This is a genomic window from Paludisphaera rhizosphaerae (assembly GCF_011065895.1).
Taxonomy (GTDB): domain Bacteria; phylum Planctomycetota; class Planctomycetia; order Isosphaerales; family Isosphaeraceae; genus Paludisphaera; species Paludisphaera rhizosphaerae.
The window spans coordinates 346029-401607 of the sequence record NZ_JAALCR010000003.1 but is presented as its reverse complement, the minus strand read 5'-3'; the positions used below and the strand labels follow the sequence as shown (position 1 = coordinate 401607).

41 protein-coding genes and 1 tRNA gene (1 of these 42 running past the window's edge) are annotated in these 55579 nt (G+C 65.3%); 22 read left to right on the top strand and 20 right to left on the bottom strand.

Annotated elements, in window-relative coordinates; translation table 11 throughout:
• Positions 1–348: 348 nt before the first annotated feature.
• Positions 349–690 carry a hypothetical protein gene (locus tag G5C50_RS06120; protein WP_165066484.1) on the top strand — a complete coding sequence of 114 codons (342 nt, stop codon included), beginning with the start codon at positions 349–351 and terminating at the stop codon, positions 688–690.
• Positions 691–1467: 777 nt separating this feature from the next.
• Here the strand turns inward: G5C50_RS06120 and G5C50_RS06115 are convergent.
• Positions 1468–2541, bottom strand: coding sequence for an alkene reductase (locus G5C50_RS06115; protein WP_165066482.1), 1074 nt, complete (start codon positions 2539–2541; stop codon positions 1468–1470).
• Positions 2542–2675: 134 nt separating this feature from the next.
• On the opposite strand from G5C50_RS06115, the gene G5C50_RS06110 reads away from it, so the two are divergent.
• Positions 2676–2981 (top strand): ArsR/SmtB family transcription factor, encoded by a 306-nt coding sequence (locus tag G5C50_RS06110; RefSeq protein WP_165066480.1) that lies wholly within the window; start codon positions 2676–2678, stop codon positions 2979–2981.
• A 19-nt stretch (positions 2982–3000) separates the two neighbouring features.
• Positions 3001–3705 (top strand): nicotinamide riboside transporter PnuC, encoded by a 705-nt coding sequence (gene pnuC / locus G5C50_RS06105; RefSeq protein ID WP_165066479.1) that lies wholly within the window; start codon positions 3001–3003, stop codon positions 3703–3705.
• A 151-nt stretch (positions 3706–3856) separates the two neighbouring features.
• On the opposite strand, the gene G5C50_RS06100 is transcribed toward pnuC, so the two are convergent.
• The 4 genes from G5C50_RS06100 to yghX all read right to left on the bottom strand — a co-directional run bounded on the left by G5C50_RS06100 (position 3857) and on the right by yghX (position 7862).
• A complete protein-coding gene (locus G5C50_RS06100) occupies positions 3857–4066 on the bottom strand; it encodes a hypothetical protein (protein WP_165066478.1) in 210 nt (69 codons plus the stop codon).
• Positions 4067–4108: 42 nt separating this feature from the next.
• A complete protein-coding gene (locus tag G5C50_RS06095; RefSeq protein WP_165066477.1) occupies positions 4109–5176 on the bottom strand; it encodes a DUF1559 family PulG-like putative transporter in 1068 nt (355 codons plus the stop codon).
• A 368-nt stretch (positions 5177–5544) separates the two neighbouring features.
• On the bottom strand, positions 5545–6972 hold the full coding sequence (locus tag G5C50_RS06090) for a purple acid phosphatase family protein (protein ID WP_240906983.1): 1428 nt from the start codon (positions 6970–6972) through the stop codon (positions 5545–5547).
• Positions 6972–7862 (bottom strand): YghX family hydrolase, encoded by an 891-nt coding sequence (yghX, locus tag G5C50_RS06085; RefSeq protein WP_165066476.1) that lies wholly within the window; start codon positions 7860–7862, stop codon positions 6972–6974. Before yghX ends, G5C50_RS06090 begins: the two co-directional genes overlap by 1 nt.
• A gap of 452 nt (positions 7863–8314) precedes the next feature.
• On the opposite strand from yghX, the gene G5C50_RS06080 reads away from it, so the two are divergent.
• Together G5C50_RS06080 and G5C50_RS06075 are read left to right on the top strand one after the other, a co-directional pair.
• Positions 8315–8875, top strand: coding sequence for a zinc ribbon domain-containing protein (locus tag G5C50_RS06080; protein WP_165066475.1), 561 nt, complete (start codon positions 8315–8317; stop codon positions 8873–8875).
• A gap of 222 nt (positions 8876–9097) precedes the next feature.
• Entirely contained in the window at positions 9098–10402 is a 1305-nt protein-coding gene (locus tag G5C50_RS06075; RefSeq protein ID WP_165066474.1) for a right-handed parallel beta-helix repeat-containing protein, read from the top strand.
• A gap of 140 nt (positions 10403–10542) precedes the next feature.
• On the opposite strand, the gene G5C50_RS06070 is transcribed toward G5C50_RS06075, so the two are convergent.
• Entirely contained in the window at positions 10543–11721 is a 1179-nt protein-coding gene (locus tag G5C50_RS06070) for a serine/threonine-protein kinase (protein WP_165066473.1), read from the bottom strand.
• Positions 11722–12023: 302 nt separating this feature from the next.
• On the opposite strand from G5C50_RS06070, the gene G5C50_RS06065 reads away from it, so the two are divergent.
• Positions 12024–12920, top strand: coding sequence for a glycoside hydrolase family protein (locus tag G5C50_RS06065; RefSeq protein ID WP_165066472.1), 897 nt, complete (start codon positions 12024–12026; stop codon positions 12918–12920).
• On the opposite strand, the gene G5C50_RS06060 is transcribed toward G5C50_RS06065, so the two are convergent.
• On the bottom strand, positions 12892–14643 hold the full coding sequence (locus G5C50_RS06060; RefSeq protein ID WP_165066469.1) for a carbohydrate binding domain-containing protein: 1752 nt from the start codon (positions 14641–14643) through the stop codon (positions 12892–12894). The genes G5C50_RS06065 and G5C50_RS06060 overlap by 29 nt on opposite strands.
• A 432-nt stretch (positions 14644–15075) precedes the next feature.
• Here G5C50_RS06060 and G5C50_RS06055 point away from each other — a divergent pair, with 432 nt between their 5' ends.
• Both G5C50_RS06055 and G5C50_RS06050 read left to right on the top strand, forming a co-directional pair.
• Positions 15076–16227 carry a DUF1559 family PulG-like putative transporter gene (locus G5C50_RS06055; protein WP_165066466.1) on the top strand — a complete coding sequence of 384 codons (1152 nt, stop codon included), beginning with the start codon at positions 15076–15078 and terminating at the stop codon, positions 16225–16227.
• A gap of 88 nt (positions 16228–16315) precedes the next feature.
• Positions 16316–16777 (top strand): hypothetical protein, encoded by a 462-nt coding sequence (locus tag G5C50_RS06050; protein ID WP_165066463.1) that lies wholly within the window; start codon positions 16316–16318, stop codon positions 16775–16777.
• Between the two features lie 3 nt (positions 16778–16780).
• Here the strand turns inward: G5C50_RS06050 and G5C50_RS06045 are convergent, their stop codons facing one another.
• The 4 genes from G5C50_RS06045 to G5C50_RS06030 are packed head-to-tail and all read right to left on the bottom strand — an operon-like array spanning position 16781 to position 19423.
• Positions 16781–17344 (bottom strand): DNA-3-methyladenine glycosylase I, encoded by a 564-nt coding sequence (locus G5C50_RS06045; RefSeq protein ID WP_165066460.1) that lies wholly within the window; start codon positions 17342–17344, stop codon positions 16781–16783.
• Entirely contained in the window at positions 17341–18117 is a 777-nt protein-coding gene (locus G5C50_RS06040; protein ID WP_165066457.1) for a sugar isomerase domain-containing protein, read from the bottom strand. Before G5C50_RS06040 ends, G5C50_RS06045 begins: the two co-directional genes overlap by 4 nt.
• Positions 18114–18953: an SDR family NAD(P)-dependent oxidoreductase gene (locus tag G5C50_RS06035; RefSeq protein ID WP_165066454.1), complete on the bottom strand. Its 840-nt coding sequence runs from the start codon at positions 18951–18953 to the stop codon at positions 18114–18116. The genes G5C50_RS06040 and G5C50_RS06035 overlap by 4 nt, the downstream gene beginning before the upstream one ends.
• Positions 18954–18961: 8 nt before the next feature.
• Positions 18962–19423, bottom strand: coding sequence for a RidA family protein (locus G5C50_RS06030; protein ID WP_165066451.1), 462 nt, complete (start codon positions 19421–19423; stop codon positions 18962–18964).
• A gap of 209 nt (positions 19424–19632) precedes the next feature.
• Between G5C50_RS06030 and G5C50_RS06025 the strand changes: the two genes are divergently transcribed.
• The 3 genes from G5C50_RS06025 to G5C50_RS06015 are packed head-to-tail and all read left to right on the top strand — an operon-like array spanning position 19633 to position 24632.
• Positions 19633–20520 (top strand): carbon-nitrogen hydrolase, encoded by an 888-nt coding sequence (locus G5C50_RS06025; RefSeq protein WP_165066448.1) that lies wholly within the window; start codon positions 19633–19635, stop codon positions 20518–20520.
• 39 nt (positions 20521–20559) lie between these two features.
• Positions 20560–21669, top strand: a complete 1110-nt coding sequence (locus tag G5C50_RS06020) for an agmatine deiminase family protein (RefSeq protein WP_165066521.1) — start codon at positions 20560–20562, stop codon at positions 21667–21669.
• A gap of 26 nt (positions 21670–21695) precedes the next feature.
• The gene (locus G5C50_RS06015) at positions 21696–24632 is read left to right on the top strand and encodes a glycoside hydrolase 5 family protein (protein ID WP_165066445.1); all 2937 of its coding nucleotides are present in this window, start codon (positions 21696–21698) and stop codon (positions 24630–24632) included.
• A gap of 18 nt (positions 24633–24650) precedes the next feature.
• Here the strand turns inward: G5C50_RS06015 and G5C50_RS06010 are convergent, their stop codons facing one another.
• The 3 genes from G5C50_RS06010 to G5C50_RS06000 form a co-directional block, all read right to left on the bottom strand.
• Entirely contained in the window at positions 24651–26024 is a 1374-nt protein-coding gene (locus G5C50_RS06010; RefSeq protein WP_165066442.1) for an efflux RND transporter periplasmic adaptor subunit, read from the bottom strand.
• Positions 26008–29436: an efflux RND transporter permease subunit gene (locus G5C50_RS06005; RefSeq protein ID WP_165066439.1), complete on the bottom strand. Its 3429-nt coding sequence runs from the start codon at positions 29434–29436 to the stop codon at positions 26008–26010. Before G5C50_RS06005 ends, G5C50_RS06010 begins: the two co-directional genes overlap by 17 nt.
• A 93-nt stretch (positions 29437–29529) precedes the next feature.
• The gene (locus G5C50_RS06000; RefSeq protein WP_165066436.1) at positions 29530–31215 is read right to left on the bottom strand and encodes a TolC family protein; all 1686 of its coding nucleotides are present in this window, start codon (positions 31213–31215) and stop codon (positions 29530–29532) included.
• Between the two features lie 327 nt (positions 31216–31542).
• On the opposite strand from G5C50_RS06000, the gene G5C50_RS05995 reads away from it, so the two are divergent.
• Positions 31543–32232, top strand: coding sequence for a M15 family metallopeptidase (locus G5C50_RS05995; protein ID WP_165066433.1), 690 nt, complete (start codon positions 31543–31545; stop codon positions 32230–32232).
• Positions 32233–32240: 8 nt separating this feature from the next.
• Here G5C50_RS05995 and G5C50_RS05990 read toward each other — a convergent pair whose 3' ends face one another.
• The 3 genes from G5C50_RS05990 to G5C50_RS05980 are packed head-to-tail and all read right to left on the bottom strand — an operon-like array spanning position 32241 to position 38130.
• Positions 32241–36137, bottom strand: coding sequence for an efflux RND transporter permease subunit (locus tag G5C50_RS05990; protein WP_165066430.1), 3897 nt, complete (start codon positions 36135–36137; stop codon positions 32241–32243).
• Positions 36134–37642 carry a heavy metal-binding domain-containing protein gene (locus G5C50_RS05985; RefSeq protein ID WP_165066427.1) on the bottom strand — a complete coding sequence of 503 codons (1509 nt, stop codon included), beginning with the start codon at positions 37640–37642 and terminating at the stop codon, positions 36134–36136. The genes G5C50_RS05990 and G5C50_RS05985 overlap by 4 nt, the downstream gene beginning before the upstream one ends.
• 14 nt (positions 37643–37656) lie before the next feature.
• A complete protein-coding gene (locus tag G5C50_RS05980) occupies positions 37657–38130 on the bottom strand; it encodes a hypothetical protein (RefSeq protein WP_165066424.1) in 474 nt (157 codons plus the stop codon).
• 633 nt (positions 38131–38763) lie between these two features.
• Here G5C50_RS05980 and G5C50_RS05975 point away from each other — a divergent pair.
• The 8 genes from G5C50_RS05975 to G5C50_RS05940 all read left to right on the top strand — a co-directional run bounded on the left by G5C50_RS05975 (position 38764) and on the right by G5C50_RS05940 (position 51361).
• A complete protein-coding gene (locus G5C50_RS05975) occupies positions 38764–39852 on the top strand; it encodes a DUF1559 domain-containing protein (protein WP_165066421.1) in 1089 nt (362 codons plus the stop codon).
• 14 nt (positions 39853–39866) lie between these two features.
• Positions 39867–40301 (top strand): hypothetical protein, encoded by a 435-nt coding sequence (locus G5C50_RS05970; RefSeq protein ID WP_165066418.1) that lies wholly within the window; start codon positions 39867–39869, stop codon positions 40299–40301.
• Positions 40302–40468: 167 nt separating this feature from the next.
• Positions 40469–43525, top strand: a complete 3057-nt coding sequence (locus tag G5C50_RS05965) for a PVC-type heme-binding CxxCH protein (protein ID WP_165066415.1) — start codon at positions 40469–40471, stop codon at positions 43523–43525.
• A gap of 7 nt (positions 43526–43532) precedes the next feature.
• A complete protein-coding gene (locus tag G5C50_RS05960) occupies positions 43533–44645 on the top strand; it encodes a cysteine hydrolase family protein (RefSeq protein ID WP_165066412.1) in 1113 nt (370 codons plus the stop codon).
• Entirely contained in the window at positions 44642–45640 is a 999-nt protein-coding gene (locus G5C50_RS05955; protein ID WP_165066410.1) for a polysaccharide deacetylase family protein, read from the top strand. The genes G5C50_RS05960 and G5C50_RS05955 overlap by 4 nt, the downstream gene beginning before the upstream one ends.
• 992 nt (positions 45641–46632) lie before the next feature.
• Entirely contained in the window at positions 46633–49137 is a 2505-nt protein-coding gene (locus G5C50_RS05950; RefSeq protein ID WP_165066407.1) for a serine/threonine protein kinase, read from the top strand.
• Between the two features lie 47 nt (positions 49138–49184).
• A complete protein-coding gene (locus tag G5C50_RS05945) occupies positions 49185–50183 on the top strand; it encodes a hypothetical protein (RefSeq protein WP_165066404.1) in 999 nt (332 codons plus the stop codon).
• Positions 50184–50299: 116 nt separating this feature from the next.
• Positions 50300–51361 (top strand): M48 family metalloprotease, encoded by a 1062-nt coding sequence (locus G5C50_RS05940; protein ID WP_165066401.1) that lies wholly within the window; start codon positions 50300–50302, stop codon positions 51359–51361.
• Here the strand turns inward: G5C50_RS05940 and G5C50_RS05935 are convergent.
• Positions 51337–52647, bottom strand: coding sequence for an FHA domain-containing protein (locus tag G5C50_RS05935; RefSeq protein WP_206107593.1), 1311 nt, complete (start codon positions 52645–52647; stop codon positions 51337–51339). The two genes, G5C50_RS05940 and G5C50_RS05935, sit on opposite strands and share 25 nt — an antisense overlap.
• Positions 52648–52869: 222 nt before the next feature.
• Between G5C50_RS05935 and G5C50_RS05930 the strand changes: the two genes are divergently transcribed.
• The gene (locus tag G5C50_RS05930) at positions 52870–53910 is read left to right on the top strand and encodes an IS630 family transposase (RefSeq protein ID WP_165066396.1); all 1041 of its coding nucleotides are present in this window, start codon (positions 52870–52872) and stop codon (positions 53908–53910) included.
• Between the two features lie 25 nt (positions 53911–53935).
• On the opposite strand, the gene G5C50_RS05925 is transcribed toward G5C50_RS05930, so the two are convergent.
• A tRNA-Lys gene (locus tag G5C50_RS05925) sits at positions 53936–54008 on the bottom strand.
• Between the two features lie 210 nt (positions 54009–54218).
• Here G5C50_RS05925 and G5C50_RS05920 point away from each other — a divergent pair.
• Positions 54219–54992, top strand: a complete 774-nt coding sequence (locus tag G5C50_RS05920; protein WP_165066393.1) for a UvrB/UvrC motif-containing protein — start codon at positions 54219–54221, stop codon at positions 54990–54992.
• A gap of 12 nt (positions 54993–55004) precedes the next feature.
• On the opposite strand, the gene G5C50_RS05915 is transcribed toward G5C50_RS05920, so the two are convergent.
• A protein-coding gene (locus G5C50_RS05915; protein WP_240906982.1) for a dihydroorotate dehydrogenase electron transfer subunit crosses the window boundary here: on the bottom strand, positions 55005–55579 show its 3' portion. The gene runs 313 nt beyond the window's last position; the window shows 575 of its 888 coding nt (coding positions 314–888); the start codon falls outside the window, past its right edge; the stop codon is at positions 55005–55007.

The following is a 55579-nucleotide window of genomic DNA, read 5'->3' as shown; positions in this document are numbered from 1 at the left end:
AACCTCAGCCCGCGCGTTCCCACGGTTGATCACATGGTAACAGTAGCCGCCGAGTGAGGCTCGACCCGCGGCATTCCCTAGCTCCTTTCTTTTGATCGTACGTTGTCCTATGTTCCACGGCTTACCATGAATATTAGCAATGTCCCCTTTTACCTACCCTTAGCAATGTCCCCTTTTACCTACCCCTTTTACCTACCTTTACCATGAATATTAGCAATGTCCCCTTTTACCTACCCTTTTTTAGCAATGTCCCCTTTTACCTACCCTTTTACCTACCTTGCCAGGTTGCAGTGCCGCTGTCGAAGTTTCCGGAGAAGGTGGAATAAATGCAAGAACCAGGGGGTGATTATGAGTGATTCTGTGTCGTTTTCCGATGGCAATCCATTTCCTGCTCGCGCCGCAACTATCTCGATCATATTTAAGTACGTGAGCGACCGATTGCCTGGCAACGCTGAAATGGAGGCGTTGATAGCTCAGGAAGAGTTTTTTGACCGTATTGGTGCATGGTTTTTCTACCCCTTGTCTTTAGATACGCTTCGACTTCTGAGCAAACTGATGGATGAGATGGCTCTAGACCTTCCCGCTGTCGCTGAAAAGGCCGGATGGGTCGAAGAGCGAAGACCCATGTTCTATGCCGATGTCGAGCGATTTCGGTGTAAGTTGGCCGAGCGGATCGCGGAGCTTGAGTAGGATCTCTCGTCTTTTCTGGCCTTTCGATTGATTTGGCCTCGCGACCGAGTCGACGGGCGCTCAACCATCATCTTGGGGGGAGGGACGACGGGGACATCCTTGAATGCCACGAAGTTAAGCCGAATAATCGGTGTCAGTCCTATTTCCTAGAGCCGAATAATCGGTGTCAGTTCTATTTCCTAGGAGGAGCAATAATCGGTGTCAGTTCTATTTCCTTGAATGGAGCAATAATCGGTGTCAGTTCTATTTCCTTGAAGGGGGGGAAATCGAGGAGCAATAATCGGTGTCAGTTCTATTTCCTTGGAGCAATAATCGGTGTCAGTTCTATTTCCTTGAAGGGGGGGGAAATCGGAGGTGTCCGAGAGTCGTCGCATTGTGGCCTGCGGAACGGAAAATCGGTGTCAGTTCTATTTCCTTGAGCGGGAAAATCGGTGTCGGGAAAATCGGTGTCAGTTCTATTTCCTTGTGCGCGGGAAAATCGGTGTCAGTTCTATTTCCTTGTGCGGGAAAATCGGTGTCAGTTCTATTTCCTTGCGGGTGTCGGGAAAATCGGTGTCAGTTCTATTTCCTTGCGGGAAAATCGGTGTCAGTTCTATTTCCTTGAGCGGAAAATCGGAGGTGTCCGAGAATCGTCGCATTGGAAAATCGGTGTCAGTTCTATTTCCTTGAGCGGAAAATCGGAGGTGTCCGAGAATCGTCGCATTGTGGCATGCGAGGCCAAGACTGAGGCCGGCCAGGAGCGGACTCCTGGCCGGGCTTTGACGCTGAGTTTGCTCGTCAGACGGCCTCGGCGAGGCCTTCCAGTGCGGGGTAGTCGGTGTAGCCGGCGGGGCCGGAGGCGTAGAACGTGCTGGGGTCGGCCTCGTTCAGGGGGGCGTTCAGCGCGAATCGGTGGACCAGGTCGGGGTTGGCGATGAACGGGATGCCGAACGCGGCGGCGTCGGCCTCCCCCGTCTCGATCAGCTTTTCCGCTGCGTCCCTGGTCAGCTTCTCGTTGGCGATGTAGACCCCGCCGAACGCGGTCTTGAGTCGCGCTCCCAGGCCGTCCTGGAGCTGCCTGGCCCGGGTGCAGAGGAAGGCGAGGCCTCGCTTGCCCAGCTCCTGAGCGGCGTATTCAAATGTGGCGACGAGGTCGGAATCGCCCATGCCGTGGGCGTCGGCACGGGGGGCCAGGTGCATGCCCACGCGGCCTCGGCCCCAGACCGAGACCACGGCGTCGGTCACCTCCAGCATCAACCGGGCGCGGTTCTCGATCGGGCCGCCGTACTCGTCCTCGCGGTGGTTCGAGCCGTCCTGGAGGAACTGGTCGAGCAGGTAGCCGTTGGCCCCGTGGATCTCGACCCCGTCGAACCCGGCCTTCTGGGCGTTCTCGGCCCCCCGGCGATAGGCCTCGATGATCCCGGGGATCTCCTCGCGTCCCAGGGCCCTGGGCGTTGGGTAGGGGGTGATGGGCCGGATCAGGCTCACGTGCCCCGCCGGCTGGACCGCGCTGGGCGCGACCGGGGGCTTGCCGTCGAGATAGACCGAGTGCGAGATCCGCCCGACGTGCCAGAGTTGGAGGAGAATACGCCCGCCGGCCTCGTGGACCGCCGTCGTTATGCCCTTCCAGCCTTCGACTTGCTCTTTGGACCAGATGCCCGGCGTGTCCGGGTAGCCCACGCCCATCGGGTCGACGGACGTCGCCTCCGTGATGATCATCCCGGCGGCCGACCGCTGTCGGTAGTACTCGGCCATGAGCGCGTTCGGCACGCGGCTCCCGCCGACGGCCCGGCATCGCGTGAGCGGCGCCATGACGATGCGGTTGGGCAGGTCGAACTCGCCGGCGCGGATCGGGTCGAACAGTCCGGGCATGTCGTCGATTCTCCAGGGGCGATTCCCCGGCCGCGATGGTCTTCGCCGGGTGGGATGCTAAGATTCAGAAGTCTGCCCTCCGCGGGCTTCGTTCGATGTTCGTCGAACGTCGAACATTCTAGGGAGGCGTCCCGGTGAGGCAACTGTCGCATCCGAAAATCGAGGAGACGACGCTTTGCAGCGTCCTCGCCGCGCTCAGCGACCCGGTGCGGCTGGCGATCGTCGGCCGGCTCTCGGACGGAGTCGAGCACGCCTGGGGTGACTTCGACGTCGACGTTTGCGCCTCGACGTTGAGCCACCACATGAAGACTCTGCGGCTTGCCGGGGTCATCGATCATCGCAAGGACGGCACGCGCTGCTTCGTCTCGCTCCGCCCCGACCTCGAACGTCGATTCCCGGGTATGCTGGCGTGCATTCTGAAATACGCCGACCTGGGATGAGCCTGGCGGAGCGTCGTGGATGCCGATGGGAAGGGGAGAAAGACGGGCGGCGGCGATCCTTATCGGTGCGGCCGTCCTGCTGGCGCTTGTGATGGGGCTGAGGGGCGCGGCGACCTGGCTGGAGTGCGCCTCGTTCGTCACCGGAGCGGCCTGCGTCTGGCTGACGGTGAAGGAGAACGTCTGGAACTTCCCGATCGGCCTGGTGAACGTGGCCGCCTTCGGCGTCGTCTTCCTGCGCGCCGGGCTGTTCGCCGACGCGGGTCTGCAGGGCGTTTATCTGATCCTCTGCGCCCGAGGCTGGTATCTTTGGCTTCACGGCGGCAATGACGGCCGTTCGCTCCGCATCACGCGGGCTGGCGCCGGAGAGCTGAACGCGCTGCTGGTCGGCGTCGTGATGCTCACCCTGCTGCTCTGGCTGGTGCTCCGGCAGGTTGGGGGCTCGGCGTCATTCTGGGACGCGTTGACGACCTCGCTGAGTCTGGGGGCGCAATGGCTCCTGAACCGGAAACGGCTGGAGAGCTGGGCGGGCTGGATCCTGGTCGACGCCATCTACGTACCGCTCTACATCTCCAAATCCCTCTATCTCACGGCGATCCTCTACACCGTTTTCCTGGGACTCGCGATCATCGGGCTGCACCAGTGGCGGTCGTCCTGGATGAGTCGAGAAGACGCGGGACGGACGCCCGAAGCGGTGGCCAGGCCCCCAGCGGCGTGCGGCCGGTGATGGCCTTGCCGCACGGCCCCTGGAAGACGGATTCGTTCGTCGCCGGCCTGCGGGCCGACGGCATGGTCGCCCCCCGTCGTGGCCGGCAGGGCGATGCGGGACAGACTTTGAGGCGCGCTGAGTGAGAAACGCGATCGAATGGTTTGCAGGGTCAGGGCTTGCGGGCGGCTTTCCCCCCTTGTTTGGTCTTGGCGAAGTCCGCGTAAGCCTTCTGCTGGATGGCGGCCTGTTGAGGGTCGACCGGCGAGGCCTGCTCACCGTCGCCGACGGAGCCTCCGTCGCAGCCCGCGAGCGGGGCGAGGGCCAGAGACGCCGCGGTCAACAGGAGACTGCGGCGCGAGAGGGAGCGACCTGGTCGCATGGCGTTGGTTCCTCGAATCGGGTTCGTGAGTTCCGGAGAGGGTCAGTACGCGTCGCTGGAGACGGTCTCACCGCCGTCGCGGCTCCCCAGCGCGTACCAGGTGGGTCGAGAGACCGAATCCTTGACGAACCGGACCGAGCCGTCCGCGAAGAGGACGTTGACTCCCCCAGAGTGGTTGCTCTGGGCCCCCACAGTCCACGACTGATCGAGACCGCAGGTGTCGCAGCCGAACTCGCACGAGCCGAACGAATACTGGCTGTCGTTGGGCGTCTGAATCGTGTGGAAAAGCGAGTACGCCCGCGCCCCAAACCCCCAAAGCTGGCCCTTGTCGCTGGAGATGTTCAGGCTGCTCTTGAATCCCGTGGCGCAGGCCTGAAGGCCCTTGAGGATCAAGTCGGGGCGGCTGGCCGCGTTGTACATGACGATGCCCGGATCGGCCACGCCGCGGGTGCTGTTGCCGCGATAGCCGTTGCCCACGTTCGGCTTGCCCGTCAGCGATTCCGAGTAGGCGACGGTGTTCGATGTGCCGTCGGTGACGTCGGCCATCCCGTAGGTCAGGAAGTAGGTGAACAGCCCCGTGGAGCCGGTCGCCTTGCACGCTGGATTGATGCCGCCCCAGCAGTTGACGGTCATGAAGTCGGTCGTCGTGCCGACGGAAGCGTAGTAGTTGTTGATGTTCGGCTTGCCGACGTTCGAGTCCGACGGGCAGATGAAGGCGTTCAGCTTCGTGTTGGCCGTCGTGCTGTTGATGTAGTAGCAAGGGTCGCCGTAAGGGTTGACGCCCCAGGAGAAGTTCGTCGAGGCGTACAGGGCCTGCTGTTCCAGGTACGGGAGGAGGAGGGCGTTGGCGCCCCACGACGACCAGATCAAGTCGCTGTCCCCGGGCGAGTTCTTGGGGTTCTTTGAAGCCCCCTGCGGGAAGTTGTTGTTGGCGCTGTGGTAGTTGTGCAGCGCCAGGCCGATCTGCTTCAGGTTGTTGACGCACTGGCTGCGGCGAGCGGCCTCGCGCGCGGCCTGGACGGCCGGCAGCAGCAGGGCGATCAGCACGGCGATGATCGCGATCACCACCAGCAATTCAATCAGAGTGAAACCGCGCGTGCGGCAGCGCATGGGGGGACTCCTTGGGAGTTGCGCCGAGATGTGAACGAGCGAAGTCGTAAGAAATGTCGCGATACAGAGCATGCAAGGACATGTTTGTGAAGAATGGAGGCCATCATCGCCTACATCTTCATTACCTACGACTTCTAATCGATCGCATTCGAAATAACAAGCCCCCACAAGCTCACCGGCGTGGTTACGCTGGCCGACCGGCGGGTCGTCGAGCTCATGTCCAGGCCCGGCGTCTGGCCAGAAGCCTTAGTCGGGCAAGCCAGGTGGTATAGGCAAATGCTGGTTTGGCTTGTGCTTGTGGAGGTCGTAGCGATCGGCCAGCGGTTCGACGTGAACCCTTCGTGGGTGCGTGGCCAGGCGCGGGGGCTTCAGTCGCCGGCGCCGACCTTCTCGGCAGGGCGGGGGCGGAGGCGTTCGGGGAGGTCCTTGGGGGTGCGGTCGATCAACTCGTTGGGCTGGCTCGGGCGCTTGCGGAGGTCGAAGGCGTCGTAGAGATCGCCCACGGCGGTGAGGGCTTCGTAGCGGAGGCGGTCGCCGTTGACGCTGATGATCTGATAGAGCTGGGTGTCCTCGGCGGCCCGCTTCATCCAGTCGTCGCGCTGGAGTTCGTACATCTTCGGGCCGCTCACCGAGACGACGTAGACGGTCCCGCCGTCCTCGCGGCTGCCGACGCCTTCGGGCACGTTCTCGTAGGCGCGGAGTCCGCTGCGAGCGTAGGTGTGGTCGTGCCCCTGAAGGACGAGGTCAACCCGGTGTTTGTCGAACACCGGCTGCCAGAGCGCCCGGAGCTTTGGGTTGTCACGCTTCTTGGCGGACGAATAGATCGGATGGTGGAACGTGGCGATCGTCCACTTGTTTGGGTTGTCGGCCAGGATCCGCTCCAGCCAGGCGACCTGATCCTCTTGCTTCTCGTTGGAGTTCAGGACGACGATGCGGGCGCCCTGGTAGTCGAAGTAGTAGGCCGACTCCTCGAGCCCCGCGGGGCCGTTCGTCGGCAGGGTGAACTGGGGCCGCCAGTGGTTCGAAAGGAGCGGCGGCGAGTCCGCCGCCGCGCCCGCCGGTCGTTCGTATTCGTGGTTGCCCGGTGCCGGCACGCTGGGGACCATGCCGTTGACCCAGCCGCCGGCGGCGAACCATTCGCCCCAGGCGGCGTCGCGGTTGGCGCGGTTGACCAGGTCGCCGGCATGGACGATGAAACGAGCCTTTGGCGCGTCGGAGTAGGCCCCGCGGATCACCCGCGACCAAAGTGACTTGATGTCGTTCTGAGCGTCGCCGAAGTAGATGAACGCGAACGGCTCGGGCTTGTCCGAGGCCGTTTGAACGTGGAACCACTCGCTCCAGTTCACGCCGTCGCCGACGCGATAGGCGTATTGAGTCGACGGAGCGAGGTCGCCGAAGACGACCGAGTGGCGATGGGAATGGCCCAGGTCGGTGTCCAGGTCGAAGGTCTTGGCCGTCAGGGTGGCCGCCCGCTCGGCGAACCGGGGGCCGGCGTCGGACGGAGCGATCTGGGCCAGGCCCTTGGAGACCGCGTCGTCGGTCCGCCACGTCACGGCGAGGCTCCGCGACGGGTCGCCGGGGAACGTCAGGATGATGCGGTCCGGCAGGGCCGACGGGCGGTGGGCCTCGGCGTCGGGCACGGCCTTCGGCTCGTGCTCGTCGTGAGCGGCGGCGACCGGCATGACACCGAACAGCGCAGCCAGGGCGAAGGCGCGAGGGAGGAAGAGCATCAGAATCAGGGCCTCGGAGTTTGAACGGGTTGGAGCGGTTGGGACCTTCACCTGGCGATGGGCCATCAGCCCAGATGCTTCTTGAAGAAGGCGATGGTCCTCTCCCACGCCAACTCGGCCGCCGCCTTGTCATAGCGTGGGGTCGTGTCGTTGTGGAACCCGTGGTTCACGTTCGGGTACGTGAACGCCTCGTACGGCTTGGCCGAGGCCTTCAGCGCCTGTTCGAAGGCGGGCCAACCCTCGTTGACCCGCGTGTCCAGGCCCGCGTAATGGATCAAGAGGGGGGCTTCGATCTTGGGCACATCCGCAGCCTGGGGCTGGCGGCCGTAGAAGGGGACGCCCGCGGCGATCGTCTTGGGAATTCGCACGGCGAGCGCATTGACCATGCCTCCGCCGAAGCAGAAGCCGACCGCGCCGACCTTCCCGGTCGAGTTCGGGTGGGCCTTGAGGAACTCGGCGCCGGCGATGAAGTCTTCCGTCATCTCCTCGGCGCTGCGCTTGGCCTGCATCGCCCGGCCCTGGTCGTCGTTCCCTGGATAGCCGCCGAGCGGGGTGAGGGCGTCCGGCGCGAGCGCCAAGAAACCCGCGACCGCCAGCCGCCGGGCGACGTCCTCGATGTAGGGGTTCAGGCCGCGATTCTCGTGGATGACGAGGACCGCCGGGTACTTTGCGTCGCCGTTCTTCGGGCGGGCGAGGAGTCCCTTGATTTTGCCGCCGCCTTTCGGCGAGTCGTACGTGACGTATTCGGTGTGGAGCCGCGCGTCGCCAGGCGCGACCTGTTGTGCGAGCGCGTAGTTGGGGCTGAGCCGTTCGATCAGCGCCTCGGCCGTGACTCCGGCCACGGCGAAGGCTCCCACCCGGCGGATGAACTCCCGACGCTCCATCCGGCCGTGCGCGTAGTCGTCGTAGAGGTCCAACAACTCCTGGTCGAAGTCCTGCGCTCGTTCTCGTTCCATTGCGGATGCTCCTTCGGAACGGATTGCTCCAGGGGCGGGCTGCGACTCAACCGGTAGGCCAGGGATTGTCGCCGATGGGGGCGAGGGTCGCAAGGAGCCGAAACGAGACGGTTCGGCTGATGAAACGGCGGGATGTCGGCCGGATGCTCACGGCCCATCATCGAGAGCGTGAAGACGCGCGAATGGTTCATGCTAGCGACGCTCCCCGAAGGAGAACGCCTCGAACTTGACCGGCCACAAGACCAGAGACGAAGGGTGTGGCGTCCACTCACCTGGACCTAGATGAACCGTCCGGTTCGGGCCCCTCTGGACTCGACTTCATCGTTGCGTCCGCCCTGGACCCTGGGCTGGCCTGTGGATACTTCGCCGGGCGATCGGCGCTCTCGTCGGCCTCGTGGAATGCTAGTATGTCCCCGATCTTGTTGGTCTGCCTTCAGTCATGGAGTCGTGTGGTGAAAGTCGCCTGTTTCTGTGGTGCGAAACTCGTTCTGCCCGATGGTACAACCGCTAAGCGCGTCCGGTGTCCAAAGTGCAAGCAATCGATCGAGGTTCCGGAGTCCATCTCTGTAGAGGCCTCGACGCCGACCGAATTGGACAAGAAGGAAGCCTGGGTCCCTGAGCTGCAGATCGATACCGCGACGCCTGTCGCCTTCCCGCCCGTTAAGGATCCTGTGAGAGACCCCTTCTCAGCGATCGATATCAATCCCGAGCGGCCCGCTTCGCTCGGTTCGCCTGGGGGAAGCGACGTTTGGCCGGCCCCTTGGTTGCACCGTCGTTTGGTTTTCGCGGCAAGGGCCTGGGACCTCGTCGCAATCGTCGGCTTGTTCTTCTCGATGCTTTTCGTCCTCGGCGGGGTAGCCATCCTGCTGATCGCGATCAGTCGAGGAGACACTGTCCAGGGAGTGTCTGTCGCGGGCGGCCTGTTCGTTGGGGCGATCGGCAGTTTCTTTTCGGCCTTACCCTTTCGGACGCTCGCTTCAGTGCTCTACTTGTTGGCTGGGTCGCCCCGGTAGTTGATCGACCCGACCAGATGTTGGTTCCGCGCCAAGGCGTGGAGTCTCTCTGCGCTAGGGACCGAAACAGCGATCGACCCAGCGCAGGGGTGTGGCGCCGAAGTCCCTGACGAGTCTTCGGTGCGTGTTCTGGGCGGCTGTAGGGACCAGTGGATCGGCGTCGTGACGCGCGTTATTCTGCCGCCCATGCGCACTCCTTTTCGATCGATCGCGATGGGCTGGGTGGGATTATGGGCTGCCGTTTTGCCGGCGTACAACGTGCTGGCGGGCGAGGTCCCGGAACGCCCCCAGTGGGTGGCCGAGGTGCTGGAAGGTCGCCGGCATGAAGCCCGCGCCTCGTGGTGGGGGTTCGACGCACACGATTCCACGGCGTTTCTTCAGAAAGCGATCAACTCCAAGGTCAAGCGGTTGATCATCGACCGCCAGCCGTCGCCCTGGGTGACGCGGCCGTTGACCGGCGTCAGCGGGCAGGAAATCGTCTTTGAAAGCGGCGTGGAACTCGTCGCGCTGAAAGGCTCGTACCAGGCGAAAAGCGACTGCCTGCTCACGTTCAATCAGTGCGAGCGCGTGACGGTTCGCGGCGAGAAAGGGGACGCAGGCGAGCTGCCGGTCATCCGCATGGAGAAGGAAGACTACCAGTCCGCCGCTTACGAGAAATCAGAATGGCGGCATGGTTTGGTGTTTCTCGGGTGTCGCGAAGTGCGGGTCGAGGACCTTCGCATTGAAAGGACCGGCGGCGACGGCGTCTACCTCGGAACCGGGCCGGACAAGATCCCCAACCGCGACGTCGTGATCCGCGGCGTCGACTTCAACGCCAACCATCGCCAGGGGATCAGCGTCATCAGTGCCGAGAACCTGCTGGTCGAGCGTTGCCTGTTGCGCAACACGAAGGGGACGGCTCCGCAGGCGGGCGTTGATTTCGAGCCCAACGATCCGGCCGACGTGCTCGTCAACTGCGTGGTGAGGCACTGCGTCGCCAGCGGCAACTCCGGCACCGGCTACCAGATCTGCTCGCAGTCGCTCGCCGGCCGCTCCAAGCCCGTCTCAATCGTGATCGAAGACTGTGTCTCGCGCGGCAACGCCCAGCACGCCGTTCACCTCGTCAGCGCGCCGAAAGACCCGCCGCCGGGTCGACTTCAGATCGCCCGCTTTCTCGCGGAGGACGACGCGATGTCCGGGCTGGCAGTGCAATTCAACCCGTACGATGCGATCCGGATCGACCTGGAGGACGTGACCTTTCGCGATTGCGCCAAGGCCGATTCGTTCTTCGCGCCACTCTACTTGCAGGGCACTGACCTGGTCGGCCGGCCAGCCGGGAACCTCCACTTCGATCGGGTGACTGTGAAGGACGAGGTCGATCGTCCGCCCTTCTTCATCCGAGGGCCCAAGGGGAGTCGCCCCGCGGAAGTGACCCGAGACGTCACCGGTCGAATCCTCCTCCAACGCAACGGGCGAGAACGAACTCTTGAGGCGCTCGACGCCGCGGAGCGAGACCGCGTCGTGGCCCCTGGCACGCCCGCGTCGTGACCCCCAGCGCCCGGAGTCGCCGAGGGCGCGCATTTCGATTGGGTCTCGGGCATCTGGGTGAACGCCAGTCACGCCTGCTTTTCGCCAGGATCGGGGAGTGGTCGGTCGAAGAACTCGCGCGTACCCTGAGGCGATTCCTCTCAGCGTCGGGGATCGAATCGGCGATCGACCCGGCGGAGGGATTCGGTCAAGGCGCGGCGGAGGTCGGGGATCGTCGCGTAGCGGTCGGCTGGGTCTTTCGCCAGGCAGCGGTGGACGATTTCATCGACCCGAACGGCCTCGCGTGCGAACCTGCGCGGGATCGCGGGGACGACCGAGGGTGGGTCGGCCCGGCAGTGCTGGCGTTCCAGCTTCGCGAGGGTGTCGCCACGGAACGGGAGTCTCCCCGTCAGCATCTGGAAGAGCACGATGCCGAAGGAATAGACGTCCGCGCGCACGTCGGCGGATTTGGCGTCGTGGAACTGTTCGGGCGCCATGTAGGGGAGCGTCCCGACCATGACGCCGGTTCGCGTCAGGCGGGAGATGGCCGTGTCCTGGACGCCCATTCGACTGAGCGGGACATGGTCGATCGTCGACTCCAGGTCTGCCGCGGCGAGAACCGGGATTGAGGGCGGAGTCAGGGTCGAAGCGTCGCTGAGTTCACGGATTGGGTCGGTGGACTCGGTCCATTCGGGCAAGGCTGATCGCCGGGGAAGAGCGCGGGGATGGCTTTGGCCGTCCTGATCTCGGGGGTCGTCCCAGATGATCGGTTGCTCTTCGAACGATTCGACCAGCGGGATCGGCTCGTCGGCCCGGTCGGGCCCGACGCCGATGATCTCGTCTCGGATGGCCGCGAGGCCGAAGTCGGCGATCTTGAGGGCACCCGCCGGCGTGAGGAGGAGGTTGGCCGGCTTGATGTCGCGGTGGCAGCGGAGTCCCTGCCGGATTGCGTGCTCCATCCCGAGGCAGAATTCGAACCCATGACGAAGGGCGAGGGGCAGGTCAAGCTCCGGCGTCCCGATCTGCCGTCTCAGGTCGCCGCCCGTGATGAGCTCCAGCAGGATGTGCGGGCGTCCCTCGATCTCCTCCACCGCATACGCTTGCACGACGTTGGCGTGGTTCCCAAGGTGGACCCAGAGATGACATTCAGAGGAGAACCTCGCCCCACGTTCGCCATCGAGGAACAGTTCTTCGTGGAGCGTCTTCAGGGCGATGACGGGTCGTTCGTCGGTCCCCAGGCGGTCCTTGACCGCGTAGACGACCCCCATCCCCCCCTGGTGGACTTCGAAGATCTCGAATCGGTTGGCGATCCAGTCTCCGACCTGTCTGACCCCCGGCATGTTGGGCTCCCCCGTTTCCCTGCAAGCCGACTACCTCAGTCTATCATCAACGAGCAGCCGTCGAGGCGCGTTTTGCAACCCTGTCAAGGTTCTGAAGCGGCGTGCCTTCACGGGGCGCCTCAGGAATCGATGCGCCGATTCGGGACCGATCCGGAGCCGGCGGGTATTGGGGGGCTCTGGAGACCGTCCTTGTTTTCGCGAATACTGAGTTCTGCCGGGATCGAGGAGCGACGGCAGGACGACGAATGAGCAGCGACTCCACACGGCCTGGCAGAGGGAGGACGTTCGGGATGGTGAGAGTGATGCAGCGTCTGCTTTTGGGGCTGGGGTGTGTGGCTGCGGCGGGCTCCTCGGCTTTCGGCTACGAGGAACCCTGGCACTTCACCTCCTGGCGGCCGGTCGCGGGGAATCCCGTCTTCCAGGGGACGGGGGAGGGGACCTGGGATCACAAGATCCGCGAGCGAGGCTTCATTCTGCCGGAGGATGGTCGCTTCACGCTCTGGTACACCGGCTATGGACGCGACAGACCCACGTCGATGCTGCTGGGGAGGGCGACATCGGACGACGGCAAGGTCTGGCGACGCGACCCGGGGAATCCGCTCCTTCCCGGCTCGTGGGTCGAGGACGTCTGCGTCGTTAAGGTCGATGGGACGTACCAGATGGTGGCCGAGGGACGAGGGGACATCGCCCACAGGTTATCGTCCCAGGACGGCGTCCGGTGGGTGGATCACGGCTCGCTCGAAATCCGCAAGGCCGACGGCTCGCCGCTCTCGCCGGGCTCGTTCGGCACGCCGACGCTCTGGTTCGAGAACGGCGTCTGGCATCTGCTCTACGAGCGTGGGGACCTTGGAATCTGGCTGGCGACCAGCCGGGACCTCAGGGTCTTCACGAACGTCCGTGACGAGCCGGTCCTGGCGCGCGGGCCGGAGCCCTTCGACCGTGCGGCCGTCGCCGTCAATCAGGTCGTCCGCCGGGACGGTTACTACTACCTCTTCTATCATGCGCTGGCCGACCCGACCGTCCGCGACTGGACGACGAACCTCGCCCGCTCGCGTGACCTGATCCACTGGGAGAAATACCCAGCCAACCCGATCATCGGCGACAACTGCTCGAGCGCCGTGTTGGTGCCAACGCCCCAGGGGGACCGGCTCTACACGATGCACCCGGACGTCAAGGTTTTCGAGCCGGCGGGGAAGTGACGCCGGCGCCGCTCATCGCCTGGCCGTAGGCTTCCAGCAGCCGATACTTCCGCTCCCAGGTCGTGTACATGAAGCCGTCGACGCCCGGAACTCCCCGGGCGGCGGCGTTCCACCTTGTGAACCCGGAGAGGTCGTCGGCGTCATAGTAGCCGGCGATGAGCTGACGGTGGCCGCGGTCGGCGAAGAACTTCAGGCTCTCGCTCGCCTTGCCCGAGTTCCAGTTGGCGATCGTCACCCGCGCGGGGAGCCCGAGCCACGAGCCTTCGAGCGAGCCGTTCACGAGATAGTAAGGACCCTTCACCGCGTTGTGATGTGGGTCGAACATGTCGGACCAAACGGCGATCTCGCACCCCGGGGCGACGTCGTTGAGGATGGCCGCGCACCGCTCGACGTTTTTCGCCAGGATCGCGCCGGGGGTCAGGCCGCGGTCGAGGCACGAGCGATCCCAGTTGAGGCAGCGGATCTCGTCGTGACTCATGAAGAAGGTTCTGGGGTGGAACAACTCGTTCACGCGCCGGGCTTGATCGAGGAGCAGGGACTCCACTTTCGGATCGCTGGGGCAGCACATGACCTGCGAGCCGTGGACGACGACCGGGTGGTAATAGCTCACGCGGAGCGAGTCGCCGTCGTGGATGCGGCTGGCGGCGGTCAGTCGGATGGGCGGCCCCTCGTGGGCGAACGAGTATTCGCCGGCCCAGGGAGAGCGGCCGAGGCGGGGATCGGCGACGGGCTCGAAGTCGCGGCCTTCCTCATACGTCTGCTTGCCGTCGGCCGACTTCACGACGAACGGGCAGCCCTCGCGCCGGAGGACGTTCCGGAGGCCGAGCGGTTCGATCGCCACGTCGTCGACCCAGACGGAGCCTCCCTTCGGCGACCAGACGCCGACGTAGGCGTTCACCCTCGTCTGATCGAGGCTGTTGAAGACGACGTCCACCTGCTTCCAGTCCTGGTCCCGTTCGACGCCCCCCTCGAAGAAGGTCAACGATCGGGCCGGCGATCCTGAACCCAGAACGAGCAGCCGGAAACCCCCGGCGGGTTGCAGATCCTTCGTCTTGATCCATGCTGAGAACCGGTACGAGCGATGGGGCTCGACGGCGATCGACTGCATCACCCGTCGATTCGGCGACGTTCCGCCGGCCTCGAACCGTAACGAGCGACGGCCGGAATGGTGGACCGCCTCGTCGACGAACGAGCCGGCGCTGGGGTCGTCCTGGAACGCGAAGCCGTCGAGTCGGTCCCCCTTGGCGTCTTCCATGCCGCCGTTGCGGAACATCGGCGCGGCGAAAGGCTCGGGGCGGGCCTCACGTCCGCTGACGACGAAGGGCTCCCCCTCGACGGACATGCCCTCGGCGAGGTTTGGGTCGTGAGCCAGCAGCCCGCCGGAGTAGCCGATGGGGAAGACGGCGGGGATGATCTCGACCCCCGCCGCGTCGGCCGCCGCACGGACGCGCCGGGCGTTCGCGAAGTATCCGGGAGTGACCCGGTCGAGGATGCTCAGCTTGTAATCGGCCAGCATCAGGCCGTTGTAGCCCACCTTGCCGGCGCGGTCGACCAGAGCGATCAGATCATCCGCCGCTCGATCGACCTGGAGGTTGGTGCTCGAATAGAACCAACGCCGGGCGTATGTCGAGGCTTCGGGGATGGGGGCCTGACCGTACGAGGCGGAAGCGACGAAAACCAGCCAGGCGGCAGGCCCAAGGCGACGGAAGGATTGGAACGGCATGTTGCAGTCTCGTGCCAGGACGAGCGTTGGTTTCGCGATCACCCATGCGGAGGATGCACGAAAGCGTATCGCCCGACGATCGGGCGAGCAACGGGGCGCGATCTCCCGGCCGTCGCGAGACGACAATTCGGGGCCCCGATTTGGAATTCCTAAATTTTTCTTGTAAACTATGTTGACTCTGTGCATCATCCCTGGGGTCCGGCGATCCTCTCTCCTTCTTCGCCTGGCTCCCGATCATTCGGTCGATCTTCTCGCCATCTTCGCGCCGTCTTCTTGTCACTGGGATACTTTAATCGTCGATGCCTTTAGTCGCCCGTGCGGGCCGCTTTCAAGCGCCCCGTCGCGATTGCGTCGATCGATTCCCGACAACGACCCCGCGCCGTCCCTTCGACTTTCCTGCGCCCAGGCTTACACCCACGGAATCTTATTCAGATGTACGGACGTGCCAAGAGCCGCTCTCGGACCGGCTTCACGCTGATCGAGCTGCTGGTGGTGATCGCCATCATCGCGGTACTGATCGCCCTGCTCCTCCCCGCCGTGCAGGCTGCACGCGAGGCTGCGCGACGTGCGCAATGCACCAACAATCTCAAGCAGATCGCCCTGTCGGCGATGAACTATGAGAGCAGCAACGGCTGCATGCCGGGCGGGTCTTATTCGGCCACGGCCAACAATCCTCCGGGCGTGTATAGCACTTACCCTGAGAACTTCAGTTGCTTCGTCCGTATGCTCCCGTTCATGGAGCAATCGGCGATGGCCAATGCCGTGAATTTCAACTGGACCTCCTCCGGCGCGCCGAACCTGACGATCGGCGGCGTGCGGAACTCGACGCTCATCTGCCCGAGCGACACCACGAACGAAACAATGCAGCTCCCGGCGACGCGGTCTTCCGCCTCGGGGGTCTCGCCCGGCTACAGCTTCAACACCGATCCCACGCTTTTCCCCTCGCCCGCCCAGAGCTTTTCTCAGGCTTTCACCAGCTACGCCGGGAACGCCGGGACGTTCAGCTTCGGCTACTCGAAGCTGATGGACACCTCGATCATCTCGCAATACAACGGTGTCATCTTCAACGACGGCACCGTGACGATTTCCGGGATCAGCGACGGCACGAGCAACACGTTCATGTTCGGAGAGCACAGCAAGGGGCAATTGGTTAAGAATGCTCCTCAATACGGGCTGTCGGACGGCTGCTGGAATTCGGGCCGTTATTACGACACGCTGTTTGGGGCTCTCTACCCGATCAACCTTCTCAACGGGAATAGCGCGGCGATCAAGAGCTATACGTACTTCTACCCATCGACGGCGGGCAGCCAGCACCCAGGCGGAGCGAACTTCGCCTTCTGCGACGGCTCGGTGCGGTTCATGAAGAACTCGGTCGACTCTTGGAGTTTCAGCACCAACACCGACAGCTACGGCGATTCGATCCCCGACAACACGACTTACGTCACGGTCGCGGCCAGCGGGTCATTCAGCAAGTCGGGGTATTATCTCTCCCACAGTTCGACCAACGGCTCGGCCAGGCTGGGGGTCTACCAGAAACTCGCCACCCGCAACGGCGGCGAGGTCATCTCCAGCGACGCGTATTGAGCCAAGACGTCCCGGCCGTTCCTCAACGCCGCGCGGGCGGGTTGGAGGACGGCCGGTGTTTCTTTTCGAATGGCCGGGGAGCCTCGTTGTGTTCAGGATTGCCGAGATGATCGCCGTGGGTCGACTTGCCGGCGCGGTGGCGTTGCTGGCCGGAATCGCCGGCTGTGGTGGGGGCTCTGGAACGCCGCAATCCGGAGGACCGACCGCTTCCCACGGCGGTCTGCTTCAGCCGCTTCCCAATTCTTCCGGCCTGGTCGAACTGGCCTTCGAGCCGGTCGACCCTGCCGCCAAGGGAGCGAAGGCCAAGGGGAGGATCGTCGCCTACTTCAGCAACCCCAATGGAGACGGCCCACCGACCGCCTCCGTCTCCGAGGTCGCCTTCACGGACGCCTCGGGCAAGCCGGTGGCGCTCGCGGAAAAGGCCAGCGCGGGGACGGGAGCCCGCTACGAATCGCCGGAACTGACGCTCCCCTCCGCGGCCGAACTTCACGGCAAGCTCGCGGGCAAGATCGGCGGCGAGAGCTTCGAAGTCGTCAACCGCCCGCGGTGATTCTCACTCCACGACGCGATGGCGGAAGCAGTCGATCAGATGATCGTTGACCATCCCCGTCGCCTGCATCATCGCGTAGCAGATCGTCGAGCCGACGAAGTTGAAGCCGCGACGTTTGAGGTCCTTGCTCATCACGTCGGAGATCGATGTGCTGGCGGGGACCTCTTTCAGCGTCCGCCAGGCGTTCCGCACCGGGCGGCCTTCGACGAACCGCCAGATGAATGCGTCGAACGTCCCGAACTCGTCCTGGACCTTCAGGAACGCCCCGGCGTTTCGGATGGCCGAGGCGATCTTGAGTCGATTGCGAACGATCCCCGGATCGCCTAGCAGTCGGGCGGCGTTGTCCTCGTCGAACCGGGCGACAACGACGGGATCGAAGTCCGCGAAGGCGGTTCGGTAGCTCTCGCGCTTGCGGAGGATCGTGTCCCAACTCAGGCCGGCCTGCGCCCCTTCGAGGATCAGGAACTCGAACCAGCGGCGGTCGTCGTGAACCGGCACGCCCCATTCCTCGTCGTGGTAGCGGATCGACAGATCGTCCTTCGCCCAGCCGCAACGAACGAGATTCATCGATAGAGGACTCCGATGCGGCGTCGGTAGTCGTCGTAGGTCTCCTCGAAGAGCCTCCGCGCGCCCTCGGGGCCGAGGTGGCAGGCGGAGGTCAACACCTTGGGCGGTCGGCCGGCCTCGGTGAGCAGGCGGGCGGTCTCGGCCTTGGTCAGGTTGATGAGGGTGCAGCCGGTTACGGTCGAAATCGGAGCGACGGGGGTCGCGAGGCCGTCGATCCAGACGGCGGAGTCGCCCGCCGGCGCCTGGTGATCGAGGATCAGGTCGGCGATTTCGTGGAGCTTTCGGCCGGACTCGTGCTTCGAGGTCGAGACGTCGGCGTTCGTCCGCGAGGTCAGCGCGACGACTTTCATGCCGAGACGTTTGGCCTCCACGGCCACGTCGATGGTCACCGCGTTGCAGCCGCTGCTGGAGACGGCGAGGAGCACGTCGGCCGGGCTGGTGACGAAGTTCCGCCACAGGACCGGGCCGAAGCCCTGAACGTTCTCCAGAAACATCGCCTGCCGCTGACCGTTCGCCCCCACGACCGGGTTGTGGAAGCTCATCGACAGCTCCACGATCGGATGAAACCCCGGGAACGACCCGTAGCGCGGGAACATCTCCTCCACGGCCATCCTCGAATGCCCCGTACCGAAGACGTGCACCAGGCGGTCGGCGAGGATGGCCTCGGCGAAGAGACGGGCGGCCGAGCGGACGGCCGGAAGCTGCGTGGACTCAATCGCGTCCAGCCCCGCGCGGGCGGCTCGAAGATACTGAGAGAGGACGTCTTCGCTCATGGCGTTCCTGAATTCAGGGCAGGGGGGAGGCGGCCCTCCGAGACGCACCAGCCGCCGTCGACGTTCAACTCGACCCCGGTCGTGAACCGCGAGGCCGGTTCGCAGAGGAACAATGCGGCCTCCGCGCAGTCCTCGGCCATGCCGGGGCCGCCGGCCATCGGCTGCTTGGCCTCGAGGTACGACCGGATGGCCGGGTCGCCGCAGGCCCGGGCGGCCATCGGGGTCTCGATCAGGGCCGGTGCGATCAGGTTGAAGCGGATCCGGTCGCGGGCGTACCGAGACGCTGATGCGGTCGTCATCGCCCGGACGGCTCCCTTGCTCGCCGCGTAGGCGATCGTCCCGAAGTAGTCCGGCGCGGGGGACCAGGCGAGCACGGAGGCCATGTTCAGAACCGTCCCGCGAAGGCCGTGGGCGTCGATCGGCTGCGACAGCATCTGACGCACCGCCGAGCGGTTCGAGAGGAAAGTTGAACGGGCGTTGGCGTTCAAGACGACGTCCCAGCCCTCGTCGGTGCACTCGTGCAACGGGCCGTCGCCGAAACGCCGGCCGCTGATGCCGGCGACGTGGAAGACCACATCGAGCCGACCGTCGAGGAAGTCGAGCGCCTCGGCGAAGAGTCGCTCGACCTCGTCGGGCGCGGAGGCGTCGGCGGGGATCGCCTTCAGGTTTGTGGGCGGGGAGGGGCCGAACGTCGCCAGCCCTTCCCCGCAGGATTCGGGAGTGCGCCCGCAGGTCACGACGGTCGCGCCCTCGGCGAGGAACCGGCGGACGGTCGCCAGACCGATCCCGCTGGTCCCGCCGACGATCAGGCAGCGCACGCCGTCGAGGCGTCCCATGTGATGGGTCAGTCCTTCACCTGGAAGATGGCCTCGATCTCGACGGCCATGCCGCCGGGGAGCGAGCCCGCGCCGAAGGCGCTCCGGGTGCCGACGCCGGCCTCGCCGAAGACCTCCTGCATGAGGTTCGAGTAGCCGTTGATGACCTTGGGCTGGTCCTTGTAGTCGGCCGGGCAGTTGACCAGGCCGAGCGTCTTCACGAGGCGGACGACCTTGTCGAGCGAGCCCAGGTGGGCCTTGAGGGTCGCCAGGATCGCCAGGCCGGTCTGCCGAGCGGCGGCCGCGCCGGCTTCCAGATCGAGGTCGACGCCCACCTTGCCGAGGATCAGCGAGCCGTCGGACTTCACCGGGCCGTGGCCGGAGACGTAGAGGAATTCGCCCACGCGCAGGGCCGTGACGTACGTCGCCACCGGCTTGGGGGCGGGGGGGAGTTCCAACTTGAGGGCGGCGAGACGTTCTTCGGCTCCCATGGGGGCGGCGTCCTTCGGTCTGCAGGTCGATGACGGAACTTCGCGACATTGCCGCGGGGCGAGCCCGCGATCATGCTGAAAAGCGTAACGGTCCGACGCCTGGGATTCAACCGCGGCCGGTGGACCTGGCCTTAGCCCTCGGCTGTGCGTACTGTTACGATGTCGTTTGGGACTGAACCGCAACCGTCCGTTCTTTGAGGCTCGAAGCGATGAGGGCGAACCGCCCGCCGTTCCGCGTGGGATTGATCCAGATGAGGTGCTCGACCGACCCGGCCGACAACCTGCGTCGGGCGTGCGACATGCTGCGCGAGGCGGCGTCGAAGGGGGCGCAGGTCGCCTGTCTTCCCGAGCTTTTCCTCACGCAGTATTTCTGCCAGACCGAGGACGCCTCGACCTTCGATCTCGCCGAGCCGATCCCGGGGCCGAGCACCGACGCCCTGGCGAAGGTCGCCCGCGAGACGAAGATGACGATCGTCGGCTCGCTCTTCGAGCGGCGTGCGGCCGGGGTCTACCACAACACGGCCGTCGTGCTGGAGTCGGACGGTTCGCTCGTCGGCAAGTATCGCAAGATGCACATCCCCGACGATCCGTTGTACTACGAAAAGTACTACTTCACCCCCGGCGACCTCGGCTTCAAGACCTTCGAGACGAAGCACGCGAAGGTCGGGACGCTCGTCTGCTGGGACCAGTGGTATCCCGAGGCCGCTCGCCTTACGGCCATGCAGGGGGCGGAGGTCCTCTTCTACCCAACGGCCATCGGCTGGCACCCCAGCGAGAAGGCGGAGTTCGGCGAGGCTCAGGCGTCCGCCTGGGAGACGATGCAGCGCGCCCACGCTATCGCCAACGGCGTTTTCGTCGGGGCGATCAACCGGATCGGCCATGAAGGCGCCCCCGACGGCGGCCTGGAGTTCTGGGGCGGATCGTTCCTGGCCGATCCGTTCGGCCGGATCCTGGCGAAGGCTTCGCGCGACCGCGAGGAAGTGCTCATCGCCGAATGCGATCCCCGCCTCCAGGAAGAGACCCGCCGCAACTGGCCCTTCCTCCGCGACCGTCGCATCGACGCCTATGCGCCGATCACCCAGCGGTTCCTGGACTGAAGCTGACGCCTCGAGACGAGCCCCAACCTCCCCATGACCATGCCCACGACCCCCGCGCAGCTCGGTTTCCGGATGCCCGCCGAATGGGAGCCCCATGAGGCGACCTGGATCGCCTGGCCTCACAACCACGAGGACTGGCCGGGCAAGTTTGCGCCCACGCCCTGGGTCTACACCGAGATCGTCCGCATCCTCTCTCGGCATGAGACCGTCAACGTCGTCGTCGCCGATCGCGCCATGGAGAGCAAGGCGGCCCTCAAGATCGAAAAGGCGGGCGCGCATCTGGACCGCGTCCGATTCTTCCGCGCCGCCACCGACCGCGTCTGGCTTCGCGACTCGGCCCCGTCGTTCGTCGTCCGCGACGGCGAGCCCAAGGGCGTGGAGGGGGAGCCCGCCGAGCCGGTGGCGATGGTCAACTGGAAGTTCAACGCCTGGGCCAAGTACGACAACTACCACGAGGACAAGCGCCTGGGCCGTCGCATCGCCCGTAAGACGAGCCTGCACCGGTGGACGCCCCGCGTCCAGGTCGACGGCCTCTCGCGCCGGGTCGTGCTGGAGGGAGGCTCCATCGACGTCAACGGCAAGGGGACGCTCCTCACGACCGAGGAGTGCCTGCTGTCGGACGTCCAGGCGCGCAACCCGGGGCTCGGCCGCGAGGGAATCGAGCAGGTTTTCGCCGACTTCCTCGGCGCTCCCAACGTGATCTGGCTTGGCCGGGGCGTCCACGGCGACGACACCCACGGCCACGTCGACGACATCGCCCGGTTCGTTGATGCGAAGACGGTCGTCGCCGTCGTCGAGCCGAACCGGGACGACCCGAACCACGAGCCGCTCCAGGACAATCTCCAACGACTCCGCAAGGCCCGCGACCAAAACGGCAAGCCTCTGCGCGTCGTCGAGCTGCCGATGCCCGCGCCGGTGACCTTCGAGGGCGAAATTCTGCCCGCGAGCTACGCCAACTTCTACATCGCCAACGGCGTCGTCATCGTGCCGACGTTCAACGATCCCAACGATCGGATCGCCTTGAATACGCTGGCCGAGCTGTTTCCCAAACGCGAGGTCGTCGGAGTCCACTGCGTGGACCTGGTGCTCGGCCTGGGAACTCTCCATTGCCTCTCCCAGCAGCAGCCCGCCGCGCCGGCCGTCGGCTGATTTTCACGAATGGAAAGGGCCGCCCGATGAAGACCTCATTCTCGGCCGTCTTGATCCTGCTCCTCGTCCCCGCGATGGCGAGGGCGCAGGTCGCCGTCGAGGCCGACGCCCGGGGCGTCGCTCGCGTGCTCGTGGGGGGCGTCGACGTCCTCAAGGATGTGGGCGTCGCCGTGGTGAAGCCCGGCTGGAAGGGCGACCTGGCCAACCAGCGGACCGCCGACCCCTCCGAGGTCTCCATTCGCAAGGAGGGGGACCTCACCACCTACGTCATCCCGCTCCACGAGCCCTTCGCGGGCGTTCTGATCGAGCGGATCGTTCGCCAGAAAGACGAGGTTCGCCTGGAGTTCGAGGCCATCCCCGACGAGGAGGCCGAGATTGAGGCGGTGGTGCTCCGCGGTGCCCTGGAGACGGCCGAGCACGCCGGCAAGACTTCATACTTCATCGGCGACGACGAGGCGCCTCACGGCGTCCTTCCCCCCGCCCTTGACGCCGAGCACTACGTCGTTTGGGGGGGCCGACCGCGCTGGATCGGCTTCGAGAAGCCGGAAGAGCAAGGACTGAGGATCGATCCCGGCGACGCGCGAATTCAGATTCAGGACGATCGCAAGTGGAACGCCCCGCACTTCAGCCTGATGGCGATGACCAGCGGCGGCGAGGTTCTAGCGCGGAAGCCGATCCGTATCAGTCTGGCGTTCAAGGCCCAGGCCGCCGGCGTACTCGCGAAGGAGGCGAACGCGAGCGGCGTCGCCGCTGGGAGCGATGATCGCCCGCTGGCGATCGCCGACGCCCGGCTCGACCGCGATCGCGTCGACGTCTTCGCGCCGGTTACGATCGACCTCGATGTTCACGCCCGCTACGAGAACCCCTTCGACCCCGATCAGATCACCGTGGACGCCGAGGTCGTCGCCCCCGACGGCCGCAAAACCAGCGTTCCCGGCTATTACCAGTCGCCGTTCCAGCTTGAGAGAACCGACAGGGCTGAGACGTTGAAGCCAGCCGGCCCCGGCGGATTTCGCGTCAAGTATTCGCCCGTCGTCGCCGGTCGGCATTCGATGACCATCAAGGTGAAGGACGCGAGCGGCGAGGTCCGCTCGAAGCCCCTGATGTTCACGGCCGTTGCGTCGAAGTCGCCGGGGTTCATCCGCGTTGCGGAGAAGGCTCCGCATTACTTCCGGTTCGACGACGGCTCGTCCTATTTCGCCGTGGGCGAGAACGTCTGCTGGGCCAACGATCGGAACCCGCTGGAGAGCTATGAGAACTGGTTCGGCGCCCTCGGCAAGGCGGGGGGCAACTGGGCGCGGCTCTGGCTGGCGTTCAACGAGAAGGGCCTGGAGTGGATGCCCCGACCGACTCCCAAGGCGGGGACCGGCTCCTATCAAGGGCTCGGCCGTTACGCGCTCGACAACGCCTGGCGGCTTGATGAGGTCTTGCGGATCGCCGAGGCCAACGGCGTTCGGCTGATGTACTGCATCGGCACCTACGGCGAGTTCAAGGACGGCGGCTACTTCAACGAGGGAAGCTGGGTCAGCAACCCGTACAACGCCAAGAACGGCGGCCCCTGCGCCCGGCCTCAGGACTTCTGGACCGACGAGACGGCCCGCAAGCTTTACAAGCGGCGTCTACGTTATCTCGTCGCGCGCTGGGGATGGTCGCCGTTCGTGTTCGCCTGGGAGTTCTGGAACGAGGTCGAGCCGAATCCGGCCGTCGAGGCCTGGACCCGCGAGATGGCCGCCTACCTGAAGGAGATCGACCCCAACCGTCGTCTCGTCAGCACCAGCTACGGTTCCCCGCCGATCTGGAACGACCCGAACATCGACTTCTCAATGACTCACATGTACGGCCAGGCCGGCAACGTCCTGGACTTCACCTCGCGCATCCACCGGGAGACGCAGGCGAACCTCAAGTTCGGCAAGCCCTACCTCCTGGCTGAGTTCGGCATCGACTGGCAGGCCGGCGACCAGAAGTGGGACCCCCAGGGCCGGGCGATCAACATGCACAACGGCGCCTGGACGGCGATCGCCTCCGGGTCGGCCGGTACGGCCATGCTCTGGTGGTGGGACTCTTACGTCCACCCCAAGGACGCCTATCAGGTCCTCACGCCGGTCCGGAAATTCACCGACTCCATCGACTGGGCGAACAACCCGATGAAGCCCGTCGAGCGGATCGCCGTTGAAGGACCGGCCGATGCCCCCGAGACGTTTCACGACGTGACCGTCTCCGCATCGAAGGAGTGGGGCCGGACGCCCTCGAATCGCCACGAAGTCAACCGTGACGGGACCTTGAAAGGCGGGCCGGTCGCCATGACGCTCGGCAGTCCCAAACGCGGGGGCGACGGCAAGGAACTGTACTCCGAGGTCGTCTGGACGCTCGACATGCCGCAGCCTGGCAAGGTGCTCGTGAGGATCGGCGAGGTTTGCACGTCGGCCCGGCTGCGGATCGCCGTGGACGGTCGCGAAGCGGTGAATCGAGCATTGACGACCGGCGAGCCGGGCAAGGGGCCGTGGAAGTCGTCTCGACTGCTGGAACCCTACAAGGTCTGGGTGGCCAGTTACGATGAGGACGTCGCCGTGGAGGTCCCCGCCGGACGCCATGAACTGTCGATCGCCAACCTGGAGGGGGACTGGCTCCAGGTCCGTTCGATCACCGTCCCCTCGTATCGGTCGAGCCGCTTTCCGGACGTCGACGCCCTCGCGGTGGCGGGCGACGACCTGATGGTCCTCTGGGTTCACGACCGCAACAGCACCTGGCGCGACCCGTACTCCGGCGCTCCGCCGGACCGATGGGCCGGCCTCAAACTGACGCTCGACGCCCCCGCCGATTCCTCATGGCGCGTCGAGTGGTGGGACACCTTCAAGGGGGATGTCGTCGGAACCGTGGAGACTCGACCCGAATCCGGCCGGCTCACCTTGAGGCCCCCAGCCTTCGAGCGTGACCTGGCTGGGAAGCTCGTCCGCGTTCGCTGAGCCACGTCGTGCGGCCGATCACTTCGCCGGCTCTGCCGGCTTGTCCATGCCCGACTTGGTTGCGTTCACGACGACGACCTCATCGCCGTCGAGCATCGTCCAGCCTTCGGGCGGGGCGCCCGGGGGACGTTTGCGGAGGATCTCCGTGTACTGATCATCCGAGGGACCCACAAGGACGGGCGTGCGGATGATCTTGCCGTTGATGCTCAGGTCGAGAGCGTAGTTCTGGCCTCCCACGAAGATGACCGCGTTCGAGGGAACCGAAAACACCTGCTTGCGGTCGACGGTCACGACCACGGTGACGTACATGCCGGGTCGGAGGTGGCCGTCGGAGTTGGGGATGTCGATCTCGGTCTGAAGCGTCCGCGTCGTGGGATTGAGCGAGAAGCTGGTGCGGACGATCTTGCCGGCGCGTAGCGCGCCCGCGACGGCCTGGATGCGGACCAGCGCGGTGTCGCCGTCCTTGATGAAGTTGGCCGCCAGCTCGGGGACGCCGACGAAGACGCGGACCGGGTCCGTCTGCTCCAGGACGAAGAGCGGCCGATTCGTGTCGCCGGTCCCGCCGCCGGCCTGCAGATAGTCCCCGGGACTGACGTTGCGCTGAGTGATGACGCCGTCGTAAGAGGCCTTGATCTGACCGTAGTCGACGAGCACCTGGGCCTGGCGACGTTCGGCCTCGGCGACGGACAGTTCCGCCTTGGCGGACTCGACGTCGACCCTGGCCCGTTCCAGGTCGGCCGCGGCGCGGTCGCGGCTGGCGACGGCTTCGTTGACCATCGCATCCGACTGGTCTCGCGTGGCCGCGGCTTCCTCGAACTGACGGTAGGTCTCGTCGCGGACCTGGCTGTTCAACACCTGGTTGGCGACGAGTTGGTTGAGGCGGTTGTATTCCGACTCCCACCGCGTGTAGGCGGCCTGCGACCGCTTGACCACCGCTTGCGAGGACACGATGTGCGCCTTGGCGTTCTCCAGGGTGGCTTCCGCCGAGCGGAGGCTGCTCTCGGCGACTCGGATTTCCACCTTGGCCCGGTCGACCATCGCCGTCTTCTGGTTCAGTGACTCGACGAGGTCGGGGACCCACATGGTCAAGAGGACGTCGCCGACCTTCACGCGGTCGCCGATGTTGACGTTGTATTTCTCGACGTATCCATTGATCCGCGAGAAGATCGGGGTCGACTCATAAGCCTGGACGGTCCCGGGCTGCACGACCTGCATCTGGATGTCGCGGCGCTGGACACTGAACGACTGGGGATCGACGGCGTCCGGGCGCTTCTCGCCTTTGGGAGGCGGAGCGGCTTCATGATGGGAGCAACCTGGCGCGAGGGTCAGCAAGGCGACGGTGGCGCCCAGGAAGGCGCAACGCCGGCCGCCCTTGTTACGTGTGGTGGACATTCGGGGACTCCTCAGGTGGCGATGCCTGGCCGTTGCTCGGGGCGCCGTCTAACGGAGGGGGGGCGTCGGCCCGCGAGTCTCCGTTTCTGTGATGATCGTGGGAGTGCCCTGGGGCGGCGTGATGGCCGTCGTGATGCGTCGCCGCTGCCGGATCGTAGTGCGGGCTCTCCGGGTCGTCGGGGTCGAGCGACGGCGACACCTTGGAGGCCCTGGCCATGACCAGCGTGAACACGGCGGGAATGACCAGCAGCGCGGCGAAGGTGGACATCGCCATCCCTCCCACCACCGCCCGGCCGAGCGGCGCGTTCTGCTCGCTCCCCTCTTCCAGGGCCAGCGACATGGGGATCATCCCCGCGATCATGGCGCAGCTCGTCATGATGATCGGCCGCAGGCGTCCTTTCGCCGCCATCACGGCCGCCTCGGCGGGCGCGAGGTGCAGTTCGCGACGGTCTCGATCGGCGAAGCTGACCAGCAGGATCGCGTTCGACACCGCGACGCCCACCGCCATGATCGCGCCCATGAACGATTCGATATTCAAGGTCGTGTTTGTGAGATACAGCGCCAGCACGACGCCGGTGAGGACCGCCGGCACCGAGGCCACCGCCGTCAACGCCAGTCGGAACGACTGGAAGTAGGCCGTGAGCATGATCAGGATCACCAGGACCGCCACCGCGAGGCCGATTTGCAGGCTCGTAAACATCTGCTCCATCGGCTTGACCTGGCCCCGCATGTCGACCTCGACGCCGCGGGGAGGCTCGCCGGCGGCCTTGATCGCCTGGCGGACCTGAGTGATCGCCCGGCCCAGGTCTTCGCCCTCGACGTTGGCCGTCACGCTGAGGTAGCGCCTCATGTTGTAGCGGTCGATCTCGCCGGGCATGGCCGATCGCATCACGCGGGCGACGTCGCGGAGGAGCAGGGGGCTCTCGGGATTCGACGGCTCGACGGGGGCGTCGGGTCGTCGGCCCGACTTGGTGATCGGGATCAGGGAGACGTCCGTGGCCTCCGTCATCTTCGTCGGTGGGACGCTCACCTGGACCTGATAGGAAGTCCCTGAGATGTCGTCGCGCCAGTAATTTCGCGACGTGAAGCGGCTCGAGTAAGTCGCCGCGATCATCGAATCGCCGATGTCGCGGGCCGTGACTCCACTGAGCCCAGCCCGCTCGCGGTCGACGACTACCTGGACCGTCGGATAGTGGAGCGTCTGCTGGATCTGGAGGTCGCGGAGGCTGGGCACCTTATCCAACTGCTCGTAGACCCGGTCCATGAACGCGGCCGTGTCGGTGAGGTTGCGGCCGTTGACGACCACCTCGATCGGCGCAGGGGAGCCCAGGCTCATCGTCGAGGAGATCAGGTCGCCAGGCTCGAAGGCGAAGACCAGACGGTCGGCGCGCTCCTCGGCGTCGTCCTTATCGACTCCCAGACGGATCAACTCGTCGCGGAACCACGAGCCGACCTTCTCCGGCAGCGACTTTCGGAGATTCTCCTGGAGTTCGAAGACGTCGATCTTGCTCCCGGGGCGAAGTCCGACGCGGAGCATGCTGTCGTCGGGCCCGCGGCTCCACTGGTAGGCGAGATTCACCGTGAACTGGGGAGGGATGGCCCCAATGTAGCCCATGCTGGTCGCGACGTTTTCCGGCCCGACCTCCTCGCCGATCGCCTCCAGCGTCTTCTGGGCGACCCGCAGCGTCAGGTCGTACCGCGTCCCCTCAGGCGGCCTGACTCGCATCTGGAACTGGCCCGCGTTCACTCTCGGGAACAATTCGCGTCCGAGTTGAGTCCCAACCAGGACGACTACAGTCGCGGTGATCGCCAGGTAGGCGGCCACCACCTTGACTCGATGCTTGACGGTCCAGCCCAGGACGCTCTCGAACACGCCCATCAGCCGGGAGAACATCCCAGGGTGGTTCTCGCGGTCGGCCTTCTCTGCGTCGTGATCGTGTTCGTGGCCGGTCAGGAGCCAGACGCTGAGGACCGGGACGAGCGTGCTCGACAGCAGGTACGACGTGATCATCGACGCGCCCACCGCCAGCGAGAGCGGCAGGAACAGGGCTTTCACCGCCCCCTGCATGATGAACGAGGGGATGAACACCGAGAGGATGCACAACAACGCGAGCAGTCGCGGCACGGCCGTTTCCAGGTTGCCCTGGCGGACGGCTCGCGCGATCGAAGGGGTGTGCTCCATCTGCGTGTGGATGTTTTCCACCTCGACGGTCGCCTCGTCGACGAGGATGCCAATGGCCAGGGCCAGGCCGCCGAGCGTCATGACGTTGATCGTGTTGCCGGTCAGGTCCAGGACGATGATCGATCCCAGGAGGGCCAACGGGATGTTCAGGACGACCACGATCACGCTGCGGAGGTCGCGCAGGAAGAGGAGCACCATCAGGCCCGTCAGGCCGGCTCCCAACGCCCCTTCGACGCCGACGCTCTCGATGGCCCGGTGGACGATCGGCGATTCATCGAACTCATAAGAGATCGTCACGTCGTCCGGGAGGGCGGCCTGGAAACGCGGGAGGCTCGCCTTGACGTCGGCCACGACTGACAGGGTCGACGCGTCGGCCCTCTTGACCACCGGCAAGTAGACCGAGGTCCGGCCGTTGACCAGCGCGTAGCCGACCTCGATGTCGGACGAATCGGACACCTTCCCCACGTCGCGGATGTAGACGTTCTGGCCGAGCTTCAGCGGGACGTTGTTCAACTCCTTCGGATCCAACACCATCGTGTTGGCGGGGACCACGGCCATCTGGTCCTTGATCGTGACGTTGCCGGATGGGCTCGCGTAATTGCCGCGATCGAGGGCCTCGACCACGTCCTGCGGCGAGAGCCCGTACGACCTCAAGCGGTCGGGGTCGAGGTTGATGACGATCGCCCGGACGTTGCCGCCGAAGGGCGGGGGCGACATCGTGCCAGGGATGCTCGCGAACATCGGCCGGACACGGTACATGGCCATGTCCTGGATCTCGGCGATCGTCTTCGTCTTGCTGGCGAAGACCAGGTATCCCACCGGCAGGCTGCCCGCGTCGAGACGGATGATGAACGGCGGCTGCGAGCCGTAAGGCATGATCGACACGGCCTTGTTCGAGTAGGCCACCGTGTTCGCGGTCGCCTCCGACATGTTCGTGCCCGGCTGGAAATACAGCTTCATCACGCACATGCTCTGCAACGACCGCGACTCGACGTGTTCCAGGCCGCTGATGTACTGGAAAAGCGTCTCGTAGACGTTCGTCGCGAGGCCCTCGATCTGCTTCGGATCCATGCCGCCGTAGCTGTGGACGACGTAGATCACGGGCTGATTCAGCGAGGGGAAGATATCCTTCTGCATGCGGTAGAGGCTGTACAGGCCACCCAGCGCGAGGGCCAGCATCAGCATCAGTACGGTCACTGGACGCCGAAGGGCGAAGATGATCGGATTCATGGCTGCTCGCGGGCGGGGCTGCTGGGCGGGCGAGCCAGTCTACGCCGGCCCTCGCCAGCTATCCTACCTGCGAAGGCAAGCCGGATCGGTCGTTCAGGGAGCCGGGACGGGTCCCGGGGGAGCAGGCGGGGCGGGGATCGGTGAAGGCTGAAGGTCGGTCGCCGGACCGGGAATGACCTGCACGGGCTTGTTCAGCGACGTCACCCACTGGGCCGGCTGGCCGAGCGCCCGGTACATGTCGAACTGGGCTCGATTGAACTCGGCGACAGCCGCCGAGTAGTTCTGGAAGGCCGTGTTGAGCACCTGCAAGGCCGCGACGACTTCCTGGGGGCGAACGACGAGGGTCAGCAACTCGCCGGCGGGGCGAGTGGTCTCGCGGAGGCCTACGAAATTCTTGTCCGCGGATTCAACGGCTTCCTTCAACTCGACCTCGGCTTCGGGAACGCGTCGGCTCGCCGTGTCGAGCCGAGCCATCGCCTGGGAGACCTCCGATCGCACGCGGTAGTAGATCCGCGTGACTTCGACCTCTTGCAGGTTGACCTCGGCCTTGCGCTGGCGGATGAGGCCGATGTTGCCGACGCCGCCGTTCGTGAGCTGCCAGTACATCGCAGTCGTCCAGTCGGCGCGGCCGCCGTAGGTCTGGAGCTGGTCGTGCACGCCGGCGTAGAATTGGCCGGCCGGCAAGGCCCCCGCCGACGACGTTCCGGGCGTCGCAATGACGAGGTTGGGGAGCAATGGTCGCATTTGCTCGCGCCGGAGCTGCTTCTCGGCGGCCAGGAGGAGTTGACGCTGCGAGGCGATTTCCGGACGCGACGCCAGCGCCACGCGGACGATGTCCTCGCCCACTTCTTCGGGGGGGATGACGACGACGCGGAGGAACGGCGGTTCGATCGGCTGCAACAGCGTTTCGGGAGGCAGCAGGAGACGCTCGGCCAGCCGTGCGGCGGAGGTTCGCCAATCGCGCAGAGTCGTCTGTCGGTACTGGCGGACGTCCTGAAGCTGGGCCCGAGCACGGTTGATTTCCAGGGGGGCGATCAGGCTCGGGGCCAGGCCCTCGGCGAACTTCAAGAGCTTCTCGGTTCGGACGATCGTGGCCTCGGCTCCTGCCAGACGGCCTCGCGATTCCTGGACGTCGAAGTAAAGTTGAGCGGTCGAAAAGAGGGCGTCGTTTCGCGCAGCCTGGAGATCGGCCCGACGTGAGCCGACGACCTGACGCGCGGCCAGCGGAGCGTAGACGGCGTCGGTAAGGTTGACGTTGAACGTCGGCCCGCCGCCGACCTGCAGGGCGTTGGTCCCCTTCTCGAAGCCTTGACCGGTGAACAGGTTCTGGTTGAAGCCGTCGTGACGGTAGTAGCCGACGCCGCCGTTGATGTTGGGGATCTTCAGGGCCCGGGCCTGGAGCAGCAGCGCCAGCGCCTGATTGACGCGGGCGGTCGCCGCCGCGATATCGAGCGGCCGCGCGCCAGCCAGCTGCATCGCGGCCGCTATATTGATGGGGACCCCCTCAGGGCCGGTCGTCGGGACCGCTTCGAGCGCCTGGGTGATGTCGGCGGTCAGGTTGGCGGCGGTGGCTGTGGTCAGACCGGGCGGTTCGGGAACGTCCAGCGCGCGAGGGGAGGCCGCCTCGATGGCAGCCTCCGAACGGGGAGTCAAACCCTCGGCCGATTGCCTCGGGAGCGCCTCGGGAAGTGGAGTCGTCTGGGCGGCGGCGACGGCCGAGATCAGAAGCATCCACGCTGGCGCGGACGTCGCGGCCAGGGTTCGCCGTATTCCTCGCATGAGCCGTCCTTTGCAGGAGTGCGTCCCGGGGAATCCTTCCCGAGGGGCGGATCGTCTCGCTCGACGCCCGTGACTTTCTTTATCGGTCTTCACGGAGCGTCCGGCCGTCTCCGATCCCGCGGCCGCCGTTCCGCCTCCTGAGCGACGCATTCATTCCCGTGAATCGAGCGATTCGTTTCCGTCGTCATGATCGCGACGGTCCGCCAGGACGCGAAATTGCGTCGAGAGCGACCCGCCGACTAGACTGGAACCCTTACAGCCGTTCCTGTCGCTTCGTCAACGGGGATGATGGGTGGGGGCGGGGACCGCTGAGTTTTCGGAGGAAAGATGGAGCGGACGGCGAATCGTAGCGGCTCTGCGTGGGTCTCAAGGGTGGTTGTCACGGCGTTGATGCTTGCCGGCGCGGCCCGGGCGCAAACGCCGACGGGGACGCTCGAAGACCCGGTCATCGACAGCGCCATGACCGAGGCCGAGGCTTTTGAGGGCCTGCGCGCCGGCTGTCCGCCCGAGGTTCGCGAAGCCCAGCGCCTGTTCGATGTCGTCTACTATGGCTTCGACGGCAAGGTCCACAAGGGCCAGATGGTCGCCCACAAAGATCTGGTCGACGACATCCGATACGCCTTCACGGTCGCGCTCAAGGAGAAGTTCCCAATCCGCTCGGCGATCCCGGTCTCGCACCCGAAGTTTCGCAAGGACGGCCTGTGGGACGACGACCTCTCCATGGAGGCCGACAACTCGTCGTGCTTCAACTATCGCCCCATCACGGGCGGCGGACGGATCTCCAACCACGGCTATGGCCGCGCGATTGATTTGAACACCCGAGAGAACCCGTACGTCAAGGGCCAGAAGGTCCTCCCCCCCGGCTCGCAATACGATCCGAAGGCTCCCGGAACGCTGACGCGAGAGCACCCCGTGACGCAGGCCTTCGTCTCCCGCGGCTGGACCTGGGCCGGCGACTGGAAGGCCCCCAGCCCCACCGACTATCAGCACTTCGAAAAGCCCCTTCCGAAGAACTGACGTTCCACTCAGGCAGCGGGTCGCTCGTGGATCGACTTGCTTGAAAGACGCGCAAGCCGGACGCGATAGAAGAGAATCGGCAGCAATAGGTCGATGACCTCGTCGGCGATGAGGAGGCCGCCAAGGACGGGGGCCGCCATGGGGCGGATGATCTCTCCGCCGACTCCGCCGGCCCAAAGCATCGGCGCGAGCCCCAGGACGATCGTCGCTTCGGTCAGGAGCTTGGGACGGAGCCGATGCACGGCTCCGTCCAGAACCGCCCGGCGCAAGCCGGGAGCGTCGAGGCGTTCGACGCCCCCGGCGCTCGCCACGGCGTCGCGGAGGTAGACGAGCATGATGACGCCGGTTGCGGTGGCCATGCCGAAGCAGGCGATGTAGCCGATCCAGATCGTGACCGAGAATCGAGCCCCGAACAGCCACTGGCAGACGACGCCTCCCGCCAGAGCGCCGGGGACGGCCAGCATCACGAGCGCTGCATCCGCAAGATCTCGATAGGTCGCCCAGAGCAGGCCGAAGATCAGGGCCAGGGCCACGGGGATGACGATGGTCAGCGTCCGTCGAGCGCGGGCCGCGTGTTCGAACTGGCCGGTCCATTCGACGAAGCATCCCTCCGGCAGCTTCACCCGATCTCGAACCGTTTGCCGGGCTTCCGCCACGAAGTCAGCGGCGTCGCGGTCGCGGACGTTGAGGCGTACATAGTTCCGCGGCAGGCCGTTCTCCCCCTTGATGGAGGCTGGGCCGTCGCGGACGACGACGTTGGCCACATCGGAGAGCGGGATCAGCCTGGGCGGCCCGGTGGAGCCCGGGGGGAGTGAACGGACGAGGATTGCGCGGATCGAGTCCTCGTCGATGCGGGCCTCTCGCGCGTAGCGGACCCGGATCGGAGTCCGCTCGGGGCCGGCGACGATCGTCGAGGCGATCGTCCCGCTCATGGCGGTCTCCACGACGCCGTTGATTTCGGCTACGGCGACGCCCAGCCGGGACGCGCGGTCGCGATCGGCGAGGACTTCGACGACCTCCTTGCCGCGGAGTGGATCCGCGACGACGTCGACGGCGCCACGGACGGTTTTGAGGACCTCGGCGATCTTCTGGGAGACCGTTACAACCTGATCGAGGTCGCGACCGAGGACCCTCACGCCGACCATCGTGTTGACGCCCGTCGAGAGCATGTCCACGCGGTTCTGGATCGGCATCGTCCAGACGTTCGTCCAGCCGGGCATCGGCACCGCGCGGTCAAGCTCTCCGCCGAACCCGATCAGGTCCTCGCGACGTTTCCGGCGGAGCGTTAGGTCGCTGCGGAGAGTCTCCGTCAGTTCCTCCTGAAGGGCGTCGATCGCGGGTTGAGGCGATAGGCCGGACGGCATCGTCGCCGTGCGCGACATCGCGTGTTCGGGGGTGGTCGACTGATGGTGGACGACCCCCAACGAGGAACGCCGCCGTTTCAGCTCGGCGATGTAAGCGGTCAACGCTGGATTGCGCGAGCCAGCGCGTTGCAGCGTCTCCTCGATCGCGAGCCGGGCGAGGAGTGCGGGACCGCGATCGCGAAGCTCGGCGTCGAGCGTCCGGACGTGCTCTCGCCACCGGAGCAGGGCCTCGTTGGAGAGCCCTGCCAACCGCCACGACGCCTCATCAAAGCCCGCCGAACGGAACAACTCGCGGTTGCGCTGATAGCAAAACTCGCGCAACTGGGCGTCGAGCAGAAGGACCGTCGACTCGGCGATCTCGTCGAGCGCGGCTGGCTCCTGGGGCGCAATCAAGCCGTCGCGAACCATCACGGCGGCGACGTCGGCCACGCGGCGGCGGACCTCGGCCGGGGCGATTGCGCGAGCCGGCCAGTATTCCTGAGGGTGGAACTCCACCATGGTCTCGATCATGTCGAGCGGAGCAGGGTCGGTCGGCGTCTCGGCGCGCCCGAGCTTGCCGACGACCATCGCGACCTCGGGGAATCGGCAGAGGATCATGTCACGAGCTTTGAGGTCGTCGACGCCCTGGGTGATTGACATCCGCGGAACAGAGATCGGCATGTCCATGACCATCCCCTCGTCCAGCGGCGTGAGGAATTCCCGGCCCAGCGGCTCGATCGTCGAATCGGCGACCAGTGCGACGAGCGTCAGCGTGAGCATTCCCAGCGGCCGCCCGACAAGGCTGGAGGAAGTCAGCCCCACCGCGAGCATCCCCCCCGCAAGGGCCGTCAGGAAGAGCCATTGAGACCCTACCGCGGCCGAGGCGACGACGAACGTCGAACCGAGGATCCAGAGCAAGGGGGCGGGACGGTCGATCAGCCGATCCAGAACCGGCCGATAGACCTCGACGATCCCCTGGACGAGCCGGCTCGCGGACTCTCCGCGCACCCGCCCGCGAACGAGCATCGAGGAGAGTGCCGGGACGAGCGTGACCGCCAGGATCGCGCAGGCCGACATCGCCAGAGTCTTCGTCGCGGCCAGCGGTCGAAACATCCGTCCTTCCAGGCCTCCCAACACGAAGACCGGCAGAAACGAGACCAGCATCACGAGGATCGAGTAGACGATCGGCCGCCCGACCTGACGGCACGCGTTGAAGACGATCTCCGACGTATCTCCTCGAACCCGTTGGTCGCCAAAGCGTTGATGGAGCGAATGCAGCACGTTCTCAGTCATCACGATCGAGGAGTCAACCAGGACGCCGATCGAGATGGCCAGGCCGGCCAGCGACATCGCATTCGTTTGGACGTCCGCGACGCCCAGGCGGCGAAACAGTTCCAGCGCCCCGAATGAAGCAAGCACCGCGATCGGAGCCGTCAGCGCGACGGCCAGAGCGGCCCTCAGGTGCTTGAGGACCAGGACGACGCACAGGGACGCTGCCAGCATCGCCTCGACGATTGTGCCGGAGACCGTCTCGACGGCGCCCAGGATCAACGGCGTCCGATCGTACATCGGGATGATCCGCACGCCCGACGGCAGCCCAGCGGCCAACTCGCGGACCTTCGCCTTGAGTCGACGGGTCAACTCCAGAGGGTTTTCCCCATTGGCCATCAGCACCACGCCGCCTACGACCTCCACGCCGTCCTTCTCGAGGGCTCCTCGACGTGGTTGGGGGCCGAGCGAGACCGAGGCGACGTCCTCCAGTGCGACCGTCCGGGCGTCGAGCGTCGGGACGATCAGGCGGCGGAGATCCTCAAGGGCCTGGTCCGGATCGAACTGGCCGTCGCGTTGGCCGAGCCAGTTCGACGACCGGACGACTTTTTCGGCGTTCGCCTGGTGCAGAACGCCGCCGCCGCTCGCACCGTTGCCCGCGCCAACGGCCTGGACGAGATCGGCCAGGGCGACCTTGTGGAGCCGCAGCCGAATCGGATCGGCCTCGACTTGAAATTCAGCCGCCATCCCGCCGACGCTGGCGACCTCAGCCACACCCGTCACGGCGGCCAGTTGTGGTTTGACGTACCAGTCCTGGATCGCGCGGAGGCGTCCCAGGTCGAGGCTTCCTCCCTCGATCGTGTACCAGAAGATCTGCCCCGTCGCCGGCGCGTCCGGGGCGAGCCGAGGGACGACGCCTGTCGGGAGGCGGTCGCGAGCGTCGGACGAAGCCAGGCGGTCGGCGAGCCGCCGGCGAGCCGTCGCGACGTCGACCGAGTCGTCGAAGATAACCCAGAGCGTCGATGCTCCGAAGTCGCTCGACGACCGGATCGTCTTCACACCCCTCACGCCGTTCAGGTCGCGGCCGACGGGAGTCGTGACTTGCTGATCGATCTCCGAAGGGCCGTGCCCCGGCCATTCGGCGTGGACGATCACCTGATTTTCGGACAGGTCGGGAATCGCGTCCACCGGCGCGACCCAGGCCGCATACGCTCCCCACGCGGCCGTCGTGCAGGCGGCCAGCAGCACCAGGACTCGGTTGCGGATGGACCAGCCGATGATCCGGTCGATCACGGTCGTCGCTCCGTGCTCGCGGACGGAAGTTTCGAGAGATACTTCTCAGGGTTCGTTTCGGCAGCCGGGGTGCAGCCTTCGCAGCAGAGGAAGACGGCTCGCCCCGAGACGACGACCTTCGGCGGCGTTCCCATCGACCCGAGAGGTTTGCCCGTGACGGGGCAGATCTTCTGAGCGAGGGCGAGCGCTCGGTCGGTTTCGGCCAGCTCGCGGAGCCATGCCGGCTCGGTCGGTGCGTCAGTTTTTGCGATGGTGGACGACGGCTTCGCAACTGAGGCCGTCTCGCCTGCACCGAAGTAGCCGGCGGCGAGACTTGGGTCGAGCCTCGTTTCGGCGTCCAGCAAGATTCCACCCTGAGCGACGACCCGGTCGCCAGGTCCAAGGCCGGAGGCCACGGGAATCATCGCCCCGCAGCGAGGGCCTAGCGCGACGGACTTCGCCTCGAACATCCCTTCGCCTCGATCGACGAAGACGAACGACCGTCCCCCCTCGCCGCTGATCGCGGCTGATGCGGGGATCGCCAAGACCCGGCCCGGCGGTCGGTATGAGACGACCCGAGGAACGAGGGCCATCCCCTGGCAGGCCTCGCACTTCGCCCCGCCTCGATCGGCGGTCGTCTCGGGGTGCATGGGGCACCACCATCGCACACGCTGATCCTCGCGGAGAGGCCGCTCCATGAGATCCGACCCGTCGCGCGGACATCGGCCGGGGGCGTCGCGGACGACGTCGGCGTGTTCCATGCAGGTGAAAAGCCGCCGGGGTTCGCCGACCATGAGGGCGGGGGGCGTCGACGGCTGGTTTCGGAAGGGATCGACCTGCTCGATGGGGTAGGCGGCCTTGATCCGGACTGAATCGCCCGACCGAAGCGAACCGGCTTCCTCAGTCGAAACGACGACCTTGCCGACGGCCCCCGCCTCGACGCTCGTCGGGGATTGTACGACCCGGCCCATCGCCGGAGCCTGGCCGTCGCCGTCGATTCTCGCGATCTCAACGACCCGGCCCGGCGCAAGCCACCGGAGTTCGCGCGCGAAGGCTTCGGCCTGGATCCGAACTCCATCCTTTCCGGCTTCGGTCACGGTCCCGGGAAGGTCGACCGTCCTGGCGAGCGGGGCGTATTCCGCCGTCGCCGTTTGGATTCCGCCCAACCAGAGGCGATAGGGAGTCATCTGCATCCGCGCCATGACGCCGTCAGGCAGGGGAGCGGCGTCGCCGCGCTTGCGGCGGACGAGGGTCATGTTGCAGGCGGGGCATTTGGAGGGCCAGTCCGAGAGGACGCCCGGATCCATCGGGCAGAAAAACTCCGTATCCGAGGAGGTCGCCGCCTCGGCGGGAGGCTTCGTCCAGAGTCGGTTCCAGGAGGATCGAATCGCATCCCAGCCGGCGACGACCGCGAAGACCGCCGCGAACACCGCCAGGAACCGAAGCCTTGCCGCCGCGATTCGCCAGAGCCCGCGAAGGCCATGAAGCGGCCGAACACCATCGATCTGATCGTTTATTGCGGCCATCGGAACGCCGTCCTTCATGGGCGGTCGCGGTCTGAGCCCGGCGGCGCCCCGTGATCGCCGTCGTCCATTTTGTGCTCCCAGTGGAGCATGCGGTCGAAGTCCTCCTGTCGAAAGACCCACAGCGGGTCCTGGCCGACGATGACGTAGCGGGCCTCAACCGTCTCTTTCGGTTCTCCGAGGACCAATCGGACTGCGAACGGCCGGGCCTTGCCGACCGTCATCAGCGGGCCCTCGATCTCGTATTCGATCAGGGGGCGGTCGGCTCTCGCGGAGTCGACGACGCCGACCATCGGGTTGGAGCCGACCTGAATTCCCGACACGCGGCGTCCAGCTTTCCACTCATTGAGCGAGGTCGTCAGGGCGGCCTTCGAGGAGTTCAGGTCCGGAAGCGGGAGATCGGCGATTCCAGAGGCTGTATCACGGCAACCGGCCGCGAGGATCACCAGCGCCGAGAGGGCCAGCGAGCGGCTTGTTCGATTCCTTGCCATCGGTACATTTCCTCAACCCGTGAGGAGTTAGTATATCGGTTGTTCCTGATCAGGGTCCACGATAGAATCCAATGGATCCATGGGGGCTATCAAGGCTCTCCCTCACTTCCTGAGAGTCGAGTCGTCATGTCTCGCCGCAGGGTTCTCCAGTCCGTTCGATCTCTCTGGCTCGCGGCCATGCTGGCGGGAGCGTTGAGTGGGTCGACCACGGCGCAGGCCGGCTGCGGGAGGCATGATCGTTCAGACGTCCCGGTGCGGGGCCGCGGTCTTGAGTTCCTCGGGGCCGTCGAAGACGGCGAGGCCGAGGCACTGGGCTCCTCCGCGCCTGGCGGGAGCGATCGCCCATGTTCCGGCCCGTCATGCTCGCGGAGATCGGAGGCTCCGACGCCTGCTCCATCGCCGCCGTCGCGCACGGTCGTCAGTGAGGGCGTCCTCCGGCAGTCGGAAGCGCCCGTCGGTGCTGGTTCGACATCCCCATCCGCCCCGTCTCGCTTGAAGCCTCACCAGACTCCTGAGTCCGACCAGCCCGAGCGTCCTCCTCGTCCCTGATCTCCTCCATCGTTGTTCGCACCTTGGCTGAGGAGTCGGTCGAGGTCGGCTCATGGATCCCAGGACCTGAGGGGGAGATCGGTCATGTCCTCGTCGCGCCGCGCCTTTACGCTGATTGAATTGCTCGTGGTCATCGCGATCATCGCCGTTTTGATCGGGCTCCTGCTGCCGGCCGTTCAGGCGGCGCGAGAGGCGGCGAGGCGATCTCAATGCGTCAACAACCTGAAGCAGATCGGCCTGGCGTGCCACAACTATGTGAGCACGTACCAGGTCTTGCCTTTTGGAAAGGGACTCTGCTACGGCGCAGGAGCGGGTTGCACGAACACCTATCCGGGAGCCGCTGCATATGCCCGCTGGTCGGTCCACAGCCAGATCCTGCAGTACATCGAGCAGGGCAACCTCTACAACAGCATCAACTTCAACATCCCTCCCGAGACGCCCGGCATGGCCGGCGACGTCGCGTTCATGCCTGCCTATCAGAACACGAACCGTGAGAATGCGACGTCCTCGTTGAGTCAGGTCGCCGTTTTCCTGTGCCCGTCGGACGGGAACAGCGGCTTGCTCTCCCAGTGGCCTGGCGGCAACAGCTACCTGGGGAACCTTCAGACCTGGGCGTGCGACCTCAGCGAGAATTACCCCTCGACCGTCGTGCCCTCCGAGCAGCAGCAGGGGATTTTCTATTACCAGAGCGCGGTCCGCCTGGCGAGCATCACGGATGGACTTAGCAATACCTGTTTCTTTAGCGAGAAGATTCGGGGCTCTGATACGAATGATCGCGATGCGCGCTCGGATTCGTTGATCATGTCCGGGACGATCAACCCGACGCCGAGCGGGATGGACGCGACCTATCTGCAGTGCCAGGCCTTGAGCCCTCAGACTTCGCTTCGTCTGACGCGTCGCCAGGGGATGAGCTGGGTCATGGGAGAGATGTGCTGCACGGCATACAACCACGTCGCCCCGCCGAACGGCAAGACGTGCGCCGGGACGGGGTACCCCGGCACGATGGCCAATATGCCTATGCAGGTTCCCCCGTCGAGCCAGCACCCGGGCGGGGTCAGCATGCTCATGGGGGATGGCACGGTCCGATTCATCAAGAACAGCGTCTCCCTGTCGACGTGGCGAGCCGTCGGCACCCGCGCCGGCGGCGAAGTGGTGAGCGCCGATTCGTTCTGAGGGCGAGCGCGCCGATGACTCCGATCCGTTTTCCTCGCATCGCGGCTCTTGGCTTGGCCGTGACTCTCCTGGCCGCTTGCGCGTCCTGCGGCGGACCGTCCATGAATCCGGGGGCCGACCAGGCCCGCACTGCGCTTGAGGCTGCGTTGGAGGCCTGGCGCGCAGGAGAAAAGCCCGGCCTCATCCCCGGGACCGACCCTCCCGTCCAGGCCGTCGACAACGATTGGACCAACGGCCGCAAGTTGGTTGCTTTCGAGATTCTGCGCGAACAACCGTCGGATTCCGACAAGCGATTCGTCGTGAAGCTCACCCACGCCGCCCCAGCCGCGACAGTTGAAACCGTGTACATCGTCCTCGGCGTCAGCCCCATCGCGGTCTTCCGCGAGGACGATTACCACCGCACTCTCAACATGGACAACAACCCGACGACGAAGCGAAAGCGCCACTGAGCCTCCGGTGGTTCGAGCGTGAAGCGCAGCCCGGTGGTGCGATTCTTCGGGCGAATCGACGCTCAGTGATTGGTGGCGTCGAGGCGTCTCGTCGGTTATCCTCGCGCGTCCCGAAAGCGGCCTCTCTCCGGCCTTCCGTCTGGCCGCTCATCGTTTGAGGAGGCCCCATGAGAGTCTGCGCCGCGTTTTCAGCCGCCCTCGTCCTCGTCTGGCTGGGGTCGACGTCGAGTTACGCTCAGGGGTACGCGCCCGACGTCGCTGCGGCGAAGATGATCGTGCCCGACGGCCTGGCCGTGAACCTCTACGCGTCCGAGCCGAACGTCCGCCAACCGATCCTCCTCAAGTCCGACGACCGTGGACGGATCTGGACCGTCCAGTACCTCCAGTATCCGAACCCCGCCGGCCTCACGCGCGTGAAGGTCGATCGCTACTCGCGGACGGTCTACGACCGGGTTCCCGAGCCGCCGCCGAAAGGCCCTCGCGGGGCGGACCGGATCACGATCTGCGAGGACACGGACGGCGACGGCCGCGCCGATCGGTTCAAGGATTTCGTCGACGGCCTGAATCTCTGCACCGGGCTCGAATTCGCCCGGGACGGCGTCTACGTCCTCCAGGCTCCCTACCTGCTGTTCTACCCCGACCGGAACCGCGACGACGTCTCTGACGGCGACCCCGAGGTCGTCCTCGCCGGGTTCGGGCTCGAGGACGCGCAGTCGTTGGTCAATCACCTGACGTGGGGACCCGACGGCTGGCTCTATGGGGCGACCGGCAGCACGGTGACCAACGTCGTCCGAGGCGTCGAGTTCCAGCAGGCCGTCTGGCGCGTCCATCCGGCCTCCCGCGAGTTCGAGCTGTTCTGCGAGGGAGGCGGCAATCTCTACGGCCTGACCTTCGACGCCGAGGGGACGTTGTTCTTCTCGTCGAACGGCGTGGACCTCGCCTACCACGCTGTCCAGGGAGGCTATTACCGGAAGAACTTCGGCAAGCACGGGCCGTTGCACAACCTGCACACGTATGGGTTCTTCGAGCACCTTCCCTACGATCGCCCCGTCGCCGGTCCGCGCCCCGGCGGCACGATCTACCTTGGCCAGGCTCTCCCGGCTTCCTACCGCGGCGCTCTCCTCTGTAGCGACTTCCTCCAGCACTCAGCATCGTACTGGGAGTTGGTTCGGCGGGGATCGACCTTCGAGGCTCAATACGGCGGGCTTCTCCTCAATTCCCGCGACAACTGGTTCTGCGCCCCGGATCTCTGCCAGGGGATCGATGGGGCTGTCTACGTCTGCGACTTTCACGACCGCCGGACCGCCCACCCCGATCCCGACGCCCAGTGGGACCGCAGCAACGGCCGAATCTACCGAATCACGGCCAAGGAGGGAGGGCGGGGGTGTTCTCAGTCGCTCGACCTGACGAAGCGAAGCGGAGCCGAACTCATTGGTCTGACTCGCCGAGCCGACGGCCCGGCCGCCACGGCGATTCGCCTTGAGCTGGCCGCGCGGCGCGATCCGACGATCCGCCCGGCGTTGCTGGAGATGTCGCGTCAGACCGACGATCCGCTCGCCGCTCTTCGCGGACTCTGGGCTCTCAATGCAGTCGGCGGGTTCAACGACGACTCGGCCGCCGATTTGCTCAGGCATCCGGCCGAAGCCGTTCGCGCCTGGACGGTTCGTCTCCTGGGAGACAGTCGTCGCGTCTCGCCGTCGTCGGCGTCGCGGCTTGCGGAGATGGCAGGTTCTGATCCATCGGCGTCGGTCCGTCTCCAACTCGCCGCCACTGCGCGACGACTCCCGGGCGAACAGGGGCTGCCCATCCTCGAAAGCCTACTTCGACGCGGGGCCGACCGTGACGACGCCTACATTCCCTTGATGATCTGGTGGGGCCTTGAGGCGAAGGCGATGACCGACGCAGACCGTCTGGTCCGCACCTTCCGCGAGCCATCGGCCTGGGCCGACGCGGTCTATCGCGAGAACGCCCTGCGGCTGACTCGCCGCTACGCCGCCGAGGGGACGCAGACGGGATACGACGCCTGCACGAGACTGCTGGCGTCCTCCCCCGAGATGTACCGGGCCGCTGCGCTCGACGCCGTCGATCATGGTCTGGCGGAACGCTCGACGTCCCTGGGAGGCATGGGGACGGCTGGACTCTTCGGGACTCTCGCCGCGCCTGAGCCGTCGGAGGTTCCCGGCGCCAGGGCGTTCGAGCCGATCTCCGCCGCACTGGCTGAGGCGATCGATTCCGCCTGGCGTGCGACGCCGACGGATTTGGCGAGGCTCCGCCTGGCGATGCGTGCCGACCGACCGGGTGCCGTGGCGTTCGCGCGAGCCGAGGCCGCGGAGCCGAACACACCACCGGCTCGGCGGGTTGCATTGCTGGGACTTCTGGCCGAATTCGGCGACCCCGAATCCGCGAGCCTTGCCTTCGCCGCGCTGTCAGCCCAGCAACCCGAGGTCCAGTCCGCGGCGCTCGACGTTCTTGCCCGGTTCGGCGATGATCGCACCGCAGCGGTGCTCGTCGATCGCTACAAGACCGCCGGTGCACCGCTCCGAGCAAGGCTCCGTACGGTGATGCTTGGCCGTCCGGTCTGGGCCCGCGTCCTGCTCGGCGAAGTCGAGTCCGGGGCGATCCCGACGTCGGATTTCGCCCTCGCCGAACTCCGTCAGGTCTCCCTCCACAACGACTCGGTCCTGGACGCCCTGGTCCGCAAGCACTGGGGGAGCGTCAAGGCCGGCACGCCCGAGGACAAGCTCGCCGAGATTCGACGCCTCAGCAACGACCTCCGCGCTGGGCTCGGCGATCACGAACGCGGCCGGGCGTTGTTCGCCAAGAACTGCGCAAGCTGCCACAAACTCTTCGGCGAAGGGGGCGAGGTCGGCCCGGATCTGACCGGCGTCGCCCGCGAGGATTCGGCCTCCCTTTTGGCCAGCCTGGTCGACCCGAGCGCGGTGATCCGCGCCCAGTTCCTCCAGTACGCCGCCGCGACTCGCGACGGCCGCGTCCTGTCCGGAGTGATCGCGGCGCAAGACGGAGCGAGCGTGACGCTCGTCGATTCCCAGAACACCCGCGTCGTTCTGCGGCGGGAGGAGATCGAGGAGCTTCGCGAACTCCCCGTCTCAATCATGCCCGAGGGGCTCCTCAAGCCGCTCGGCCCGCAAGAGGTCCGCGACCTGTTCCGCTATCTCCAATCCCGGCCCGAGGACGCGTCTCGGGCCGCAGCCCCCGCGAGGTGAGACGCCCATGACGATTCCAGAATCGGTCCGCGTGCTCGCGGGATTCCTGACACTCGGCCTCGCCCTGGCCGCAGTCGCACCGGCCCGTGCTCAGGATCGCTCCACGCGCGTCTACGAGAACCGGCTTACGCCGATCGCATCGCCGCGTCCGATCCTCGCCGACCATCCCGAGTTCATCGAGCCCGTCCGCGAGGTCGCGCGATTCGAGGCGCCCGCGATCGTGCAGGACGAGGGGGCTGACCTTTCGGTCCGCGCCTGGCGGTTCTCATACAACGCCCGGGGGATCATCGAGACGCCCAACCGCCTCCGCGCAGCCGACACAGCCGTGATCATGGTCCACCCCTGGGGGATCGACGACGGCCAGGGATGGAAGACTCCCGAGCCCGCCGGCGTTTGCGACTTCTGCACCCCGGTCAAGAACGGCCTCGCCGCTCGGCACACGCGCGAGGTGGTCGACCCGTTCCTCAAGTCGCTGCGCGGCAAGGCGGCCTTCGTCATGTACAGCCTGCCTGGTCCTGCCGATCCGATTCGCACGAAGGCCTACCGCTCGTTCAACCACACGCCGACCCCAGAGGAACGTGCCCAGGGGCTGAAGGAGCTGAAGGAGAAACTCGCCTCGATCCCCTACACGGGCGAGCCCTTGCCGACGTCGCTGACGCTCTCAACGGACCGGCCGGTGATCGACTACTTCCTCCAGTTCCGCGGCCTCGATCCCGGCCCGCGTTACAACGGCCCCGACTTCTGGAAGATGCCGATCCCGATCACGACGGACGTCGACGCCCACCCCGACGACGTCGTCGTGTTCGACGCGGAAGGGTACGCGCCGCTGCGTGACTTCCTCGCGAAGCATGGGGTCCGCCACGTTCTCCTGACCGGTTATGCGACCGACATGTGCTACCGCAAGACCACCGCGGGCTTTGAGAATCTCTCCAAGGACTTCGACGTCTTCCTCGTCGGCGACGCCAGCCTGGCGACCTTCCCCGGCAACGACTCACCCAGGTTCGCCACCAACGCCGCCCTCTCGTTCGCGGCGCTCGATCAACTCGTCACCCAGATTTCGTGGATCAAGCTCGACTCCGCCGATCAGCCGAAGCCGAAGTCCACGGGGGTGAAGCCATGAACCGAGATCTGCTCGCCACCCGACGGGATTTCCTTGCGACGGCTGCGGCGGGCTTCGCCGCCGCCTCTTGCGCGCCTGCTGCGGTCGCTCAACCCTCGGCGGATCGCGCCCTGATCGCGATCACGCTCGACCTGGAGATGGCCCGCAACTTCCCCAGGCGCGAGGACGTACACTGGGACTATGAGAAGGGGAATCTCAACGCCGAGGCGAAGGCTTATGCGGTCGAGGCCGGCCGCCGCGTCAAGGCTGCGGGCGGCGTGATCCATTACTTCGCCGTCGGCCAGCTCTTCGAGCAGGAGGACGTCCGCTGGCTTGAGCGTCTGGCCGCCGACGGTCATCCCATCGGCAACCACACTTACGACCACGTCTACCTGCTCGCGACGCGGCCGGATGAGGTCCAGTTCCGCTTCAAGCGGGCTCCCTGGTTGATCGAGGGGAAGACGCCGGCGGAGGCGATCCGGGACAACGTCCGGCTGGGGGCCGCCGCGATGAAATCCCGACTTGGGATCGCTCCGGCCGGCTTCCGCGCGCCGGGAGGTTTCGCCGGAGGTCTCCGCGATCGCCCCGACGTCCGCCGGATGCTGCTCAACGAGGGATACACCTGGGTCAGCACCATGTATCCGGCTCACAAACCGGCCAGTCCCGGCGAGCCCCCCGACGACGTTCTAGCCGACATCGTTCGGGCGCAGCCCGCCGCTCAGCCGTTCGTCTACCCTGACGGTCTGATCGAGGTCCCCATGAGCCCGATCAGCGACATCGGCGCGTTCCGGACCGGCCAATGGCCGTTGGAGTCATTCCTCCGGGCCGTCCGTCTGGGCGTCGACTGGGCCATCGAGAACCGAGCCGTCTACGACCTCCTCTCGCACCCATCCTGCCTGTACGTCGTCGACCCAGAGTTCCGCACGATCGACCTGATCTGCGAACTCGTCCGTAAAGCCGGCGACCGCGCCGCGATCGTCGGCCTCGACGCCCTCGCGACACGGGCAAGACGATAGGACGGATTGAGGAGGAACGGCAGTCGCCGAAGGTAGGTCAGGCGAAGTAAGCTTCGCCCGAGAAGAGCGGGGTTTGACGGCCCCCGTCGGCCGGAGTCGGACAGTGTCGAAAATGCCCCCGGTAGGACTCGAACCTACAACGCGCTGATTAAGAGTCAGAAGACGGATTGCCGTAATAGCCTATCTGTAAGGCGCTTGCGTCTCGCCTCCTCGAATCTTGCCCATCTATTGCCCGACGACACTCGTCCGATAGATCACGACCTACTCTCGGTCGTCGAAGTCTGGCCGGATCTCCCGAAGGCCGTACGCGCCGGCATCCTGGCGATTGTTCGCGGCACGCTCGATTGAGTGGTACAGGATCGGAGCGCTTAGCTCGACCTACACCTTGCGAGTTTCTCGGCCGACCGCCTGAGGAGCCCAGGCGGCGATCATCACTCGAAAGTCTGCGGCCACTATCGGATTCTCTATCCTTAACCCTCGCCCCTCCGAACAGCACGCATTAAAGCATGATTTGATGCGTGCAAGCGTGTATAGAATCCCTCTCGAGGCCCAACACTCACCTGGCCATGATTCGTAACAAGAAGAGAATTTCGATTTGTAGTTTCCGAACGGCAGTGGACTCTCTTGCGCCAGGTTCGCCTGTCGAAGGTCTGCCGTCGGAACCGAGAGGGCAGAATATGTCGCGATCGGGGCGACCTCCACGTCTTGAGCTCGTTCTCGATGGAATGCCGATCGAGATCAATGGACAGGGCCATGCCGCACCCACGTAGCACAGGAAGTTCGGGCCGGGCTCCGATGAGTCCGACACCTATAGCCGATCTCCTCGTTCATACCTATTACGCCGATCACGGGCGCACACTCAACAGCTCTAAATCCGTTCCCACGACTTCCTTGGTGGCTCCCAATTAGGGTTTCAGATTGGCATGCAGTAGTCCCAGATCAACATCTAGATGAGTAACCGCATACCCCGGAGCCGAAGTCGAGAGTGCATCATGCCTAACAAAGTCGAGCATCCGAGCGCCGAGACCCTTGCGAGCTACAGTCGCGGGTCGTTGGACTCGATTCTCCTCGGAGCGATCACCGCACACTTGGCCGATTGCCAGGAGTGCCGATGTCGCTGCACTCCTCTCTCCACCTCCCCTGGCGTCGTGGCCCCGCGGGCTCAAAGCGGCACTCCGATCCCTCCCGATCTGGCGCTGCATCCGGACTACAAGATCATCCGAGAGTTGGGGCGAGGCGGCATGGGGGTGGTCTATTTGGCCGAGAACATCTTCATGGGACGCAAAGAGGTCCTCAAGGTGGTTGGCGCTCACCTCGTGAAGCAGAAAACGGTGATGGACCGATTCCTTCAGGAAATTCGGGCCGCCGCCCAACTCCATCATCCGAACATCGTGACCGCCTTCAGCGCCTCTCGCCTTGGCGAGAGCATCATCTTCGCCATGGAGTACGTCGAGGGATGCGACCTCTCCAGGCTCGTAGAAGCCAAGGGGCGGCTGGACGTACCGATCGCCTGCAATTTCATCCGGCAGGCCGCCCACGGTCTTCAGCACGCGTATGAGCGCGGAATGGTCCATCGCGACGTCAAGCCCAGCAATTTAATGGTCGCTCGCGAGGGGCGACGCCCGACAATCAAGATTCTCGACTTCGGCCTGGCGAAGGTTTCTAGCGAGGCCGACATCGATAGCGGACCGACGCAGCAGTGCGGGATGATGGGTACGCCTGAGTACGTCGCCCCGGAGCAGACGAAGGACGCCCTGAAAACCGACATTCGAGCCGACGTCTATAGCCTGGGCTGCACCTTCTACTGCCTTCTGGCCGGACGTCCCCCCTTCTCCGGCAGCCTTCACGAGATCCTCAGCGCACACCATTCAGTGCAGGCGAAACCGCTCAATGAGATGCGTCCCGACGTCCCCCCGGCGTTGGCAGCCCTGGTCGCGAGGATGATGGCCAAGAGTCCGGCCGACCGCTTCCAGACCCCCGCCGAGGTGGCCGCGGCTCTCGCTCCAATCATGAAGGAAGTCGCGGCCAAGTCGGGCGAGAGGGCCGTGACGCATCAATCGCCCACAGGCGGAGCGACGATCATCGAAGCCCCCCCCTTCGGATCGCAGTCTTCTCTGGGCGGGATGACTCTGGTCGAACGGCCTAGCCCCCCGCCTGGTGGGAGGACCATTCTCGAACAGTCAGCCGACGCGTTTAGTCCGCCGCGGGAAGGAATGACCGTTCTCGAAGCTGCGCCGTTCGTCTCGCGGAATCCACTCGGCTCCCCGACCATCCTTGAACCACCCACCTCGGGAGAGCAGCCCGAGGAACCGGAAGACTCGTCAGAAGCGTCTGGGCACGGAAGGCTGAGGCTTATTGGAGCGGCCGCTGCGTGTTTGATGGTGGTCGTCGTGCCGGCGGGACTTTACCTGGGTCGGACAGCAACGCCGCCGGTGGCTCGGAAGGCGACCAAAACGCCGCCAAACGCGATCGCGTCGACTCTTGCGAGGACAGTCGGACCGATGCTGGCGAAGACAGACGCTCCACCACGCGAACCGGCAGCGGTCGCGCAGCCGGCCCCGAGACCGAAGCTCAACGACGAGTCTCGAATCGTCGACGCGAGCCAAGAAAACGCACCCCTCCCGTTCCGGACGCCTCCTCCAACATCGAACCTCTCGACGTCGGTCTCGGAGCCCTCCTTCATCGAAGCCACGAAACCTGCCGCGACCGCGACAACCACTCCGACGCCCGCGATCGACGCGGCGTCATCGTCGCCGTTGGCTACCGCCGGTTCGCCCGACCCGGGGAACGAGATCAAGAATCCCGTGAGCCTGAGCCGCCTCCAAGATGAGATGAGTGATTTCGACGGTCGTGAAATAGAGATCGCCGACATCCTGCTGATCGGCCGCGTTCCCTTCGAAAGATCGACGAAGTACCCCGGCGGGATCGGAGTCAGGATCGACACCAAGGAAGGCTACAACGTCAGCCTGGGCCGGGGGTACTTCGACTATCATCGAAATGGCGGCAAGTCCGAGGTTAAACTCCTGGTCGATCAAATGATGGCGTCGATCTACGAGCAGGAGATCGCGGAATTAAAACTCCGCGGTGATGGCAAGCCCGAGGTTCCGACCGTCGTTCGGATTCACGTCCACGCACCGAAGACTGGCGGCGACGCCATCCTGACGATCGTCGCCATGGAAGTTCTCTTGGGATACGACAAGGTCCGACTCGCCGCTGGCGAACTCGACCGAAATTTCGTTGCTATCGAGGCGTCAGGCGACAATGGCTACAGCGGTTACGTCGATGGAGCGAAATGGGTCGAACGGCTTGGCGGCGAGAAGTTCGTCTCCACGATTCGGAGCAAGGTGAAGAAGGCCCGATCATACGCCGCCGCCGACCGACGCGCGGCGGCGTTCGACAGATTCTTCAGTCAAGTCGCCGCGGCGTCCGCTCGGATCGTGAGGCAGAACCAGGCCGAATACGACGCCCGAATCCGGGCCTTGCAGAGGGGCCGATGATCCACAACGAAGTCACGCCCCGAATTCAACAGCGGGAGGTCCGATTGATGTGGAAGCCTTTGAGCCTGGCCGTCCTCATACTTCTGAGCGCCGCCACGTCAGGACGTGCCCAGGTCCTCGTCCTTGAACCGGGTTCTACCCCCGAGGGTGACTATCTGCGCGGCTTGGGTTTCGCCGAACTGGCACGCGGGCTCGGGGCGAAGTCTTCTGCGCAGGCGGAGTCCATCCACCTCAACACCTGGATTCGTTTCAATGAGTACGTCGCCGCGTCCTTGGCCATGCAGAATTACCTTAACGCCATCCACCGCCACCAACTGCAGATGCAGCGGTTGGAGAACTACCGCAAGATCCACGACCGCATCCTCAACTCGCCGGAGGCACGCGACGTGGACACGGGGGATGCGCTCAACGAGATCCTTGAGAAGATGAACTCCGGTGTGAACTCGGAGTCCGTTCACAGCACCCCGGCGATCGGCCTGACCGTCGACGAGGTTCGCAGGCTCCCGTTCAAGGTGGCGGGGCTAGGGGCTCAGAGCTTCTCGATGAGGCGCCTGGTCCTCCGCCAGCGAGGCAAATGGCCCCTGGCGTTCCAGGACCCCCGCTTCGACGGCGTCCGGAAGGACTACGAGGACGCGCTGGCGAATGTCCTGGAGCAGGAGGTTGAGGGCGCGACGAGTATCGCGGCCATCGACAGGCTTTCCGCGGCCGTCAAGAACATGGGGACCGACCTCGAACGAGCGTTTCGCGATCGCCCCAACGATCGGCGCAACATCGAGGGCGCTCAGCGCATCCGCGAGTTGGAGAGTACGGTCGAGATGCTCAAGACCCACAGACTCCAACTCGCCCTGCACGATCTCGACCATTACTCCGGCACGACGGTCAACGATCTGCGGCAATACATGCGGAACCACAACCTTCAGTTCGGTGCCGCGGTCACCCCCGAAGAGAAGGCGATTTTCCCGGAGATTTACTCCAGGCTTCGCACCCATTATGAAATGGTCAAGAATCCCGAAGCCGAAGGCCAGCCCGCCCCGGTCCACCCCTGATCTATTCCCGGAGCATCCCTGTGGCCAGGAAAGCCGGAATCGCCGCTGGAGCTCTTGTCTACGTGATAGTTTCTTGCTGGTTCGTTGGGACACTCGGGCAGGTGCATAGGATTGGCTTGAAGGAGGCGGCGGCCCAGCCGGAGCCGCAGCGAGAGGGTTCCGCCGCCCTTCCTGCCGATCAGCCCGATCGTTCCAATTCTCTCGAGCCCGCCCCGCCGCCGATCCGTGTCGCCCCTGCGAGCGAGCCAGTCCCGGTCCCGGACCTGGCGACGAAATCGGTTGCGACGACCCAGCCCCTTGCAGAGGCCCCCGTCGTCGCTACTCCGGAAACGCAGCCTCCTGCCGAGACCAAAGCCGTCGACGCCTCGCCTGCACCCGCCCCCCCCGACGCTGCACCCAAAGCCGGCGACTCAACCTTGGATGCGAAGGCACCAATCGGTTTGGAGTCGATCAACCCATATTTCGCCTCGCGCGAAGCCAAGCGTAAGTGGGATTTGGATCAATTAACCGCCGACCAGGAATTGGAGTTGGGAAGAGAACTCAACCGCATGGTGATGCAATCTCAGTTGACTCGTCGATTCCAAAACGAGGACATGGAACGCAGATTGATGGAAGCCGCGGAGCCCATCCTGAAGAACTGCGAGAGAAAGGATGTTCGATACCGCTTTAACATCCTTGATTCGGACGCGGTCAACGCCTTCTCCCATCCAGGCGGCTACGTGTACGTTACGCGAGGCCTGATGAACTGGGCCAGCGAGGACCAGGATTACGTCCTGCAGTTTGCGCTGGCGCATGAGATCCATCATGTCGATCGAGGCGACGCGATTCGATGCCTGCGAACGCCTGCCTTGAAGGACCTGCCCTACGGGACGGGCGAGCTTTTCCTGATGTTCATTTTCCCTCGCAGCTATGGCGAGACGCTGGAGTTCGAGGCCGACGACTGGGCATTGCAACAACTCAAGAGGCTTTATTCCACACGTCGGGAGTGCCTCGCATTTCTGACGAACTTCGACCGATATGCGGGTGCGAACGGATTCCTTTCGGGCGATGTCAGGCCGGAGGACGAGCCTGACACCCCGCTATTTGAGTTGCATTATCGGGCTCTGCCGAGCGCGGCGGAACGACTCAAGCGGCTCAAGGACAAATTGCCCGCTCAGGCAGCTGAGAAGGCCGGCTGAGGACCGACGCCGTTAGTGTTTCGCAATGCGGCGATGAGACCGACGAGACCCGTCGCCATAAGCGTCAAGGCCGCGCAATCCGCGGGCATTCCCATCTGGTGAGTCGCCGCGGGGAAGATCCGCTCTGCGACAGGCTTCGCTGCCGAATCCGCGAGGACGAGCCCTTCGAAGGCCCAACGAGTCGGTGACAACGCAGCCGCGGGCCTGAGAATTGCGGGAAGGTCGGGGAGCATCGGGACGAGTCCCCCCAGGGACGCCATCGCAGCGACAAGCCCGATCGTGGCGGCAGCCTGCGGTCCTGTCCCTACAGGCACGCAAGACTTGATCAAGGCTGCGGCCGCGGCTCCTACGAATCCGGCGAGGGCGAGGATGATTAGAGCCGAAGGAAGCGCGGAGGGAGCCCCCAGGACCCCGAGCAGCGCGGCCTGAACGACGATCGACCCGACAACCCCCGCTAGGGCCCACGGTCCAGATACGCCCATTTGGCTGAGAGCGAGCACGTCTAGCGCCCCCAGCGCCGGTGCCGCCAATGCAAGGATGAACGGAGCGGTGAACCCTCCACCGTCCGCCAGTCTCGCACCAAGGCCGGCCAGCATCGGAGCGGCGGCGATTCCAGCCGCGAGTATCGCCATCTTGCTCTGGCCGATAGCCGACGTCTCGGCGGCCTTAACGGACAGCGATGGAGCGACCGTGGGCGGAACGGTCCCAAGAACACCGGACGTCGGCTGAGACGCGATCACTAGTGGGAGCGAGCCCCAAGAATCCTGTGTGAGCCGGAATCGGCTTGATCCCAGACTTAGGACGCCTTGGCGCGGTATGACGGTTGGCTTCTTAACCGGGACGTCATCGATGAACGTCCCATTCGCCGACCCGAGGTCTTCGACCATGACTTCGCCGCCGACCCTGGCGAGCCGAGCGTGTCTCGTGGAGACGTTCGGTAGAGCCACGGTGATATCGCAGTCAATCCCGCGACCGACGACGGCGGAATCCCCTTTAAGACTCAGATACCTCTCGGTCGAGGCGGCGGTCATCGACAGATCGGCGAACACCGGGGCAAGGTCGAGTTGATGGCTCGCCAAATGGACAATATCCGAGGCCGTGATCGCGACCCTATCGGCCCCCGCGAGCCGGTTGCCATTGACGTAAGTTCCGTTGCGCGAATCAAGATCCTGCAGGTAAACGACATCTCCTTCGCGGATCGCCTGGCAATGACGCCCCGAAACCGAAGGGACTGTTACCACAACATCGCATTCCGGTCTCGATCCGACGATCAGTGAGGTCTTCATTGTCGCAAGGCTCTCAATAGGCCGCATGGCGGCTCGTTCGTTACCCCGGCAATCACATGAAGTTCTAATCCATCGCCCGTTCGATGCTTTAGAGCGCCGACCGATCGGATTGCCCTGAATACAATGGAGGGTAGTCAGGAGGTGCATCGTGCGACCCTACTCTCAAGATCTTCGCGAGCGAATCCTGGCGACAGTGGCGGCTGGCGAGAGTTCCTTAGTTCCTTGCGTGAGATCGCCGCGCGGTTCCTCGTCGACGTCTCCACGATCGTTCGGCTCCTGAAGCGGTATCGCCAGACCGGCTCGGTCGATCCCAGGCCGCACGCCGGCGGACGTCGCCCTGTTCTTGGCGGCGACGACCTCAAGCGGCTCTGGGGGCTGGTCCGCGAGCAACCCGACGCCACCCTGGACGAACTCCGCGACCGCCTGGGCGTCGACTGCGGTCGCACGACCGTGGCGCGGGCGTTGAAGAGATTGAGGATCACCCGCAAGAAGACGGTCCTCCACGACGCCCAACGCGACACGCCCGAGGGTCGCGAGAGACGCACGGCGTTCCTCGAGGCGGCGGCGGGCGTCGACCCGAGGCGCCTCGTCTTCGTGGATGAGACCGGGGCGAACACGTCGATGACGCGGGCCTACGGCCGCGCCCCCGAGGGGGGGCGAGTGGAGGCGGCGGCCCCACGGTCGTGGACGACGCTGACGCTGATCTGCGACCTGCGATTCCGTGGCGCGACGGCCCCGTTCGTGTTCCGGGGGGCGACCGACGCCGCCGCATTCGAGACTTACGCGGAGAAGGTCCTGGCCCCGCGGCTGCATCGCGGCGACGTCGTGATCTGGGACAACGTGTCGCCGCATAAGGCGGCCGCGGTGCTGAAGGCCGTCCACCGAGCCGGAGCGGAGGTCATCCCGCTGCCCACCTCGAGTCCCGACTTCTCGCCGATCGAGGAGATGTTCTCGAAGCTGAAGGGCGAGCTGAGGTCGGCCGCGGCCCGCTCGACTGACGCCGTGATCGACGCGATCGGCGACGCCTTGCGCAAGCATCATCACACCGCAAGACATCGTCGGCTGGTTCAATTCCCGCACAATGTACGCGATGCGATAGGTCGGCGCTCTAGTAGCCGTCGGCAAAGGATCAGCAACCACAGGCGACTCAACGGCCCGGAGTTTTGCTGTCAGCAGAAATACTGCCTTGACAGGCACTTAAGGGCGAGATTGGGCGAGTTTCACTGCCACCCCTTAATTCCTTCGGGCGGCCTCTCTCCCTAAGTCATTTGCTCGCATGATGTTAAAGTGCCCCCCGTAGGACTCGAACCTACAACCCGCTGATTAAGAGTCAGCTGCTCTGCCAATTGAGCTAGGAGGGCGATGGCAGGTGGGATTGATAGGAACATGATGCCGAGTCGTCGTCCCATTTTCAAGGGGGTGGCGGGGCGGAAATTGGAAATCGCGTTCGAGAATCGGGAGGCTGGGCGGCTGGGGCTCGTGATTTGTAGGATTGCGATGCGGGGAGGACTATAATTCGACAAGAGGCGGTGGAAGCGGGGCGGCAACGGACGCGCTCGGGGGGCTGGCGGATGCGGAAGGATTTGGACGACGTCATCCAGGGGTGGCCCTACGATCCCGAGCCGGGGGAGGTGCTGGCTCGTGAGATCCGCGCCCGGGACGGTCGCAACGTCCTGCAGATCCGGATTGAGCTGGGGGTGCTTCAACTGGAGGTCGCCGGTCGTCCGGACGGCTCCCGGCCGCATGGGGCGACGACCTATCTGGACTACCTCCGCTACCATGCCGCCAACCGAGGGACCAGCGAGAGTCCGGGCTCGAACTGGGTGATGTCGCAGCACCATTGCGTCGAGGCTGACCGCGAGTTCGTCCAGTTCTATCACCGTCGGATGGCCTGGCTCTCGCTCCGCCGTTACGAACTGGCCATCCGCGATTCCGACCACACCCTGGCCCTCATGGACTTCGTCCGAAAGCACGGGGCCGACGAGGATTACATCGCCTCACACGAGCAGTTCCGCGGGCTTGTGCAGTTCCACAAGGCCCAGGCGCAGGCGGCCATGGCCCTGGAGCGGCGACGGCCCGAAGAGGCCATCGACGCCCTCCGCGACGGCGTTGAGAGGATCGCTCTGCACCAGCGGACCTGGTGGGAGGAACGCGATGCGACCGAATCCCCCAACCCGTCGCTCATCGAACAACTCCGCTTGAACGAGCAGGAAATTCGTCGCAACTACGCTGTGGAAAAGACTTTGCGAGAGCAGCTCGATGAGGCCGTGGCCCGCGAGGACTACGAAGCGGCCGCTCGCATTCGGGACCAGATCCGCGCCCAGCAGGCCAAAAGTCGACGCTGATCTCTTACTTCATCAATGCGAGGGGCGGGACCAGTCGACCCGGTCGGCCGGGAAGACGGGGCCCTCGACGCAGACGCGGCGGAGGTCGGGTCGGCCGTCGTCCTGGAGGATCGGCGTCACGCAACTGAAGCAGGCTCCGAAGCCGCAGGCCATGTGGTTTTCCAGGGAGACGTCGCACGCGACGCCGTGGTCGCGAGCCAGGCCGGCGACCGCCGCCAGCATCAGCGGAGGGCCGCAGGCGACGATCTTGGCGGGACGCTGACCGGCCTGGAGCCGCTCGGCCAGAAGCTGGGTGACGAACCCCGCACGGCCGGCGGAGCCGTCGTCGGTCGCGACCTCCACCCGGATCCCCGCCCGCTCGAAGTCCGCCACGCCGGCCAGCAGATCGGCCGATCGAACGCCGTAGAGCAAGGTCGCCGACTCGACGGGGGAACCCTTGGGCGATTCGCCTTCGCCGTAGGTCGTCGCGCCCAGCCACTCGCGGCCGAGGGCCAGGAATGGAGTCTGGCCGACGCCGCCGGCGACGAAGAGGGCGTGGCCCGGGCCCGGCGACGGCCCGAAGCCGTTGCCGAGCGGACCCCAGACGT

Excerpts from the sequence above, each read along its gene's own strand:
- G5C50_RS05995 (WP_165066433.1), top strand. The coding sequence starts at position 31,543 with ATGGAGCGGACGGCGAATCGTAGCGGCTCTGCGTGGGTCTCAAGGGTG.
- G5C50_RS06025 (WP_165066448.1), top strand. The coding sequence starts at position 19,633 with ATGAGGGCGAACCGCCCGCCGTTCCGCGTGGGATTGATCCAGATGAGG.
- G5C50_RS05935 (WP_206107593.1), bottom strand. The coding sequence starts at position 52,647 with ATGAAGACCTCACTGATCGTCGGATCGAGACCGGAATGCGATGTTGTG.
- G5C50_RS06010 (WP_165066442.1), bottom strand. The coding sequence starts at position 26,024 with ATGTCCACCACACGTAACAAGGGCGGCCGGCGTTGCGCCTTCCTGGGC.
- G5C50_RS06065 (WP_165066472.1), top strand. The coding sequence starts at position 12,024 with ATGCAGCGTCTGCTTTTGGGGCTGGGGTGTGTGGCTGCGGCGGGCTCC.
- G5C50_RS06045 (WP_165066460.1), bottom strand. The coding sequence starts at position 17,344 with ATGAATCTCGTTCGTTGCGGCTGGGCGAAGGACGATCTGTCGATCCGC.
- G5C50_RS05955 (WP_165066410.1), top strand. The coding sequence starts at position 44,642 with ATGAACCGAGATCTGCTCGCCACCCGACGGGATTTCCTTGCGACGGCT.
- G5C50_RS06000 (WP_165066436.1), bottom strand. The coding sequence starts at position 31,215 with ATGCGAGGAATACGGCGAACCCTGGCCGCGACGTCCGCGCCAGCGTGG.
- G5C50_RS06070 (WP_165066473.1), bottom strand. The coding sequence starts at position 11,721 with ATGCCGGGGGTCAGACAGGTCGGAGACTGGATCGCCAACCGATTCGAG.
- G5C50_RS05975 (WP_165066421.1), top strand. The coding sequence starts at position 38,764 with ATGTCCTCGTCGCGCCGCGCCTTTACGCTGATTGAATTGCTCGTGGTC.
- G5C50_RS06040 (WP_165066457.1), bottom strand. The coding sequence starts at position 18,117 with ATGAGCGAAGACGTCCTCTCTCAGTATCTTCGAGCCGCCCGCGCGGGG.
- G5C50_RS05980 (WP_165066424.1), bottom strand. The coding sequence starts at position 38,130 with ATGGCAAGGAATCGAACAAGCCGCTCGCTGGCCCTCTCGGCGCTGGTG.
- pnuC (WP_165066479.1), top strand. The coding sequence starts at position 3,001 with ATGCCGATGGGAAGGGGAGAAAGACGGGCGGCGGCGATCCTTATCGGT.
- G5C50_RS05970 (WP_165066418.1), top strand. The coding sequence starts at position 39,867 with ATGACTCCGATCCGTTTTCCTCGCATCGCGGCTCTTGGCTTGGCCGTG.
- G5C50_RS05950 (WP_165066407.1), top strand. The coding sequence starts at position 46,633 with ATGCCTAACAAAGTCGAGCATCCGAGCGCCGAGACCCTTGCGAGCTAC.
- G5C50_RS05985 (WP_165066427.1), bottom strand. The coding sequence starts at position 37,642 with ATGGCCGCAATAAACGATCAGATCGATGGTGTTCGGCCGCTTCATGGC.
- G5C50_RS05945 (WP_165066404.1), top strand. The coding sequence starts at position 49,185 with ATGTGGAAGCCTTTGAGCCTGGCCGTCCTCATACTTCTGAGCGCCGCC.
- G5C50_RS06020 (WP_165066521.1), top strand. The coding sequence starts at position 20,560 with ATGCCCACGACCCCCGCGCAGCTCGGTTTCCGGATGCCCGCCGAATGG.
- G5C50_RS06030 (WP_165066451.1), bottom strand. The coding sequence starts at position 19,423 with ATGGGAGCCGAAGAACGTCTCGCCGCCCTCAAGTTGGAACTCCCCCCC.
- G5C50_RS06100 (WP_165066478.1), bottom strand. The coding sequence starts at position 4,066 with ATGCGACCAGGTCGCTCCCTCTCGCGCCGCAGTCTCCTGTTGACCGCG.
- G5C50_RS06055 (WP_165066466.1), top strand. The coding sequence starts at position 15,076 with ATGTACGGACGTGCCAAGAGCCGCTCTCGGACCGGCTTCACGCTGATC.
- G5C50_RS05965 (WP_165066415.1), top strand. The coding sequence starts at position 40,469 with ATGAGAGTCTGCGCCGCGTTTTCAGCCGCCCTCGTCCTCGTCTGGCTG.
- yghX (WP_165066476.1), bottom strand. The coding sequence starts at position 7,862 with ATGGAACGAGAACGAGCGCAGGACTTCGACCAGGAGTTGTTGGACCTC.
- G5C50_RS06060 (WP_165066469.1), bottom strand. The coding sequence starts at position 14,643 with ATGCCGTTCCAATCCTTCCGTCGCCTTGGGCCTGCCGCCTGGCTGGTT.
- G5C50_RS06095 (WP_165066477.1), bottom strand. The coding sequence starts at position 5,176 with ATGCGCTGCCGCACGCGCGGTTTCACTCTGATTGAATTGCTGGTGGTG.
- G5C50_RS06090 (WP_240906983.1), bottom strand. The coding sequence starts at position 6,972 with ATGGCCCATCGCCAGGTGAAGGTCCCAACCGCTCCAACCCGTTCAAAC.
- G5C50_RS06115 (WP_165066482.1), bottom strand. The coding sequence starts at position 2,541 with ATGCCCGGACTGTTCGACCCGATCCGCGCCGGCGAGTTCGACCTGCCC.
- G5C50_RS05920 (WP_165066393.1), top strand. The coding sequence starts at position 54,219 with ATGCGGAAGGATTTGGACGACGTCATCCAGGGGTGGCCCTACGATCCC.
- G5C50_RS05960 (WP_165066412.1), top strand. The coding sequence starts at position 43,533 with ATGACGATTCCAGAATCGGTCCGCGTGCTCGCGGGATTCCTGACACTC.
- G5C50_RS06005 (WP_165066439.1), bottom strand. The coding sequence starts at position 29,436 with ATGAATCCGATCATCTTCGCCCTTCGGCGTCCAGTGACCGTACTGATG.
- G5C50_RS06015 (WP_165066445.1), top strand. The coding sequence starts at position 21,696 with ATGAAGACCTCATTCTCGGCCGTCTTGATCCTGCTCCTCGTCCCCGCG.
- G5C50_RS06035 (WP_165066454.1), bottom strand. The coding sequence starts at position 18,953 with ATGGGACGCCTCGACGGCGTGCGCTGCCTGATCGTCGGCGGGACCAGC.
- G5C50_RS06120 (WP_165066484.1), top strand. The coding sequence starts at position 349 with ATGAGTGATTCTGTGTCGTTTTCCGATGGCAATCCATTTCCTGCTCGC.